This is a genomic window from Blastopirellula sp. SH421, assembly GCF_057808535.1.
This window is the reverse complement of the sequence record NZ_CM173712.1, coordinates 6681649-6739319: the sequence shown is the minus strand read 5'-3', so window position 1 is coordinate 6739319 and position 57671 is coordinate 6681649. Positions and strand designations below refer to the sequence as shown.

Annotated in this window: 50 protein-coding genes (2 of these 50 only partly in view); 22 read left to right on the top strand and 28 right to left on the bottom strand. The window is 55.6% G+C overall.

Annotated elements, in window-relative coordinates; genetic code table 11:
- Nucleotides 1-258 carry the start of a hypothetical protein gene (locus SH421x_RS27310; protein ID WP_488853227.1) on the bottom strand. Its footprint begins 582 nt before the window's first position, so only the first 258 of its 840 coding nucleotides appear in the window; the start codon lies at nucleotides 256-258; its stop codon lies off the left edge, out of view.
- A gap of 184 nt (nucleotides 259-442) precedes the next feature.
- Here SH421x_RS27310 and SH421x_RS27305 point away from each other — a divergent pair, with 184 nt between their 5' ends.
- From SH421x_RS27305 to SH421x_RS27280, 6 genes are all read left to right on the top strand, one after another.
- Nucleotides 443-1045: a hypothetical protein gene (locus SH421x_RS27305; RefSeq protein WP_488853225.1), complete on the top strand. Its 603-nt coding sequence runs from the start codon at nucleotides 443-445 to the stop codon at nucleotides 1043-1045.
- 213 nt (nucleotides 1046-1258) lie between these two features.
- On the top strand, nucleotides 1259-1834 hold the full coding sequence (scpB, locus tag SH421x_RS27300) for an SMC-Scp complex subunit ScpB (RefSeq protein ID WP_488853223.1): 576 nt from the start codon (nucleotides 1259-1261) through the stop codon (nucleotides 1832-1834).
- 13 nt (nucleotides 1835-1847) lie between these two features.
- On the top strand, nucleotides 1848-2255 hold the full coding sequence (locus SH421x_RS27295) for a hypothetical protein (RefSeq protein ID WP_488853221.1): 408 nt from the start codon (nucleotides 1848-1850) through the stop codon (nucleotides 2253-2255).
- 210 nt (nucleotides 2256-2465) lie between these two features.
- Nucleotides 2466-3221 (top strand): metallophosphoesterase family protein, encoded by a 756-nt coding sequence (locus SH421x_RS27290; protein ID WP_488853219.1) that lies wholly within the window; start codon nucleotides 2466-2468, stop codon nucleotides 3219-3221.
- Nucleotides 3222-3334: 113 nt separating this feature from the next.
- Nucleotides 3335-4078 carry a hypothetical protein gene (locus SH421x_RS27285; protein ID WP_488853217.1) on the top strand — a complete coding sequence of 248 codons (744 nt, stop codon included), beginning with the start codon at nucleotides 3335-3337 and terminating at the stop codon, nucleotides 4076-4078.
- A 422-nt stretch (nucleotides 4079-4500) separates the two neighbouring features.
- The gene (locus SH421x_RS27280) at nucleotides 4501-6273 is read left to right on the top strand and encodes an SLC13 family permease (RefSeq protein WP_488853215.1); all 1773 of its coding nucleotides are present in this window, start codon (nucleotides 4501-4503) and stop codon (nucleotides 6271-6273) included.
- Between the two features lie 19 nt (nucleotides 6274-6292).
- Here SH421x_RS27280 and SH421x_RS27275 read toward each other — a convergent pair whose 3' ends face one another.
- From SH421x_RS27275 to arsC, 10 genes are all read right to left on the bottom strand, one after another.
- Nucleotides 6293-7093, bottom strand: coding sequence for a heme-binding protein (locus SH421x_RS27275; RefSeq protein WP_488853213.1), 801 nt, complete (start codon nucleotides 7091-7093; stop codon nucleotides 6293-6295).
- Between the two features lie 98 nt (nucleotides 7094-7191).
- Nucleotides 7192-7584 carry a hypothetical protein gene (locus tag SH421x_RS27270; RefSeq protein WP_488853211.1) on the bottom strand — a complete coding sequence of 131 codons (393 nt, stop codon included), beginning with the start codon at nucleotides 7582-7584 and terminating at the stop codon, nucleotides 7192-7194.
- A gap of 82 nt (nucleotides 7585-7666) precedes the next feature.
- A complete protein-coding gene (locus SH421x_RS27265) occupies nucleotides 7667-8647 on the bottom strand; it encodes a PstS family phosphate ABC transporter substrate-binding protein (RefSeq protein ID WP_488853209.1) in 981 nt (326 codons plus the stop codon).
- A 134-nt stretch (nucleotides 8648-8781) separates the two neighbouring features.
- On the bottom strand, nucleotides 8782-9495 hold the full coding sequence (locus tag SH421x_RS27260; protein WP_488853207.1) for a TNT domain-containing protein: 714 nt from the start codon (nucleotides 9493-9495) through the stop codon (nucleotides 8782-8784).
- Between the two features lie 131 nt (nucleotides 9496-9626).
- Entirely contained in the window at nucleotides 9627-10751 is a 1125-nt protein-coding gene (locus SH421x_RS27255; protein WP_488853205.1) for a prenyltransferase/squalene oxidase repeat-containing protein, read from the bottom strand.
- 168 nt (nucleotides 10752-10919) lie between these two features.
- Nucleotides 10920-11207 carry a co-chaperone GroES gene (locus tag SH421x_RS27250; protein WP_488853203.1) on the bottom strand — a complete coding sequence of 96 codons (288 nt, stop codon included), beginning with the start codon at nucleotides 11205-11207 and terminating at the stop codon, nucleotides 10920-10922.
- 775 nt (nucleotides 11208-11982) lie between these two features.
- Entirely contained in the window at nucleotides 11983-12147 is a 165-nt protein-coding gene (locus tag SH421x_RS27245) for a hypothetical protein (protein WP_488853201.1), read from the bottom strand.
- The gene (locus tag SH421x_RS27240) at nucleotides 12144-12659 is read right to left on the bottom strand and encodes a Minf_1886 family protein (protein ID WP_488853199.1); all 516 of its coding nucleotides are present in this window, start codon (nucleotides 12657-12659) and stop codon (nucleotides 12144-12146) included. The genes SH421x_RS27245 and SH421x_RS27240 overlap by 4 nt, the downstream gene beginning before the upstream one ends.
- A gap of 56 nt (nucleotides 12660-12715) precedes the next feature.
- Nucleotides 12716-13630, bottom strand: a complete 915-nt coding sequence (locus SH421x_RS27235; RefSeq protein WP_488853197.1) for a PSP1 domain-containing protein — start codon at nucleotides 13628-13630, stop codon at nucleotides 12716-12718.
- Nucleotides 13631-13807: 177 nt separating this feature from the next.
- The gene (arsC, locus tag SH421x_RS27230) at nucleotides 13808-14152 is read right to left on the bottom strand and encodes an arsenate reductase (glutaredoxin) (protein WP_488853195.1); all 345 of its coding nucleotides are present in this window, start codon (nucleotides 14150-14152) and stop codon (nucleotides 13808-13810) included.
- Between the two features lie 200 nt (nucleotides 14153-14352).
- Between arsC and trxA the strand changes: the two genes are divergently transcribed.
- Together trxA and SH421x_RS27220 are read left to right on the top strand one after the other, a co-directional pair.
- Entirely contained in the window at nucleotides 14353-14673 is a 321-nt protein-coding gene (trxA, locus tag SH421x_RS27225) for a thioredoxin (protein ID WP_488853193.1), read from the top strand.
- Nucleotides 14674-14823: 150 nt separating this feature from the next.
- The gene (locus SH421x_RS27220) at nucleotides 14824-16212 is read left to right on the top strand and encodes a hypothetical protein (RefSeq protein WP_488853192.1); all 1389 of its coding nucleotides are present in this window, start codon (nucleotides 14824-14826) and stop codon (nucleotides 16210-16212) included.
- A 98-nt stretch (nucleotides 16213-16310) separates the two neighbouring features.
- On the opposite strand, the gene SH421x_RS27215 is transcribed toward SH421x_RS27220, so the two are convergent.
- Together SH421x_RS27215 and SH421x_RS27210 are read right to left on the bottom strand one after the other, a co-directional pair.
- Nucleotides 16311-17174: a hypothetical protein gene (locus SH421x_RS27215; RefSeq protein WP_488853190.1), complete on the bottom strand. Its 864-nt coding sequence runs from the start codon at nucleotides 17172-17174 to the stop codon at nucleotides 16311-16313.
- Between the two features lie 353 nt (nucleotides 17175-17527).
- Nucleotides 17528-18388, bottom strand: a complete 861-nt coding sequence (locus SH421x_RS27210; protein WP_488853188.1) for a hypothetical protein — start codon at nucleotides 18386-18388, stop codon at nucleotides 17528-17530.
- A 468-nt stretch (nucleotides 18389-18856) separates the two neighbouring features.
- Between SH421x_RS27210 and SH421x_RS27205 the strand changes: the two genes are divergently transcribed.
- The 3 genes from SH421x_RS27205 (at nucleotide 18857) to SH421x_RS27195 (ending at nucleotide 24844) form a co-directional block, all read left to right on the top strand.
- Nucleotides 18857-21340: a sodium-translocating pyrophosphatase gene (locus SH421x_RS27205; protein WP_488853186.1), complete on the top strand. Its 2484-nt coding sequence runs from the start codon at nucleotides 18857-18859 to the stop codon at nucleotides 21338-21340.
- A gap of 78 nt (nucleotides 21341-21418) precedes the next feature.
- A complete protein-coding gene (locus tag SH421x_RS27200; RefSeq protein ID WP_488853184.1) occupies nucleotides 21419-23041 on the top strand; it encodes a glycoside hydrolase family 140 protein in 1623 nt (540 codons plus the stop codon).
- A gap of 39 nt (nucleotides 23042-23080) precedes the next feature.
- Nucleotides 23081-24844, top strand: a complete 1764-nt coding sequence (locus tag SH421x_RS27195; RefSeq protein WP_488853182.1) for a hypothetical protein — start codon at nucleotides 23081-23083, stop codon at nucleotides 24842-24844.
- Nucleotides 24845-25012: 168 nt separating this feature from the next.
- On the opposite strand, the gene SH421x_RS27190 is transcribed toward SH421x_RS27195, so the two are convergent.
- Nucleotides 25013-25345 carry a transposase gene (locus SH421x_RS27190; RefSeq protein ID WP_488853180.1) on the bottom strand — a complete coding sequence of 111 codons (333 nt, stop codon included), beginning with the start codon at nucleotides 25343-25345 and terminating at the stop codon, nucleotides 25013-25015.
- Nucleotides 25346-25542: 197 nt separating this feature from the next.
- Entirely contained in the window at nucleotides 25543-26718 is a 1176-nt protein-coding gene (locus tag SH421x_RS27185; protein ID WP_488853178.1) for a Gfo/Idh/MocA family protein, read from the bottom strand.
- A 232-nt stretch (nucleotides 26719-26950) separates the two neighbouring features.
- Between SH421x_RS27185 and SH421x_RS27180 the strand changes: the two genes are divergently transcribed.
- Nucleotides 26951-27238: a hypothetical protein gene (locus tag SH421x_RS27180; RefSeq protein ID WP_488853176.1), complete on the top strand. Its 288-nt coding sequence runs from the start codon at nucleotides 26951-26953 to the stop codon at nucleotides 27236-27238.
- Nucleotides 27239-27312: 74 nt separating this feature from the next.
- Here the strand turns inward: SH421x_RS27180 and SH421x_RS27175 are convergent, their stop codons facing one another.
- The 4 genes from SH421x_RS27175 to SH421x_RS27160 all read right to left on the bottom strand — a co-directional run bounded on the left by SH421x_RS27175 (nucleotide 27313) and on the right by SH421x_RS27160 (nucleotide 31247).
- Nucleotides 27313-28308 carry a 2-hydroxyacid dehydrogenase gene (locus SH421x_RS27175; RefSeq protein ID WP_488853174.1) on the bottom strand — a complete coding sequence of 332 codons (996 nt, stop codon included), beginning with the start codon at nucleotides 28306-28308 and terminating at the stop codon, nucleotides 27313-27315.
- A 123-nt stretch (nucleotides 28309-28431) separates the two neighbouring features.
- Nucleotides 28432-29859 (bottom strand): type VI secretion system baseplate subunit TssK, encoded by a 1428-nt coding sequence (gene tssK, locus SH421x_RS27170; RefSeq protein ID WP_488853173.1) that lies wholly within the window; start codon nucleotides 29857-29859, stop codon nucleotides 28432-28434.
- A gap of 442 nt (nucleotides 29860-30301) precedes the next feature.
- On the bottom strand, nucleotides 30302-30667 hold the full coding sequence (gene panD, locus SH421x_RS27165; RefSeq protein ID WP_488853172.1) for an aspartate 1-decarboxylase: 366 nt from the start codon (nucleotides 30665-30667) through the stop codon (nucleotides 30302-30304).
- 145 nt (nucleotides 30668-30812) lie between these two features.
- Nucleotides 30813-31247, bottom strand: coding sequence for a nuclear transport factor 2 family protein (locus SH421x_RS27160; protein WP_488853171.1), 435 nt, complete (start codon nucleotides 31245-31247; stop codon nucleotides 30813-30815).
- A gap of 330 nt (nucleotides 31248-31577) precedes the next feature.
- Between SH421x_RS27160 and SH421x_RS27155 the strand changes: the two genes are divergently transcribed.
- On the top strand, nucleotides 31578-33656 hold the full coding sequence (locus SH421x_RS27155; RefSeq protein ID WP_488853170.1) for a fused MFS/spermidine synthase: 2079 nt from the start codon (nucleotides 31578-31580) through the stop codon (nucleotides 33654-33656).
- A gap of 1058 nt (nucleotides 33657-34714) precedes the next feature.
- On the opposite strand, the gene SH421x_RS27150 is transcribed toward SH421x_RS27155, so the two are convergent.
- Nucleotides 34715-35011 carry a hypothetical protein gene (locus tag SH421x_RS27150; RefSeq protein ID WP_488853169.1) on the bottom strand — a complete coding sequence of 99 codons (297 nt, stop codon included), beginning with the start codon at nucleotides 35009-35011 and terminating at the stop codon, nucleotides 34715-34717.
- Between the two features lie 1300 nt (nucleotides 35012-36311).
- Here SH421x_RS27150 and SH421x_RS27145 point away from each other — a divergent pair.
- Both SH421x_RS27145 and SH421x_RS27140 read left to right on the top strand, forming a co-directional pair.
- Nucleotides 36312-37322, top strand: a complete 1011-nt coding sequence (locus tag SH421x_RS27145) for a TolB family protein (protein ID WP_488853167.1) — start codon at nucleotides 36312-36314, stop codon at nucleotides 37320-37322.
- 535 nt (nucleotides 37323-37857) lie between these two features.
- Entirely contained in the window at nucleotides 37858-38271 is a 414-nt protein-coding gene (locus SH421x_RS27140; protein ID WP_488853166.1) for a hypothetical protein, read from the top strand.
- A 591-nt stretch (nucleotides 38272-38862) separates the two neighbouring features.
- Here SH421x_RS27140 and SH421x_RS27135 read toward each other — a convergent pair.
- Nucleotides 38863-39291 carry a cupin domain-containing protein gene (locus SH421x_RS27135; protein ID WP_488853165.1) on the bottom strand — a complete coding sequence of 143 codons (429 nt, stop codon included), beginning with the start codon at nucleotides 39289-39291 and terminating at the stop codon, nucleotides 38863-38865.
- A 36-nt stretch (nucleotides 39292-39327) separates the two neighbouring features.
- Complete coding sequence (locus tag SH421x_RS27130) at nucleotides 39328-39786, bottom strand: carboxymuconolactone decarboxylase family protein (protein ID WP_488853164.1); 459 nt, start codon at nucleotides 39784-39786, stop codon at nucleotides 39328-39330.
- A 59-nt stretch (nucleotides 39787-39845) separates the two neighbouring features.
- Between SH421x_RS27130 and pdxR the strand changes: the two genes are divergently transcribed.
- Both pdxR and SH421x_RS27120 read left to right on the top strand, forming a co-directional pair.
- Complete coding sequence (pdxR, locus tag SH421x_RS27125; RefSeq protein WP_488853163.1) at nucleotides 39846-41384, top strand: MocR-like pyridoxine biosynthesis transcription factor PdxR; 1539 nt, start codon at nucleotides 39846-39848, stop codon at nucleotides 41382-41384.
- Between the two features lie 259 nt (nucleotides 41385-41643).
- Nucleotides 41644-42138, top strand: a complete 495-nt coding sequence (locus SH421x_RS27120) for a ferritin-like domain-containing protein (RefSeq protein ID WP_488853162.1) — start codon at nucleotides 41644-41646, stop codon at nucleotides 42136-42138.
- A gap of 188 nt (nucleotides 42139-42326) precedes the next feature.
- Here the strand turns inward: SH421x_RS27120 and SH421x_RS27115 are convergent, their stop codons facing one another.
- The 5 genes from SH421x_RS27115 to uvrA form a co-directional block, all read right to left on the bottom strand.
- Nucleotides 42327-43109, bottom strand: coding sequence for an SDR family oxidoreductase (locus tag SH421x_RS27115; RefSeq protein WP_488853161.1), 783 nt, complete (start codon nucleotides 43107-43109; stop codon nucleotides 42327-42329).
- Between the two features lie 116 nt (nucleotides 43110-43225).
- On the bottom strand, nucleotides 43226-43840 hold the full coding sequence (locus SH421x_RS27110) for a hypothetical protein (RefSeq protein WP_488853160.1): 615 nt from the start codon (nucleotides 43838-43840) through the stop codon (nucleotides 43226-43228).
- Nucleotides 43837-44073: a hypothetical protein gene (locus tag SH421x_RS27105; protein WP_488853159.1), complete on the bottom strand. Its 237-nt coding sequence runs from the start codon at nucleotides 44071-44073 to the stop codon at nucleotides 43837-43839. Before SH421x_RS27105 ends, SH421x_RS27110 begins: the two co-directional genes overlap by 4 nt.
- 95 nt (nucleotides 44074-44168) lie before the next feature.
- Nucleotides 44169-44624, bottom strand: a complete 456-nt coding sequence (locus SH421x_RS27100; RefSeq protein WP_488853158.1) for a hypothetical protein — start codon at nucleotides 44622-44624, stop codon at nucleotides 44169-44171.
- Nucleotides 44625-44844: 220 nt separating this feature from the next.
- Nucleotides 44845-51834, bottom strand: coding sequence for an excinuclease ABC subunit UvrA (uvrA, locus tag SH421x_RS27095; protein WP_488853157.1), 6990 nt, complete (start codon nucleotides 51832-51834; stop codon nucleotides 44845-44847).
- A 455-nt stretch (nucleotides 51835-52289) separates the two neighbouring features.
- Here uvrA and SH421x_RS27090 point away from each other — a divergent pair, with 455 nt between their 5' ends.
- Both SH421x_RS27090 and SH421x_RS27085 read left to right on the top strand, forming a co-directional pair.
- On the top strand, nucleotides 52290-53189 hold the full coding sequence (locus SH421x_RS27090) for a DUF1559 family PulG-like putative transporter (protein ID WP_488853156.1): 900 nt from the start codon (nucleotides 52290-52292) through the stop codon (nucleotides 53187-53189).
- A gap of 67 nt (nucleotides 53190-53256) precedes the next feature.
- Complete coding sequence (locus tag SH421x_RS27085; RefSeq protein ID WP_488853155.1) at nucleotides 53257-53676, top strand: hypothetical protein; 420 nt, start codon at nucleotides 53257-53259, stop codon at nucleotides 53674-53676.
- Between the two features lie 19 nt (nucleotides 53677-53695).
- Here SH421x_RS27085 and SH421x_RS27080 read toward each other — a convergent pair whose 3' ends face one another.
- Nucleotides 53696-54811, bottom strand: a complete 1116-nt coding sequence (locus SH421x_RS27080) for a sialidase family protein (protein WP_488853154.1) — start codon at nucleotides 54809-54811, stop codon at nucleotides 53696-53698.
- 264 nt (nucleotides 54812-55075) lie between these two features.
- Here SH421x_RS27080 and SH421x_RS27075 point away from each other — a divergent pair, with 264 nt between their 5' ends.
- The 3 genes in view from SH421x_RS27075 to SH421x_RS27065 are tightly spaced (at most 38 nt apart) and all read left to right on the top strand, a layout consistent with a single transcriptional unit that may run on beyond the window.
- Nucleotides 55076-55750, top strand: coding sequence for an ABC transporter ATP-binding protein (locus SH421x_RS27075; RefSeq protein ID WP_488853153.1), 675 nt, complete (start codon nucleotides 55076-55078; stop codon nucleotides 55748-55750).
- Nucleotides 55747-57189 carry an ABC transporter permease gene (locus SH421x_RS27070; RefSeq protein ID WP_488853151.1) on the top strand — a complete coding sequence of 481 codons (1443 nt, stop codon included), beginning with the start codon at nucleotides 55747-55749 and terminating at the stop codon, nucleotides 57187-57189. The genes SH421x_RS27075 and SH421x_RS27070 overlap by 4 nt, the downstream gene beginning before the upstream one ends.
- 38 nt (nucleotides 57190-57227) lie before the next feature.
- On the top strand, nucleotides 57228-57671 hold the 5' portion of the coding sequence (locus tag SH421x_RS27065; RefSeq protein ID WP_488853150.1) for a hypothetical protein. It continues 1158 nt past the right edge of the window; only the first 444 of its 1602 coding nucleotides appear in the window; the start codon lies at nucleotides 57228-57230; the stop codon falls past the right edge of the window.

Genomic DNA, 57671 nt, shown 5'->3' with positions numbered 1-57671 from the left:
CAATTTTGGGGTTTCGTCGGTATAGCTAGTTCGACCTGCCTGGATGCCAACGATCGGCACGCGGAAAGCGGTAAACCGGCGAATCCGAAACCCATCGGGATGGAACTGGGTGCCGGTGGCCAGCATGAATCCGCCGGAACAAGTGACCAGCAAGATGAACGAGAGGATGACGCCGAAAACGATTAGCGGAATCATGATCGGCCAGGTGCGACCAGCGCCAGCCGCCGGCTTGCGGGGGAAACTCGGAGAATTCGCCATCGGTGCAGGCTCTAGGGTTCGCGAAATAAGGGGGTAGTCGGGCCGCTAGCGGCGGGAAGCGACTCGATGAGGAAGCAGGAATCGAAAAAAAACGGCGTTGAAGGAAGAAAAACGTATTCTCGCAACTCAAGCATCCACCTAAGATTCTGCGTTGCGATTAGAAATTGTAGAGAATAGGAATTCTGTGAGTCACGAGTCTTCATCGTCCGTCACTATCCGATCCTTGGTGATGTTGGCGTTTTTGATTTTTCTCCCTACCGCGGCGATCGCGCCGGCTGGTTTACGGAACGTCGTGGCTGCATTTCAGGAAGCGACAGCCAAAGACGGGGGGGACGCTGGTACATCTGAAAAGCTGGTTCCTAAGCCGCAAGTTCGTCAGGTTTTGCATGAATCGCCGGTCAATACGGATCGTGCATTTCCGTTGGTGGAAGATCCCTTTGCCGAATCGGGCCTTCCCCGCGGCTCGGAAGGAATCATTCCGGTCTTTGACGAGAATGGTCCCACCTTGGGGATGGCCCTGGATGGCATTTTATCACAGCGCTCCAGCGAAATAGAGCAGCAATTGCAGCAAATGGGAGCTTCCTACTATCGACTAGAAGCCTGGGGAGAAAATCCGCGGGTTTATCGCTTTCACTGTTTGGCGAAAGTGCGGATGGCGGGGCGGGAAGAGTCAAAACGATTTGAAGCGACCGCCCAGCATCCGATCGACGCGATGCAAAAGACGCTTGAGTTGCTCCGTAACTGGCGCAAAGAGCTGAAAACTCGCGGTGAATCGCAATCTCGCTAAAATAGCGACCAATCGTTTGTCTGTCTCTCGGTTTGGCCAATAAACCCTGCAATGCCTACTCACCTTCGACAACGGACGCATCGGCGTCGACTTGTGGGCGGCGTAACTTCGGCTTGGCCGCCGAAAATCCGCAAGTCCCGTCCCCCTGCGAGCCGAATAAAACGCCGGACCGGACCTGCAAAGCGATCGGAAAGCAAATTTCGTGATTCGCGGATGCAGCGATTGGAAGCAATTTTGTTTTTGGCGCGTGAACCCCTTTCGAGCCGCAAATTGGCCCAGTTGGCCAACTTGGCGGACGGAACCGAAGCTCGTACACTAATTCGTTTCCTAAATCGGCTTTACGACGCAGCGCATCGCGCCTTTCGCGTAGAGCAGTCGGCCGGCGGTTTTCAGTTGATGACGCGACCCAAGTTCGCGGATTGGATTCGCCGATTAGGAAATCAACCGGTTGCGGCTGGGCTTAGCTCCCCCGCAATGGAAACGCTAGCGGTCGTCGCCTATCGACAGCCTGTTTTACGAGCAGACGTCGAAGCGATCCGTGGCGTAAATTGCGGAGAAATGCTGCGTCAGTTGATGGATCGCGACTTGGTGAAAATCAGCGGGCGAAGCGATGAGCTGGGGCGACCTTACCTGTACTCCACAACTCGCTCATTCCTGCGTATGTTTGGGTTACGGAATTTAGACGATTTACCTCGAGCGGACGACTTTCGTCGTCCGATTGGGGATAGCAATACCAACGAACTTAAAACACCCACTACTGAATCGACGGCCGGTGGCCGTGCGGAGTGAAAAGGAGCTTAACGTGTCGATCACGCTTTTTCCACAAGTTTCTCGCACCGCGGAAGACGACTTGTCGTTGACTCTGGCGTACCCGCTTGCCCAAGCGCCGATCGAAGACGAAGAAGACGATCTGGATGATGATGAAGAAGTAGAAGACGACGATGAATATGAAGACGAAGAGGATGAAGAGTGGGAAGAAGAAGAGGACGATGAAGAATATGAAGAAGTAGAAGACGACGAAGAGGAAGACGACGAGGAGTTTGAAGACGACGACGAAGAGACCGAGTGGGAAGAAGTCGAAGACGACGAAGAAGAAGATGACGAGGACGAAGAGGACGACGAAGAGTACGAGTACGAAGAAGACGAAGAAGAGTTTGAAGACGAGGACGACGAAGAGGATGCCGAAGAGTGGGACGACAGTGAAGAGTAACCCCGCTTAATCGCTGCTCTGGACTCTCCTGTCCGCTTGCTGACAATCAGAAACAAATTAACGGCCTGAGCGAAATCGCTGAGGCCGTTTTTCGTGGATAGCGTGATCGTCAAGTCAGGACCACATCATCAACCTACTTACCCAGGGGGCGCTAGGTCAGTTGCGACTAGAATAGATAACGCCAAAACTCACAGTTGGACATTCTTTCTCATGATCGCGATCCTCAGTGACATTCACGGCAATCTCGAAGCGCTCGAAGCAGTCTTGGCGGCGGCCAAGGACGAAGGCGCCGCCCGATTTATTTGTCTAGGCGATCTGGTTGGTTATGGGCCCGATTCGGTTGAGTGCGTGCGGCTGGTTCGGCAGTTCGATGGGGTAATCGCAGGTGATTGGGAGAAACGACTCTTGGAGTTGGATCAGGATCACTACGAGCGGCAGTGCTCGCCGATGCTCCTGAAAGAACTACTCGCAACTCGCAACTGTTTTGATCAAGCGAGCGACGGCGCAGAATTGCTCTCCTGGATCCGATCTTTGGTCGATTCGCAGCGTGTCAATGATTGGTTGCTCGTACATGCCGTTCCCGGTGATTGTCATGATTTCATCTTTCCGGAAGATGTCTACAACCCGCAAAAGCTGGATCGCATTAGCGCTGCTGCGGGGAGCTCCTTCATCAATGGGCATACGCACATTCCGGGAATTCACTTTCGTAATCCGGCTGGCGAATGGGAATACCTCGAGGGAAACAGTGCTGCTGAAACTGGCGTTCGCCTTCAACCGGCGAAGATTTGCAATGTCGGTTCTGTCGGCCAACCGCGCGACGGAGATCCGCGAGCTTCGTTTGCGTTGCTTGATGGAAAGACGATCTATTTACGCCGAGTCAGCTATGACTTTGAACGGACAATCCAAAAGCTTCTAGTTCGCGGCAGTGGTAATTTCAACGGCGATCGTCTTCGATATGGCCATTAAACCAAGTCGAGAGAGTATAAAAGTGGCGATCCCCCTCCCTGGATGTTACGATTGCGAGCGAAGAAATCGCGACAACTCCAACTGCGCGACAAACTAGGACTTGGGGCCCACCAATGACAAAAGCGACCGGCGATCTCTCTACCACAATCACATTGCGTATCCCCGGGGCATGGGCCGATCCTGGTGAACTGATGCAGCGCTTGCCGGCTGGATACCGGCTGACTCCAGAAGCGTTGACGATGCCCGACCAAACCGAGATTGAATTCTTTCCGATGCCGGCGGACGACCAGTTTGCTTCGATCTTTCAATCCTCGTGTCGCCAAGCTCCGTCCAGCGAAGAGCAAGCGACGATTTCTCGATACTCGGTCAACATCGGTTTGAGTGGCCCCGGCGGTTCGTTAGCCGCAGCCCAGGTGATGATGCAAGCCGCTGCGGCCATTGTGCAAGCCGGTGGCGCCGGCGTGTTTGTGGACAACAGCGCGCTGGCGCATGGAGGGAGCAATTGGCTCGAAATGACCGAGGATGGCGGCCCTGATGCAATTAGTTTTGCCTTTGTTTCGATCATTCGCGGCCAGGGGACAACCTATACCTTGGGAATGCAGACCATGGGATTTCCCGATTTGCTTATGGGGGCTGCGGATATCGAAGAGCAAGGAGAGGCCATCATCGAAATCATGCGTTACGTCTGCGGCGGCAGTAAACCGATCGAAGTCGGCCATCTGATCGTCGACGAAGAGGGACCCCGATTTCAGGTTGTCGCGATCACCAGCGACGACTTTGACTCCCAAAGCCCCATGCATAATCCGCTCGGGCGTTTGAAAATGGTGGCCATCAAGGACATTGCAGAAAGTAATTGACCGATTGAAAGTTGTCGCAGCTTGGCCCTGATATTTGGCGGTGCGTCACGAATGGTGTGGGCATTTTGTCGCTAAAGCAACTCGGACCCGTCTTGAACAGACTGGTCTAGGGCCACCTAATTGGCCTGTCGTTCCTTGATCGGTGAACCTCTCATCCCTGCTAGCTGTCCCCTTCCGGTTGGCAAAGCTTGACGTCTGGCGCGAACTTCTCGATCTTTATTGGCTAGACGCTCCGATAGACCTCACTATGAAACGTGCAGTTCAACTCACCCTTTGTTGTTGTCCGCCGGCGGTCCCCGTCTGGGCGGTACTTGCGCATTGTTAAGGCCTGAAGCCAAAACTGCGAGCTCCGTGTAGGCTGGGACTAAAATCTCAGCCTTGCTTTGTTTCTTGACCGTCCGCTTTTGCTTTGAGGTCCGACTGTGGAACCCGCCGCTTGGTTTACGCTGGGAGTTGTATTTGTCGCGTTTGTCGCGATCGTGAAAAACTGGTCCCCGCCTGATTTGGCGTTTTTGACCGCGGCGGCGTTGTTGGGTCTGGCCCGTATTATTACGCCGGCCGACGTGTTTGACGGATTCTCCAACCCCGGGATGCTGACGGTCGCGTTTTTATTTGTGGTCGCCGCCGGCCTGCGCGAAACTGGGGTCCTCGACTTCGTGGGGCAACGGCTATTAAACGGCGCCCAGACCGAACGCGGAGTGCTGGCCCGGTTGTCAGCGATCATCATCCCTGCATCGGCCTTTTTGAACAACACGCCGATCGTCGCGATGTTTTTGCCGATCACGCTCGATTGGTGCCGTCGCCGTAGCGTCGCTCCGTCAAAGCTATTGATTCCGCTCTCGTTTCTGGCGATCCTCGGGGGTACCTGCACACTGATCGGCACTTCCACCAACTTGGTCGTCCATGGGCTGATGATCCAAGCCGGCATCCCGGGGATTGGCTTGTTTGAAATCGGCATGGTAGGCCTCCCATACGCGCTGGTGGGAGTGTTCTACCTACTAACGGTCGGGCGACGGTTGTTGCCAGAGAGGATCGAGACGATGGAGCAGTTTGGCGAATCGCGCCGCGAGTACTTAGTCGAAATGAAAGTACCGGCCGAAAGTCGTCTAGCTGGCAAAACAATCGAAGCGGCTGGGCTGCGTCATTTGCCGGGACTGTTTCTGATCGAAATCGATCGAAACGGAGATATCGTCTCACCGGTCGATCCCCAGGAAAGACTGCGCGCCGGGGATCATCTGGTTTTTACCGGCGTCGTTTCTAGCGTCGTTCAATTGCAACAGATCGCCGGTCTGGCGCCGGTCGACAAAGCGGCCGATCTGCCAGACCGCGAGCTGACGAAGCGGCAAATGTGCGAAGTAGTCGTTTCGGCCAATTCAGCCTTGGTCGGTCGCAGTATCCGTGACGCCGATATCCGAGCCGCTTATGGCGCCGCCGTGCTTGCGGTCCATCGAGCCGGTCGCCGCATCGAACGCAAAGTGGGAGACATTGTCCTGCAGCCTGGCGACACGTTGCTCTTGCAAACTCCATCGCACTTTGCCCGCGCGCATCGCAATGACCCTGCGTTTTATCTGGTCAGCGACGTTCAGCAGTGGAGACCCTTGCGTCGGCATCGAGCCTGGATCGCCTTGCCGCTGTTTGTCGCGTTAATTGTGGTGATGACGACCGGTTGGGTCTCCACAAATATTGCCGCTGCGTTGGTCGCCGCGGCGATGGTTTACGCCGGATGCATCTCGGCCGGCGAAGCGCGGCGCAGCATCGAATGGCAAGTGCTGATCACTATCGCCGCCGCATTTGGAATCGGCGTCGCGATGGAGAAGTCAGGCGCAGCGCTAGCGATCGCCGAACTGCTAGTCACAGCGACTGACGGCGCTGGCCCGGTCATCGCGCTGGCGGCAGTGTATATTACGGTCTCGATCTTGACCGAACTGATTACCAATAACGCCGTCGCTGTGCTGATGTTTCCAGTTTGTTTGAAAATCGCAGAGTTAAGCGACGTGAGCCCTCGACCCTTTTTGATGGCGCTCTGCTTGGCGGCGTCGGCCAGCTTTATGACGCCGATCGGCTATCAAACCAACATGTTGGTCTATGGACCCGGCGGTTATCGATTCAGCGATTTTTTGAAAGTCGGAGCGCCGCTTAATCTATTGCTGGGGATTATCGCGGTGATTTTGATTCCTTGGATTTGGCCATTTTGAGAAAAGCGAAAAGCGGAGTTTAGTCGCTGATCGCCTGCTCTTTCAGTTCCAATTGCACCTCAAAAAACTGTCGCGAGGCGGCGATCATGGGGCTGTTGTACCCCATAACGCGGATGTCTCCGCTGACCGCGAACTGATCTTGTCTCGCGATCCAGCGGCGCAGCCGCGCATCTGCTTCGGCGATCTTGTCATCGCTAATTCTTCCCCGGATGCCGATGGCGACCACTTTGGTGGGAGGAGCATCGATTACTTCGACCGCTCCTTTTTTTCCGACCGAACCAATGTCAGGCGAGCCATACAAAAACGACATCGACTTCTGGCGGTAGTCCCCCTCGGACGCTTCCGAGAAATGCATTTCGACCGGCGCGGTCATCTCGATCTTGTTGCTGGTGATGTGTCCAAACAGCGTCCAGAAAGCATTGGCTTTGGCTTGGCGGTAGGCGGGATACGATTTGGTTTCAATCATGCCGACCGGCGTATACGGCGGAAATCCAGCCGGCAGATCGGCTTCTTTTTTGGGAATAAAACGAAGTGTCGCGATCGCCTCTTCTACCTCTTTTTCCATCTCGGCCTGCGAAGCGTCGCCGCTGGAAACAGCAGCTAAACGCTCGGCGATCGGGCTCTCCGGCGGCAAGATTTCTAAGGTCGCCGAAATAGCGTCTTTCAGTTGGGCGACGCGATCCGGCGTTTCCACCTTTTTCGCGAGCGATTCTTCCAGCAGTTTGACGACATCGGCAGACGTACCCCTGGGGGTGTCAAATTTAGCGCCGTCGGGGGCGATCACACTGAGGATCGCTGCCATGAGAGAAGCAATAACCATCGATATTCTCCAAAGAGACGTCTACAAGGCTATTGTTACGCTCCACAGAGAATTGACCACTTTGCGACGGAATTATCTCGCGAGTTAGCGGGCCGGCGTTAATCCCCCAAATCGCCTAACCCCAGGAATTCTTCCTCCTCCGGTTGAATAATAATCCGCGGAGTCACCCCGCCTAGGTTGAGCCGCTGCTGTGGAATCGGTCGCGGCCGGCGTGGAGTCCCCAGTCCCAGTTTCTCTTCTTCTTCCTCCAGGATTACCCCGCGTGGGGTCACCAGTCGTAAATCCATCGGCTGGCGAAGCGGCACGATGGCACTAGCAAGCGGCTCGCTTTCCTTCCTGGGAACACCATAGCGGTCCACCAATAATTGGACTCGCCACTCTGCTGATCCCGTCCAGATTTGATGCAGGTCGGACCAGGCTTTCACGTTTGGATCAGCCGCGGCGTTTCCAAACATTGCTAGCAACAGACAAAGGGATAAGAGAGTACGCATTGGTTTCTCCTGGTGAGTGGACGCCACCAGGATAACGCCGCTTAGGGAAATGCTCCAAGAGAGAAACTCGCCGCCGCTTCGCTCAATAGTCCTTAAAGCTAAGCCCCACAAAACTCAGCTGCTTTTCTGCTTGTACGGCGCTCAACGGAAGGTAGCCGTCCTTGATCACTTCGGCTTGCCCCTGCTGACTGTAGACAAACTTGATGAACTCCTTTTGCAGCGGAGTGAGCGGCTGTTGGGCTTGGTTGTAGTTGACGCAAAGCAGCAGGTAACGCGACAGCGGATAGCGGTTGACGTTTTCGAGCGTGGGCGCGACAAATTTGTTTCCCTCTTTCGCTATCGGAACGACCCGCACGCCGTTTACCTTTACGCCGATTCCGCTGTATCCGATGCCGGCGATATCACTAGCGACCGATTGAACGACGGCCGCGCTGCCGGGTTGTTCTTGCACGGTGTCGCGAAAATCGCCTTCAAAGAGGGCGTTTTCTTTGAAGTAACCATAGGTGCCTGAAGCAGCGTTGCGGCCGTAGAGACCGATTCGTTCGCCGGCCAGGTTTCCTCCTAGACCAAGTTGTCCCCAAGTGGTGATGTTGGCGGCGCCACCTTTTCGCGTGCTCGAAAAGATCCCGTCGAGCTGCGCAAAGTTGAGCCCTTGGAGGGGATTATTGTTGTGAACAAACACCGCCAGCATATCGATCGATGTTCCCAACGGGATCGGTTTATAGCCATGGCGTTTTTCAAAGGCGTCAGTCTCGGACTTCTTCATGGGACGACTCATCGCGCCGAAAAGTGCGCTGCCCTTGGTCAATGCATCCGGCGCCGTCGACGAACCTTTCCCTTCGACCTCGACTTTGACATTAGGATAAATGTCATCAAATTGGTCCGCCCAGTTGGACATCAGATTGTTCATCGTGTCCGAACCCTTGCTGCTGAGCGTGCCGGCGATGCCTTGCGCGGGCTTGTACTGCGGCAGCTTAGGGTCGACTTGCACTTGGGCGAAGCTCAATTGCGTCGCCGTCAGAAGCAGCAGTGCGGCCAACAATACGATCGAATAGCGATTCATCAATGCGAACCTTCAGAATGTCGGAATCAATCTTCGTTACGCCTGGGCGGCGGACGGGTAGAGTATGACAGAGGTCGATGAAGATTCGATGAATAGCGCGATTGTGAAATCAGCCTGTCTCGTGGCTCAATCCGTCACTTAACCACCGTGCGATACAGATTTTCACACGCGGCTTCTTCGGTATCAAACGTCTTGATCCCGGTCCGTCGACCGCGCTCGCTGTAGTAGGTGCGCCACTTGCCGTCGGCCCATTGTTCGATGCAATGCGCTTCGTTGGGGAGACCGCCGGCGAGTGAAAACATATCGGCCGCAACGCCGCTTTCGGCTAATTTTTTCGCCAAGCCTTCCAGGTTCATTGTTTCACTCGCGACTTCTAAATAGCCGGTGTCGATCCAGTGCTCGACCGACTTGACCAGATCATACTGCACGCCGCCGCCGGGCTGACCAAACCAGGGCGCCGCTTTCCCTTCAAGCGCCGGCAGTGATTTCAGCACTTCGTAAACATAATGCGGCTTGTCGAGCGTGCCGGGCGCGAGCGAAAGATCGGCTGCGGGAACTCCGACCGGCGAAACAAACGTGCCGCTTGGATAGCCATAACGATCTAGCTTGACGCCGATCGCAATCGTCACCTCTTGAGGTTTCGCGGCAAACCCTTCATCAGGAGGCCAGCGGATGCTGCCGTTGGGATTGGTCCACTGCGTGTTGACGGGCGAAGGTTTTACAACATTGGGTTTCGCAGAGCTACCGGTTGGCGGCTGACAGCCAGCGGCCACGGCCAGACAACAGGCGAAAGCGAAAATGTATCGCTCTGGGATCACAGGATGAGTCGCTCGCAGTATAGGAGGCATCGCTTCTGTTCTCTGGGGCTTTGTGCCTGCAAACAGTTTATGAGTTTAGCGAATGGATCAGAGCGAAGCGCACAAAAAAGCATGCCAGGATCGCCTGGCATGCTTGAGGGTTTTTGACGTGAAGCAGCGGCTTACTTGGCTGCTTGGGGCGCAGCGTGCTTTAGCGCCAGCAGCGAATAGCCGGTCACTAGCAGCGGGTCCCCTTCCATCCAGCGGGTCGTTTCGTTGACCCAGCTGCCATCGGATTGTTGACGGCCGAGAAGTTCGTTACGCAGTTCAGTGCGCCACGCATGCTTGGTTCCGTCGGCGGTGACAAACTCTTCTTCGCCAAATGCGTCCAGCGCCTTGGCGTAGGTGACGTAGTAGTAAAACAAACCTTGTTGGCCCATGCCGGGGTTTTCGTCCAGCGTGTAGTGCTTGCCTAACCAGGTGACGGCCGCTTTGACGCGCTCGTCATCTTTGTCGAGCCCCGCATAAATCATGCTCTTCAGACCGGCATAGGTCATCGACGCATAACTCCGCAGTCCGCCGTTGGGGGTTTCGCCAGCTTGGCTGCTGCCGCCGGCGGCGATGGTGTAGTAAAAACCGCCGTCCGGGTTTTTGGCTGGGAACTCCGAGGTGTTGTGCTCTGACTCGAGGTTTTGACAACGCGAGACGAAGATCAGCGCCTTCTTCATCGCTTCATCATCCGGGCCGTTTCCGGTCGCTTTGAGCGCTTCCATCATGAACGCGGTGTTCGAAAGGTCAGGACGTTTGTGACCACCGTAACCGGCGCCGCCGTAGAACGGATCCGATTCTTCTTTCTCTTCGCTGGCGTCCCATTGGATTCCTTTGAGAAACTTATCGGCGCCGGCGAGCAGCTTGTCGTAACGGCCATCTTTGTTTCCGGCGGCGAAAGCGAGGACGGCTAACGAGGTCTCATAGTTTTTATGAGTGCTTGCTTCGCCGTAGATGCCACCATCTTCTTTGATGTTGGATTCAAGGTAAGTCAGGGCCTTTTTGACAACCGGATCATCGGCGGTGCGGCCATGTTCGAGAATTCCGGCGGCGCAAAGTCCGGTCACGCCGATCGGCGCCGCTTGGCCAAACGAGCCATCCTCGTTTTGCTGCGCGGCCAAAAAGTTAACTGCTGAAGTGACCGCTTTGTCATAAGCGGCGCGATCGTCGGCGGCCAACAAGGGTGAGGTAAAAGCGATTAGCGCAGCAAACGCCAATCCTCGGCCAAGGTGGCTTGTGAGGGTGTACAAAGCAAGCATGCAGAATTCCTCTTCTGGAATGAAAGTACCTTTAGAGCGGATCACAACAATTGACCGCTCTGGAAATCGGCGTCAGCACTCTACTGGCCTGCCACCCCGATTATTTGAAGGGATGCTTCCATTCTAGGACCGCTAACCGCAGAGGCTAGCAAGTTCTAGTTGTAGCGGTTATTCGAGCACGGCCAAAATCTCGGCTTCGCTCATGATCAACAGGTCTTGGTCTCCGACTTTGATCTCGGTCCCGGCCCATGACGAGAACAGGACGCGATCCCCTTCTTTGACGTCATGCGGCGCCCGTTTGCCGTCGACCAACAGTCGCCCATCGCCAACGCTCAGGACGCGTCCTTGTTTGGGTTTCTCTTGAGCGGAGCTGGGAAGCACGATGCCGCCGGCGGTTGTCTCTTCGGCGTCGAGACGTTTCACCACCAGGTTATCACCAAGGGGAACGATCTTCATCTTTGGATTGAACTCCATACGAGGCGCAAAGTCGCGATCGATCTTCTCTCGCGAGTCTCTTAGTGATCTACATGCGTAGATCTACGCAGCCAAACAAGGCGCTTGCGCGTTAAAAGAGGCAAGCCACGATTCTGGCATGCGACCGGGCTCGTATCAAGTCGAGAGAAATATCCCTCGTTTGGTGCAATTCTCGCGGATTTTGCTTGAACTACCTGCTTGGTTTCGATAGGTTGAAACTGCTGGTAGTACCAACTCTGGCGATCGTGACTCTCCAATCGGTAGTTTCTAGAAACTACGATAGAGCAGCCACAACGTTCAAGAACCCTCTCAAAAGAATGGCTCACGTCCGGTTCGTCCGCCATTGGACAGCAATGTCTGCTGACAGCGATCCTCCCTAGAAGCTAGTTGACGCGAAGGGATGCGCAAGTTTGCCGTCGGGACGACGGAGAAACGTCGTACCACCACGAGCAGTCGGTTTTCTGCTCGCTTGATTGATCGCGATTCGTCTAGATGCGGCGCTTTAGCCGCTACCAGATGTTCCCTTGCACGATAATTGTGGCGAATCTCGGCTAGTTCGCGCTCGAAAGAGGTCCTCTTAAAAGAGCAGATCTCCAGAGCGTCGATATCAAGCGAGCGCTTTTTGCGAACATCCCCGCAGGCGTTGTCCCCTGCTGTTTGCATCGCCGGCTGTATCGGATGCCGCCTTGGAACGTGCGAGCCTGTGCGTTCGAAGGCGGCTTCTTTTTGCGCCGATCGTCAGGCGCCGCTAGCGCGTTTAGAGCCGCTCCGAGGCCATCATCACCAAAAAGATGAGCCATGCGGCGAAGATCACCAACATCCAGCGCAGCGCGAGCGGGCGTTTGATCGGCGGATTGGAGATCGGCAGCATGTAAGGCGAAAGTTCTGGAGTTGTTTTCGACTTGGACTTCGATTTTTTCATCGCTGCGAGGATTCCTCAGAAACTTCGATCCGAAAATCTCGGACAAACGCGGCGTCAAAATCATAGACATCATCAAAGTCTTCGCGGCGATCTTGCGGCGATTTTTTCATCATGCCGATTTCGATCAGATTATAGACGATATCGCCGAAGTGCCCTGTGGTTTCGATGCCCCAACTGTTGAGCACCGTCTTGGCCATTAGGCCATATTGCTGCAGGGCGAAGTTACGAATCGCTTCGCATAGCATCTGCCCGGTCAGGTGATGTTCTGGTTCGCTCCACTCGATATCGTCGTCATCATTGTCATCGTCGTCCTCCTCCTCTTCGTCGAACTCATCGTCTTCCAGAATCATTTCTTCGTCGAGGTCGAGATCATCGTCATCGCCGTCCTCTTCGAGCTCGAAGAGATTTTGGCCAAACGACAAGGCTTCGCGTACAAACTGGTACGCTTCCAGCTTAAATCGCGGATCCTCTTTCAGCATCCGCATAAAGTCGGAATAGGTTTCGTCTGTCATGTCGTATGTTAGTGGGGCGAAATGTTAGGCAAGGACTGGGAAGGCTTGTAGCGAACTTACTCGGACGCAGCAGCATCATCGGCCTCAGGGGGCTCACCGCTGCTGCTGGGCGGCGAATTTTCGCTGCGGTCTGGTTTTCGGCGTTTTTTTGCTTGCGGCGGCGCGGCTTTGATGACCGACAACACGTCCGCCGCCGGTACCAAAATCATCCGATTGTCTTCCATTCGCAACAGGACTTGGCTGGTCAGGATCTCTTGATTGATCACTTTGCCGCGACCATCACGGGTCACCACTTCGGATCCAATCGGCGGCAGCTCGCGCTGCAATTCTTCGTAGGTATCGTACTCGTATCGAAGACAACATTTGAGCCGGCCGCAGCGTCCGCTGATCTTGGTTGGATCCAGGGTCGCTTTTTGCAGTTTGGCCATCTTCATCGAGACCGGCGGCATCTCGGACAAGTGCGTATTGCAACAAACTGGCTTGCCGCAGTCGCCGTAGTCGGCCAACAGTTTCGCTTCGTCCCGCACGCCGATTTGCCGCATCTCGATCCGCGTGTGAAACTCGGCCGCGAGCAGTTTAACCAAATCACGAAAGTCGACGCGATTCTCGGCCAGGTAATAAATCACGATCCGTTCTCCGCCGAACAGATGTTCGATATCGACCAACTGCATCTCTAGTTTTAAGTCGGCGACAAACTTGCGGCACAAGTCGAACTCGCGCGACATGTTGTTTTGCAGATGCGTGATTTCGCTTTCGTCTTCGGCGGTCATGCCGCGAAGGATGTGACCGCGCGTCGGATCAGGGAGCATTTCAACCGCTGGATCGGTCGCCAGACAGAGGACGACGCCATGCTCTAGGCCACGCTTGGTGCGCACGATCACTGACTCTTCGCGTTGAAATTCGTCCTTCGCTCGAGCCGAAAATACGCCCAGGAGACGCATCGACCCGTAACGGACTACGTAATCAGCCATGAGTCGTTTCTATGGTTTATGAACAAGCGGCCGGGACGGAAGTCACCAGAAGCTTGCAGGTTTTTTTATCGATGGAAGCAAAGCCGTGTGACCAGCAAATCGCAGGTCGACAAGTCTACTATAGCCGTAGCGGACAGGGGAATGCGAGAACTGTGGCGAGAGAAACCGCCGCGGAAACTATAGCAAATCCAACACATTCTCTGGGGGGCGGCCAAGTCGGGCCTTTCCGCCGCAGATAACGATCGGACGCTCGATCAGCTCGGGATGTTCCGCCAATGCCTGGAAGATCTGCCGAGGATCCGCTGGTTGCGGCAATCCGAGTTTTCTCCAATCTTTCTGCCGGATCAGATCGCTGGCTTCCCCCCCTAACTGTTTGGCTAACTTCGCTAGCGTCTGTTCGTCGGGTGGAGTTTTCAAATATTCGACGATTTGCGGCTCAACCCCATGCGAGCGCAATAGTTGCAGCGTTTCGCGGCTCTTTTGGCAGCGGGGATTGTGATAGATCGTAACCTGAGCAGCCATGGTGCATCCTAATAAGTATGCCGCAGACGCGGAAAAGCGGGTCAAAAGCCGCTTCAAGAGAGGTAGCCGGGAAAGTCGGGTTCGTTGACACCCCCTGCCCCCTCCCTATAATTGAGCGGTTTCTGCCAGCACCCACCAGAAGCGCCTGGATCGTTGGCGCTTTCAAATAAGACATTTTACGGTTGTGGAGATGATTCGTCATGGCGAAGGAATTTAACGAAGCAAATTTCGAGACGGAAGTATTGCAGTCGACCGAACCAGTTTTGGTGGACTTTTGGGCTCCCTGGTGCGGACCCTGCCGTCAGCTCGCCCCGGTCATCGATCAACTGAGCCAGGAATACGCGACCGGCGCCAAAGTTGGCAAAGTTGATACCGATCAAAACCAGGGCTTGGCTCGCAAGTACGGCATTCAGAGCATCCCCACGGTCATGATCTTTAAAGACGGCGAAGTTGTCGCCCAGTTCATGGGCGTGCAGCCGAAATCGAAACTGCAAGAAGCGATCGACAGCGCCAAAGGCTAAAGCGGCCAAGGGCTAAGCCGCCTAACGCAAAACGGCAATTTGCCCGCAAGCGGTCGTCGATGCTGATAGCAGCACTAGCAAAATGAGAAAAGGGAGACTCCGGTCTCCCTTTTTTTATGCGCAAAAGTTTACCAAGACGAACCAGATTGAATGTCGACGACGCAATCTGCCGATGACGAAATAGGAGCGGAGGACTTTTCCGGTTATAACGCTAGCAAGCTCGTCAATTACGACATGGCAACTCAGCACAAAGCAAAGCACAACTCGCAGCCAGAGTCGACGGCCGAAAAAAAGCCTGGCGATGCGATGCGCGTGGATGGGCCGCATGTTCCCAACAGCGCTGCGGTTGTGCCGTCGTCGGCGGAAAATAGTGACGATGACATCGTCGCAAAGTTAGAGCCGGCCGAGCTCTCGCCTGCCCAACGCCGACATCTAGAAGAGTTATCGGCCATGCTTCGCCTGCAGCGGGCCGAACTCGAGCGTCGTGAAACGCAGTTGCAATCGCAACTGGCTGCGATCGATAACGAAACGCGAATCGCCAGACTCGGGGTCGATCAGCAAGCGGCTTCGCTGGCCGAACGAACCAAACTGCTCGACCGCCGTGAGCGTGAGCTCGATCAGCGCGAAACAGCGCTCAACGATCGGCAAAACGAATTTGAAGCGCAAGTCATCAAGCTTGACCAACAAGCGGGCAAACTAGAACAAACGCGCGGCGCGCAAAAGCGTGAGGATGCTCGCTTGGCGAAAACTGCCGCGCAACAGCGGATCACGCAAGAGGCGCTCGAAGAGAAGTCGACTGCCGAGCGCCGAGCCGTGGATCGCAAACTGGCCGAAGTCAAAGCGCAACAAGCGGCGATCGAAAAGTTCTCGACCCAATTGCACCAGCGCGAACGACAGCTAGAAGATACCCAAGCGGCGCTGGAGCAGCGAAAGATCGAACTCGATCGGGTGGCCGAGCAACTGACCACCGCCCAGCAGCGCCAAGCGACAGACGCACAGGTCTACAATCGCCAACTGGTCGAACTGGAACACAAGCAGCAAGAGTGGGAAGCGGAAGTTTTGCGACAGCGCGAACTGCAAGAGAAATCTCGCCAGCGCGGCGAAGCCGAGTTGCTCCAACTAGCCGCCCAGTTGGACGAACGTCAATCGCGACTAGAACAGCGGCACGCGGCGGTCGAAAAGATCGAACAGGAACTGCGCGAAAAGCATCGCGAGGCGCTTGAATCGCAACTGGTCGTCGCTGAACTGTGGCCCGAGTTAATGCGGCAAACGCCAACCGCCGAATTGACCCGACGCACTGCCGAGTTGCGTGTGAAGATTCGCCAATCGCATGCAGACGCGTCAGCGATTTGGCTGCGCCGCGAAAGTGAAGCGAAGGAACTGCTTGCGCGGCTTGAAGAACGTCGCAGCGAGATCGCTGACGAGTATCGCCGCTTCCAGCAATGGCTATCGGCCCGGCATGAAGATCTAGAAAAACAAGCCGCACGGCTAGCCGCCGCCGAGCGAGGAATCTCGCAAAAGTTGCGCGCCAGCGCGTAGGAAGTATTTGCGTGTCCCAGAACCGTGAATACGTAACCCAAAAAAAAAGTCTGACCCAAGATTTGGGCCAGGCTTTACTAGTTTGGCTGCGCTCTGTTCTAACGCGCGTTGGCTGAAACGCTGTTGCTGAGCGACTCGCTCGGCTGCGGTTTCTGTTTCATTTCGGCTTCGTATTTGACGACAAACTGTGCCGCTTGCATCGCCGTGTTGATCTCTTTCCGCGAGAAGAACGATTCCGATCGGCCATCGAGATGATGAATCGTTTTGCCGGCTAGTTCTTCCCAACTCATGTCGTTGTTCAAGTGCCAGGCGGTCGCTTGAGCGACGCGTTGATCAATCTTGCCGCTGCCAAGCATGTGCAACAAGGTCGCAACGCCGGGCTTGGTCGAATAGGCTTCGATCGGTTTGACTTCGTAAGGAATTTTCGGATTGGGATCTTCCAGGCCATGGTCCAGGCAAACGCCGTCGACTTTCACCTTTTGGGTTTTCTCTGGCATGACGTTGAAGAAGCCGCCGCCACCGCCGCCTCCTTGGCCGCCGCCAAATCCACCGCCCCCTTGTTGACCACCGCCAAAGCCACCGCCGCCGCCGCCGAAGCCTTGGTTACCCCCTTGCTGACCGCCGCCTTGTTGACCGCCGAAGCCGCCGCCCCCTTGTCCGCCAAAACCACCACCACCACCGCCGCCAAACTGTGCCAACGGCACGCCGGCAAATGCGGCCGGCATTTCAACTCGCAGTTTCTTCTCGGTCTTGTTGGTGATGATGAAGGTTCCCTTTTCGGAATTCATCGGGATGAATTTGACGTCCAGCACGCCATCTTCAATCGCTTGGAACATGTTCACTTCTTCGGCGTCTGCAAAGCGCCCTGACGCGTCGTCGTCAGCCGCGGCAGGAAAAGAAAAAGCGAGGGTGGCTAAGATGGCCAGAGAAGCGGCCAATCGTTGGAACAATTGCACCTTCATAGAGAGAACTCCTGCGACTGCGGCGCCTAATCGAGTAGAGATGGATGACAAGTTCAGGTCGAACTGTCTCTGAGGAGCGCTCGCACGCACGAGGTCGCTCGGTGACTTCCTGATTTTTTCAGACTAATCGAGAATTCGAAGCCGGCCAAGCGATTTGCGGTAGAAAACTCCCTCAACTGGCGAGTACTGCGCAAATAGCGCAATTCACCTGATAGAAGGAGGATGTTTCGTATGCGAACTTACAATTCGCGTTGACAGAATGACCCCATGAAGAGGGGTGGCGATCAAAGACGAAAAAAGAGCCTGACCTCGGCGGCCAGGCTCTTTGCTTTGCTTCCAATCATGTCAGCCGACTATTTGACGCTGGTCGAGAAGCTTTCGCTGGTCGATGGCATCGTTTTCTGCTTTAGTTTCACATCGGCTTCGTGCTTCTCGATGTACTGGGTCGCTTGCATCGCCGTGGCGATCTCTTTGCGTGAGAAGTAGGGTTCGACGCGTCCATCCAAATGCTTGATTGACTTGGTGGCTAGTTCTTCCCAGCTCATGTCATTGTTCAAATGCCAAGCGGTTGCTTGGGCGACGCGTTGATCAATTTTGCCGCTGCCGAGCATGTGTAACAGCGTGCCGACACCGGGTTTGGCCGAGTATTGTTCGATCGGGACAACTTGATACGGAATTTTCGGATTCGGATCTTCCAGACCATGATCGAGGCAAACCCCGTCGTATTTCACTTTTTGGGTCTTTTCAGGCATCAGGTTGAAGAACCCGCCGCCGCCGCCGCCCCCTTGGCCGCCGCCGAATCCACCACCGCCGCCGCCGCCTTGGCCGCCAAATCCACCACCGCCGCCGCCTTGGCCTTGTTGACCACCACCTTGGCCGCCGCCGAGGCCACCACCACCCTGTCCGCCACCAAAGCCGCCACCGCCTTGCTGACCGCCGCCGAACTGAGCCAACGGGACGCCAGCAAACGCCGAAGGCATTTCAACCTTCAACTTTTTGGCTGTCTTATTGGTGATGATGAAGGTACCCTTCTCCGCACTCATCGGGATGAATTTCACGTCGATGACGCCATCCTTGATCCCTTGGAACATGTTCACTTCTTCCGCGTCGGCAAAGCGGCCCGTTTCGTCTTCCGCCTGAGCGTGGACCGAGAGAGTGAGACAAGCAATGAGGGCGAGCGCAGTCGCCAAACGTTGAACAAGCTGCACCTTCATGGTGAAATTCCTTAGCGGAGTCTAGAGATAGGAAGAGATGAGCGCAATCGCACGAACGGCCAATTGGCAGCGCCCGCGGCGTCGCTATGGAATTTCCGTGAATCCCTACACTAGTCGATGCCGCCGAAACGTCCTAATAAAATGCCTCCTAAATTTTGACGGATCCGCTGAATAGACGCCAAAACTTGATTTATGACGATTATCGCACCCGGTTTGCCTGGAGAAAGAAAAGAATCAAAGGGAAGATCTTCCCTGCTTTTTCAATTTTAGCCTTTATGATTCTGCCACAAAGCAGATAATCGTGTTGCTATCACTCCCTAATTCGTTGGTAGTGCAGCCTGATTCACCGACTAGAGATTTGCCTGCTTCTTTTGGGCGCCCAGAAAGCTTCGCCGGGAGAGCTTTTTCTCCACCAACGGCTTGGAGTTGGCCCCCATCCGAGGCCGTTTCACGGAAGGTAGCTTCGTCATGCAGATTTTGATCTGGTTTCTCGTGCTGTTTGCGGCGCTGGCTGCATTGGCCCAGGCCTACATCTTCTTTATGCAAATGTTGCGGTCCGATCCCGGTAACGAGCGGATGCAAGAGATCGCCGGCTTTGTACGCGAAGGGGCCAACGCCTATCTGACGCAGCAGTATCGCGTGGTCGCCTATTTCTTTGTTGTGATCTTCGCGTTGCTCGCGCTGCTCTCGTATGTTTTTCAGGCGCAAAGCGTCTGGGTGCCGTTTGCCTTTGTCACCGGCGGATTCTTTAGCGGTTTGGCCGGTTGGATCGGGATGAAAACGGCCACGGCGGCCAGCAGTCGCACTTCGGCCGGCGCGCGGATCTCGCTCAATCAAGGGTTGCAAGTTGCGTTTCGCAGCGGCGCAGTGATGGGGCTAACCGTTGTCGGCCTGGGCTTGCTGGACATTACGATCTGGTTTGCGGTGCTGCGGTGGGTGTTTCAACTCAATCTGGTCGATGTGACCGTCACGATGCTCTGCTTTGGGATGGGAGCGAGTTGCCAGGCGCTGTTTGCACGTGTTGGCGGCGGCATCTTTACGAAAGCGGCCGATGTGGGCGCCGACCTGGTCGGCAAGGTCGAGCAAGGAATCCCCGAAGACGATCCGCGCAATCCTGCTGCGATCGCTGACAATGTGGGCGACAACGTCGGCGATGTCGCCGGCATGGGCGCAGACCTGTACGAGTCCTATTGTGGTTCGTTGTTAGCGACCGCTGCGCTTGGCGTCGCCGCATTCAGTTCGCCGACCTTGGCCGAGGCGGCTCACTTGGATGTTCCGACGGCCCAGTTCTACGCGATGTTTTTGCCATTGGCGCTGGCCGCCGCGGGGATCTTGCTGTCGATCGCAGGCGTCTACATGGTGCGAACCGAAGAAGGGGCGACGCAAAAAAATCTGCTCGCCGCCTTGGGACGCGGGATTAACTTCTCGACCGGTCTGGTCGCGCTGGCGGCGATTTTGCTCTCGATGTGGTTGATGCCCAAAGTGGATGGCGCCGTTTATTGGTATGTACCCGGCGTGGCGCTCAGTATCTTTACCGGGCTGGCCGCGGGTTGGTTGATCGGCAAATGGACCGAATATTCGACCAGCGACGAATTTGAACCGACCAAAAAACTGGCCGATCAATCGCTGACCGGTCCAGCGACGATCATCATCGGCGGCATCGCTGATGGGATGATGTCAGTCTGGGCGCCGGTGTTGGTGATCGCCGTCGCAACGCTGGTCGCCTTTGGCGCGGCCAACGGTTGGCGGTATGACGATCCCAACTATTTTTCTTTGGGACTGTATGGAGTGGGGATCGCCGCGGTCGGTATGCTTAGCACGCTAGGCATAACGTTAGCGACTGACGCTTATGGTCCGATCGCCGACAATGCCGGCGGCAACGCCGAGATGTCTGGCCTTGAAGCGACGGTGCGCCAGCGGACCGATGCGCTCGATAGTCTGGGCAACACGACCGCAGCGACTGGTAAAGGTTTTGCGATTGGTTCGGCCGCTTTGACAGCGCTGGCGCTGTTGGCCGCCTATGTCGAAGAAGTTCGAATCGGTTTCGAGCGCTGGGGTGACAATCTGGCGGAAGTGATCGAAGCAGATCAGCCCTATCGCGTCTCCGGCGGGTTTGTCATCTACAAAACGGTGGAAGACGAACAATCGCATGTTCACGGCTTTTTGGCGTTGCCTGGTGAACGTCGCGACAGACGTGTCGCCGCGGCCTGGGAGAAGCTCGATTTCTCGCGCGGTCCGGTCAAAATTCCGGCCGAGATGATCGCTCCCGAGATGACCGATGGTCAGCTCCATTTGCACATAGTTGGGCGCGATACCGAACTATTGCCGATCCCGCAGGCGACGCTGATTGATTTCACCAACTACTACGAAGCGAACCTGATGAATCCCAAAGTATTGGGGGGCTTGTTTGTCGGCGCGATGGTCACTTTTGTCTTTTGCGCGCTCACGATGAAAGCGGTCGGCCGCGCGGCGAAAGGAATGGTCGAAGAGGTCCGGCGGCAGTTTAAAGAAAAGCCCGGCATTATGAACGGAACCGAACTGCCTGATTACGCATCGCCGGTCGAGATCAGCACCAAAGCGGCCCAATGGGAGATGGTGTTGCCGTCGGTGCTGGGGTTGGCCACGCCGCTTGTCATCGGCTTTTTGCTGGGGGTCGGCGGCGTGCTGGGATTATTAGTGGGGACGCTCACCACCGGGTTTTGCTTGGCGATTTTTATGGCCAACTCAGGCGGTGCTTGGGACAACGCCAAGAAGTATATCGAAGCCGGCGCGCACGGCGGAAAAGGGTCGCCAGCCCACAAAGCGGCGGTCGTGGGAGACACGGTCGGAGATCCCTTCAAAGATACCAGCGGCCCCAGCCTAAACATTCTGATCAAGCTGATGAGCATGGTCAGCGTCGTCGTGGCAGGCTTTGTGGTGCGGTATAGCTTGATGGCGCTCGGCGTGTTTTAACTCTTTTTGCTGGCGTTCTTTTGGCAGGCAGCTTTACAATACAAGGCAATCGCTCTTCCCTGCCCCGGAGATCCTGCCATGTTTCGCCCTCTCGCCGCGCTGGCGGCGTTTCTGCTTTCGGCTGCGCCGCTGACTGCTGCCGAAGTTGCTCGCAATCAAGTTTTTGATCACGCGATCCAGAGCGAGCGCGAGCTGGCTAAGCCGTTGTGGGATGCGCGGGTTGAAGTGGACTTCACCTCTCCCAGCGGAAAACAAACGAAGGTCGAAGCGTTTTGGGATGGCGACCGTACTTGGCGATTTCGCCATAGCCCCAACGAGCTGGGAGCGTGGACATGGACGACGCACTGCAAAGAAGAGCCATCGCTGGCCAATCAGACCGGAGCCTATGACTGCACCGCCTACCTAGGCGAGAATCCGATCTACCAACATGGTCCGATTCGCCTAACGCCAGATCGTTTGTTCTTTCAATATGCCGATGGGACGCCTTACTTCTTTTTGGGCGATACGGCTTGGAACGGCGTCTTGCGGGCGACGGACGATGAGTGGAGCCAATATCTGAAAACGCGCCAGCAGCAAAAGTTCACCGCGATTCAATTTGTCAGCACCCAGTGGCGCGGCGGCGACAAAACTATCCCCGCACGCGTTTATCTGCCGAGCGATCCGATCAGCGTGAATGCCGCCGAGTTTCAACGTCTCGACAAGCAGGTCGCCGCGATCAATCAGCACGGCATGGTTGCTTGCCCGGTGGTATTGTGGGCGCTCAATCCCAGCGATCCCGGTAATGTGTTGCCTGAGAAAGACGCCCAGCGCTTGGCCCAATACATCAAGGCCCGCTGGGGCGCGTACAACGTGATATGGATGCTTAGCGGCGATTGTCCCTTCAAAGGAGATTCGGTCGAGCGCTGGAAACGGATCGGCCAAACCGTCTTTGGCGACAAGCAACGGCTTTGTACGCTACACGCCTCGGGACAAAACTGGATCGGCGACAAGTTTGCCGATCAACCATGGTTTGATTTCGTGGGCTATCAATCAGGACACGGTGATAGCGCCGGATCGCTTGCCTGGCATACGACCGGACCGGTCAAAGATGCTTGGAGCAAAGGAAAAATCGCCAGACCGATCCTCAACCTAGAACCCAATTACGAAGCCCACCCGGCTTACGAATCGAAAAAACAGCATGATGGTCAGCATGTCCGCCGCGCGGCGTATTGGTCCTTGTTGATCTCTCCGCCGGCCGGCGTCACGTTTGGACACAATTCGATCTGGGTCTGGAACGACAAGCCAGGCCCCGCCGAAGGGCATGGAAATTTGAAGAACGTCGAGCCTTGGTCAGCTGGCCTGAAAACCGACGGCGCCAAATCAATGACGGTTCTGGCCGACTACTTCGCCAGCGGCCCGCGCGAAAAACTGCGGCCTGATCAAGCGCTGCTGAAATCGCAGCCCGGCGAAAAGAATCGCAACAACTATGTCGCCGCCGCGTCTACCGCAGACGGCGCCTGGCAAGTGATTTACCTGCCGGTCGGCGGCAAGGTTGGCTTGAACGCCGACCGGCAGCAAAACAAGCTGGTTGCGCGGTGGTTCAATCCACGGACCGGCGAGTTTGGTAAGCCGGTCACCTCGTCCGGCGACAGTTCGACATTGACCTACACAGCGCCCAGCAGCGAAGATTGGGTGCTCGACCTGCGGCGCGAGAAGCCGTAACTCGCTGGAAGCCAATTAACTCGTTTCGTGGGAGAATCGATGATGAGCGTGCGAATTCGCTTGGGCGTTGTTTGCGGTTTGTTGTTGGCGGCGTGTTCTTTACTGAGGGCCGAAGAAGTCGAACAACAAGCTAAGCCGCCGCAGTGGCTCATCAGCCCGATTGTCACGATCGACGTCATGGACGTCGAAGCGAAGCGAGTGACGATTACCAGCCAAAAAATGCGCGAGACGGTGGAAGCCTGGGGCTATGTGTTTGTTCCTCATGTGCCGAACTATCGTCGAGCGGACCTGGTGGTCGAACCGGTGAAAGAAGGTCGGGTTGCCCAAGTAGAGGATATCGATGGTAACAAGGCTTTGATTCAGCTAGCCGAGTTCAGCGACTTCGCGATAAAGAATGGCTACGAATTGGGGAAGCCAAAGATCAGAACAGAAAAGGATTCGGCGTCGTCTACTACAGAACAATATGTGGTCGGAGATCGCCTGTTTACCTTTCGCGATGAAGCGGGGAACGAAGTCCATGTACAGTTGAAAGCGTTTTATGGGCTTTTGACCAAACATAATCTCCGCCTAATGAATCCAATCTTGGGAACAGCGGACGAAGATCCAAGCTTGCCGGCGCTTTATCCACCCAAGGGAGCAACCCAGATGTGGATCGATTCGTTGTTTGAAATGAGCGACGTCATAACCGGCAAGACTGTCATGGTAAACGAGCAAGAGCTCCGCCGCGGCTTGTGGAAACAGGGATTGTTGTTGGCCCGAGACTATCCGACCTACCCGCGACAGCAAAGGGAATTAGCGGCAGCGGTCGCGGCCATTTCACCACCGGCTGAGCCAGCGCCAGCGGTTATGCCCGATCCAGAGCCCGGCAAACGAACGCTGGCTCCGCTTTTTCAAGCGATCACTCGACGATCGTCAACGGATGCTCCTCCCGCAGAAGTGAAGCCGCCCGGCGAAGCAAGCGAACCGCATCCCAAGCCAAAATCTGGACCTGCAAAAGTCGAATCGACCCTACCGCCGCAAGCCCCCAAGCCTCAAGGGGACAACGTTAAAAACCTTAGGGCCCAGTTTGGTATCGCGCAGTTGGGACCACCGCAATCTGGCGCCGTGCAATTTGCACCACCAGAAGGTCAGATGAATCCGTTTGGCATGCCGGGAATGGGACCGATGGCCGTTCCACCGGCCGCGCAGCCCCGCATGTTGCGTGTTCGCGTGGGGTTGTTCGCCGGTGACTTGAAGTCGGCTTTGCCAGAGTGGTCAGTCGGTCCCGCGGAACAGATGCTCGACAAGATGGCGGATAGTTTTAAGACAATCGACAGCTTCGACCTGACGATGGTTACCGGTCACGAAACCAAAGTCCAGCATGGAAGCCAACAATCGGTCGTCAGCGGCTCTCAGTTTGTACCGCAGCGCGGCGTCGATGGTCGGACCAGCGCATCGCGGACTAACCAATATAGGGTGCAAAACTTTGGCACAATGTTGGCCGTCTCGCCAGAAATGGTCGGCAAGCGGGCAAGCTTGAGTTTAACCTTCGAACGCTCTGGTCTCGTTCCAGCAGAGAATGCTGATGATGAAAAAGAGAAGGATGATGCCGAGGAAAAAGAAACACGCGTTGTCAGCGATGTACCCCCTGCGACGTCTACGATGACGATCGACACCAAAGTGCTATTGGAAAACGGCCAAGCAACCCTGCTCGAGCTTCGTGATTCTCGCGGAGTAAAGCATGTATTGGTGATCGCGGTGGAGATCCTCGACAGCGGTGAAGCGGAGGAAGCTGAATTGATGAAGGCTGGCGGATTCTTTTAAAGCGTCAATCAACAAGACAAATGGTGTGCCACGGCTCTGTGAGCCGTGCGGAAGTACGCATTGCTTCCGATGTTTAGTCGATGAAAACACAATCCACAGCAAGCGGGACCGGCATAATCCCTTCGTGAGCCGCAGCGCTTGACCACTTCCAGTCTCTCGGATGTCCGACTAGTCCACGGCGAACAGGATTAGCGTGGATATATTCGATAACATTATAGATGGCTTGTGAATGCCAGAGATTTTTATCATAACCGCCCCCGGATTGCCAAAAACGAAAGACTTCTCGGGATCCACTTTTTTAGTCAAACGATCGAGCCAGTCGCGATGGTCATGCGCTTGCAGATGCGCCTTGGCCTTTCTCGATACAGATGCTTTGAGAGCCACGAGTATTCGCCGCATTTCATATTTTTTCTGATTGGGCAGCACCAAGATATGGACATGCTCAAGCATGATCACGTAGGCCCAGATTGCGAAGTCCAAATTTCGTCGCGATTCTTCCATCGCGTCTACCACCCACTGACAGGCACGCTCGCTCTTTAGGAATGGACGTCATTGAGAGCAGGAATAGGTCAGAAAATGGGCATGTCCGGGGTCATTGATCGAACGACGTTGTTTACGGTGATTTTCTGCCATTGAGTTTTGTCTACTTCTCATAAGCTGCTAAGACGCGGCTCACAGAGCCGTGGCACACCATTTGGTTACCAATCGGCCAACGCGTTCCCTCGCTCCTTCAAGGGCAGCTCTATCGTCTTTCCGCCGGCGACGTGCGAGGCAAAGACGCCGCAGATCATTTCGACAGTGGTTGCACCATCTTTAGCGCTGCAGAGCGGTTGTCGATTGTTGTCGACGGCGTCGATCAGATCTTTGACTCCCAACACGTGGTGGGAGGCTTGTTTGGGCAGCTCAGGCTGCGTCTCTGGCTTGCCGACTCCAGCGGTCGTGATCGGTAGCGAGATGCGCGGCTTCGCGGTCAGATAGGGATTGCCCGGGGTGAAATAGGCGATCGGATTTTGATCGATAAAGATGGTCACCATCCCTTTACCGCCGATCAGTTGCAGGCAATACCCTTGGCGATTGGTGCCGTCATCGGCGATCGAATCGTAGTAGCCGATGATTCCCTTTTCAGTTTCATAACGTGCATGAACCTCGTTCGCGGCGAGCGGGCCCAGCCCTTCGGCGCCGGGCTTCACATCGTCACGCGTCACGCGTCGGCCATTCTGCAGCATAATCGCCGAGCAGGATTGGGGAGCACCGGCGAAGTAATTCATCAGATTGAAAATATGTGAGCCGAGCACCCACAGATCTTCTCCCCCGCCGCGTCGATCTCCGACACCGCGTCCCCGCATCTCTAGTACTTTGCCAAGTTCGCCGGCCGCGATCAACTGATCAATTTGCTGCAGCGCCGGGTGATAGCGATTACGATGCGCGACAGCGATCTTAGCGCCGGTCTTGTCGGCGGCGGCGATGATCTCGTCCGCTTCGGCCGGCGTGCGGCAAAAGGCCTTTTCGCAGTAGATCCCTTTGGCGCCAGACTCGATCGCAGCGAGGATCATATCGCGATGCTCATCGACGTAGCGCGGAGCCACCGCCACAAATTCAGGCCGCACTTCGCTTAGCATCTGATGATAGTCGGCATAGCCGCGTTCTAGCTTCAGCTTGGCTAACTCTTTGCTCAAACCAGCAGGATCAGCATCCGCGATCGCGACGATCTCGGTGTTGGGAATCTCTTGCCAGACCGTATCGAGCCCATGCCCAAAATTGCCGCGTCCAGTGTGCCCGATCACGGCGACTTTACGCTTGGGAGCGTCGGCATAAGTGAGATGAGGCAGGATCAATGCGGCGGAAGTCGCGGCGAGAAAATCACGTCGTTGCATCGGATGGACCGGTGGGGAAATCTGCCGAACGGCATGGGAGGGAACGCAGAATGAAGTCGCTCTATCTTACCATGAAGCGGCGGCGGATTCGAATTTTGTCGACAAGGGACTAGCGGAAACGAGAATCAGCGAGGCGCCGAGATTTCAACGATCTAGAAAACAGGGTGATTTCTCAACCTCCAGCAAGTACATTATTGAAGCTCAACTCGAATTCATTCTCAGGACCAAAATCATGGCGACACCTGGCGGCGACGCAACCGGCGGCATTATCCCCTACAAAAACCTTCCGGCGCTGATCGGATATTATCTGGGGATCGTAGCGCTGATTCCGCTGGTTGGATTTCCGTTTGGCGTCGCATCGGTTGTTTTGGGAATCATGGGACTGATCAAACGAAACCGCCAGCCCGAAGTGAAAGGAAGCGTGCATGCGGTGATCGCGATCTTGTTTGGAATGTTCTCAGTCGTGATTTATGGCCTGGTGATTGTAGGGATCATCGTCGGGTTGGCGACGCAACGCTAAGAGATTGGCGCCCACGATTGATGCTGAATGAATGGTCATCTTGCACGGTGCGCTGGTGATATGACATTCCTGGATTAGTTTGCCTGGATTTCATTCGTCAGCTTCTCCCCTTGGAAGAACTGCTGCAAGTTGTGGGTCGTCACTTGGCTGATTGCTTCCAGCGCATTGCGAGTAAAAAATCCTTGGTGCCCCGTAATTAAGACGTTGGGAAAGGTGAGCAGCCGCGAGAAGACGTCGTCTTGGATGACTAGCTCCGACCGATCCTCAAAGAAAAGCTCGGCCTCTTCTTCGTAGACGTCGAGCCCCACGTAACCGATCTGTTCGGACTTTAGCCCTTCGATCACCGCTTTGGCGTCGACCAAGCCGCCGCGACTGGTGTTGATTAGCATCACGCCGCGTTTCATCTTGGCGATGCTTGCCGCGTTGATTAGATGCTTGGTAGCCGGCAGCAGCGGGCAATGGAGCGTCAGGATGTCGCTCTCGGCGAACAGTTGCTCAAGCTCGACATACTCGACTCCAGCGGCGACGCATGCTGGATTTTGCTGCACGTCATATGCCAAGATGCGGCAGCCAAAGCCTTGCAGGATCGCCGCCGTGATCTGGCCAATTTTGCCGGTACCGATCACGCCGATCGTTTTGCCATGCAGATCAAAACCGAGCATCCCATGCAGAGCAAAGTTCCCCTCGCGTACCCGATTGTAGGCTTTGTGAAACTTGCGGTTGAGAGTCAGGATCAGCCCGACCGTATGTTCGGCGACGGCATGGGGAGAATAAGCCGGGACCCGGGCGATTTTTACCTGGTGCTTTGCGGCGGCTTGCAGGTCGCAGTTGTTGAAACCGGCGCACCGCAGCGCGATCAGCTTGGCGCCGTTGGCGGCGATTGCGGCGATGACATCGGCTGAAAGCTCGTCATTCACAAAACAACAGACCGCTGCAAAATTGCGAGCCAGCACGACGGTCCGCTCGGTCAGTCGTTCTTCAAAAAAGTCGTACTCAATCTCGGTATTGGCCGAGGCGTTCTGCAAAAATTCGCGATCGTACGATTTGGTGCTAAAGACGGCGACTTGCACAGGATTTCCTTAACGTCTACAGCCAGCCCGATTGGCTCGGGCCGAAGGCCAGATCAGCGATCGAATTTACCATGTCGATCGCCCTGGCACACGCCATAGGCGGAGGAAAGTTAGCTCAAATGCTTAGACGATTCCCGGTTCGCTGGGGACAACATACAGCGTGAACTGCAACGTGGTCGATTGCCCGTCGACGCGAATGGTCAAACGGCGTTGGCCTTCGATATCGCTAACGATCAAATTTTCGTTCAAACGAATCGCCAGGGTTAACGAATGCTTGACTTGGTCCCACTGAGCCGGCTGGCTGTCGCGATCGATCTCGAAGTACGAGACCCCCGGCAGCGCCGGTAAGGCGCGCGGCGGATGACTTGCATAGTTGAACCGCAACCCGGCTTGGCCCAAGCGATAGAGCTCGACCACTTTGTCGGAGCTACCGATTTTCATGTCGAGCCCGCGCGTCAACAGGCGATCGATCTGTTGCGACGGCAGCGAGCTTTCGACGCCGACGAACAGCTTGTTCGAGCCTTCGAGCCAAGAGGGCTCAAGATCGACCTGCATCCGTAGACCGGCGCCCTCAAAGTGACGCTCGCGATAGTCGGGCTCCACCACAGCGTCGAGCAGCAAATCAATGTATTGCTTCTGTCGCCAAAAACAGCCGGCCAGATCGTCATGGTCATACGCGGGCATTTCGGGCGGCCTGCGCATCGGGCCAAACACGGCCAGCTTGCCGATGGTGCGGGCTAATTCATAAAAAGCGACTGAAGGATGCGTGCCAGGCGTGAACGCGATCATCTGGATCGCCGGATAGCATTCGTTGATCGCACGCAGCTGCTCCAGCAGTTGTTGATCCCCTTGGCCGCGGCTATCAAACGAGATCTTCCGCGAGACAATTTGCGACGCCAGCAGATCAAGTTTGCGCCCCAAGCGATCATAGATCCGCTGCAAGATGCTTGCCTGCAACGGACGCCAGGCGTCGCACGCCAACAGCGGCGGGATGTAGGTTTCGTCAAGCTGCGGCACCGCTTCGCCGCGATCCGAGCGGCGAATTCGCGCGATCGGCAGCGTCTCGTAGCCAGCATGATTGTCGCCGTCGTGCAGCAGTCGCAGGTTGAGCCGGCGGATCTGAATGGTTTGTTGATTGGAGCCGCTGTTCTGGTCTTCGACGTCCAGATTCTCGACCAAATAGCGGGCCGTCGCAGCCGACGAGTCGGCGACGTTTGACTGGCCAGAAACCAGCTGCGGCGCCGCCAGATAGATCGTCAGGTTTTGACGATCGGCCATTGCATGACGCAAATCCAGGATTGGCAATTGACCATCGTTCGGAACCGAAATGGTCGCTCCGTCACGCAGTCGTACTTCTAGCGAACGAACGACCAGGCGCGAGTTGGTCAGCGCATCGATATCCAGATCGATCGAGCGCAATCCCCAATGGTGACGCTGATTCCAGAGGTCGCCGCGTCGATTTTGCTGGGATTGATGCTGTTCAAACGCCTGAAAATGATGCGGCGAAAGGAACATTCCTTCGTACCAGTGGACGGCGTTACTGCTCAACACGGCAGGTTCCTCGTTGGCTTGGCAAGCGAAATCAGGGGGGACGCACAGTGGCCATGGTGTGGATGACCATTAGCGTGTGTCGTTTAACTTCGGCGTGATTGCGGGTTAGCGAAGATAAGACACGGCAGATTTAGCAATTTGCCGCATGCGCCGCTTGTGGTGAATGCGCCGGCGAGAAGCCATCAGGTCAGTTGGGCAAGAAGCAAAGAACGCTGCTATCCGTGCTGCCCTATTGAATTCTCCCTCCCATAGGAGGCTGCCCCGGAATTCAATGATTTGCCACGGATAACAGCGTTCTGCGATATAAACATCGGCGTAGTCCGCTCTGTAGCAAAAGAAAAACCCTGAAAAAAGGGGAGCACTTTTCCGCGGGAGAGGGGCAATGAAAATCGATCAACCGTAAGTTGAAAGATTGAGAGTAATTGCGGCAGAAGCGAATTCACTAAGTTTTTTCGACCGGCGTCATCATCTGGTTGTGCTGGTCGACCTGGACGACGATCGGCGCGTAGTTGGCCAGCTCCTGTTCGCTGTACTGGGCATAACTAGCGATAATGACCAGATCTCGCGGATTTACCAGATGTGCGGCCGCTCCGTTGATACAGATCACCCCGCTGCCGGCCTCGCCGGGGATCGCGTAGGTCGTCAACCGCGTGCCGGTGGTGATGTTGTAGATATCGACCTGTTCGTGGTCCAGCAGGTCCGCTGCATCCATCAGCAGGCTGTCAATCGTCACGCTCCCCTCATAGTCAAGGCAAGCCTCGGTGCAGGTGGCGCGGTGGATCTTCGATTTGAGAAAGGTTCGGATCATCCCAGACTTACTTGGATTGCGGCTTCGAAGCGAGAACGGCTTATTATACCTTGTAAGCCCGCGCATGAAAAAAGCCCCTCTGATAGCCAGAGGGGCTTTTTGCCTGTCAAGGAATATCGCTTGAAATCAAATAAGTGCTAAAAATCTACTCGAGACAGGTATCGGACTCATCTTCCGGCAGGACCGGCGAAGAGTAGTGAAGCTGGGCGATTCGCAGCGAGTCTTCTACGGTGCGAACCAGGACTGCAGTAATCCGGAGAGGAATCTCCGCTTGACGGTAGCCCGCTTGAACCAATGCAAAACAATCGGACGCAACCCAACAAACATCGCCGTAACACGATACGCTTCGCCAACCAAAGCGAAAATGCAGCGTGTCGGCTTGTTCCCAGTCACGTTCCGCCTGCTCGCATACTCCCGCTAGACCAAGTCGCTTTTCGTCTTGGCCCGTTCCCAGAAGTACTACATCCGGCTCAGGCAGAAACACCGCCAGCAGTTTCTCCAGATCTCGATTAGCGTAAGCGGCGGCAAATTCCCGCAGGACTGCCATCGCCTCCGCTTCAAGAGAAACAGTGGCGTACACGAATCAATTGTCTCCAAGCAACAGAAGAGGATTTAACGTCATCCAGGCATAAACACCCAAGGGACGGTGGGATGAGGACAACAAACCCGATTCTAATGTCGGCCATTCCGGCATGGAAAGCGCAATTCGAGCTCGCCAAGCGTTAAATTCGCATCTTTTTTTGGCGAAAAACGCTGAGCATTTCGCACAATCCAACCCCCTCCTGTGGCGTTATCGTTGAATTACTCCCCCCTCCAATGCGCATTTCAATCCTTTGTGGCGGTTCCGTCCGGCGTGTGAGCTATCTTTTCGCGATGCCATTTTGCCACACATAAGCCAGTACCGATCTATATGCAACGCCTGCCTGCACTCCTGCGATGCTGTTTTGCCGCGGCTGTTTTCGTCAGTGCGCTGTTGTTATTCCAAATTCAGCCGATCGTCAGCAAAGCGATCTTGCCTTGGTTCGGCGGCAGTCCGGCCGTCTGGACCACCGCAATGCTTTTTTTTCAGGTGGTGCTCTTTCTTGGCTACCTCTATGCGCACCTGCTGACCCGTTGGTTGCCCATCCGCTGGCAAGGCGCCGTTCACTTGCTGTTGGTCGTCGTCGCTGCCGCCCTCGCGCCGGTGCTGGCCGATGTTTCTTGGAAACCCTCCGCAGACGATGCTCCGGCTTTCCGCATTCTGATGTTGTTAGCGGCGACAATTGGTTTGCCTTACTTTTTGCTCGCCGCCAATGGACCGCTGTTACAGGCCTGGTTTGGTCGCCGCTTCCCAGGCGCTTCTCCCTATCGACTGTATGCGCTCTCCAACGTCGGTTCGCTTCTGGCGCTGTTGAGTTATCCGTTTCTGATCGAACCAAACTTCGCCGTCTCGATGCAGGCGTCTCAGTGGTCGATTGGCTTTGGCTTGTTCGCCGCATTGCTGGCGATTGTCGTTTGGCAGCTGCGAGCCGTGCCTGAAGTCTCACCAGAGCCCATCGAAACGGCCACCAACAAGCCGGCGATTTCATGGCGAACTCGCACCAAATGGCTGCTGTTGCCGGCGTGGGCCAGCTTCGGTTTACTCGCGGTCACCAATCATGTTTGCCAAGACATGGCTGTTGTCCCGCTGCTGTGGGTTGCCCCCCTTAGCTTGTACTTGCTGACATTTATCCTGGCGTTCGATAGTGAAGGCTGGTATCAACGAGAAACGGTCGCTTGGTTTGCGTTGGTCTCTTTGACCGGCGTGGCGCTGGTCGACTGGATGAGCGGATCGTTGGGGCTGATCGCCGCGATCGGCGTTTACTTTGCATCATTGTTCTTTGCCTGTCTGGCATGTCACGGCGAACTGGTTCGGCTGAAGCCGCAACCAGCTCGCCTGACCGAGTTTTATCTAACCATCTCGGCCGGCGGCGCCATCGGCGGCGTCCTCGTCTCGCTCGTCTGTCCGCTGGTGCTAACCGATTACTTTGAAGCGCCAATCTTTATCCTCGGCAGCTTTTTGATCGCCGCTGGCGTCTTGTTTTCCGCCGTCAGCAAATCGCTGGCGGCTGCTCCCGGAACCAACCAAATAGCCGCCCCCTTGCCCAAGCGATTGGCCTGGGCGATTCCTTTGCTGTTGGTGGTTGTTTACGGCGAACTGCGGAACTTTAGCGGCGACTATCTGGTCTCGCGTCGTAACTTTTACGGCGTGCTGCATGTCAATGATCAAATCGCCGCCGGCGAACCTCGCCGGATGATGTTTCATGGCCGTATCGTGCATGGTTTTCAGTTTCTGGACAAGCAGCGCCGGACAGAGCCAACGTCGTACTACGCCCCAGAGACCGGCGTGGGCATCGTGCTTAGTCAATTGTCGTCGCAGCAACAGCCGCTACGAGTTGGCGTGATCGGTCTTGGCGCCGGCACGCTCGCCGCTTATGGCAAGCCTGGCGATACCTTTCGCATGTACGAGATCAATCCCGAAGTTGTCACTCTGGCCCACGATTACTTCTCCTATCTCAAAGATTCGCCGGCCAACATTGAGATCGTCCTCGGCGATGGACGACTTTCGCTAGAAGCCGAAACCGACCAACAGTTTGACTTGCTGGTCCTGGACGCATTCAGCGGCGACGCGATCCCAACCCATTTGTTGACGCGCGAAGCGTTTGACATCTATCGCCAACGCTTGGCCAAAGGTGGCGCCATCGCGGTCCACATCAGCAATATCCATGTCGACCTGCGCCCCGTCGTCGAAGCATTGGCCCAAGAGTCCGCACTGCAAACCATCTACTTTGTCGCCGATCCTGATGTCGCCCTGCAAAAAACAGGCGCCCACTGGGTGATCGCAACCAACAATCAATCACTGCTAGAAAACGAAACCATCCAACAAGCAGCGACAACCCTCCCCTCGCAACCAACCATCGATCGCCTCTGGACCGATGACTACAGCAATCTACTGGGAGTGCTGAAGTAGCCCCCAGATTGGGTGGACAGTCGCACGAGAAAAGGAAAGCGGACCGGACTGCGGCGATTTTTCTGCGTGGCCAGTTTCTTGGTAGCCTGAACGCGTGAGCAAGGGAAATTGGGTGTAAGTAAATGACTAATGTCGAAATCCTAATGTCTAATAAAGAGTGAATTGGTGATCCACCGGACCGGACTCGGCGTCATTTTTTTCTGAGCGACCGGACTGTGGACTGGACCGGACCGTGTTACTTTTTTTGTATGTCTCCAATTCTTCGTAGCCCGAATGCGCGAGCGAGGGAAATGTGGGTGTAAGTAAATGACTAATGTCGAAATCCTAATGTCTAATAAAGAGTGATTTGGTGATCCACCGGACTGGACTCTGCGTCGTTTTTTTCAGAGCGACCGGACTGTGGACAACGGACTGTGGACTGGACCGCATTATTTTTTTTGTATGTCTCCAATTCTTCGTAGCCCGAATGCGCGAGCGAGGGAAAAGCGATCGCAAGTCAACGACGAAGCACGAAAACCGCACATCGTCACTAGGGATTTTCTTTGAGTCAGACATTGGTCCTTAGACATTCGCCCCGATGGGACAGGACACCGGACCGGACCGGACAGCAGCGTTTTTTTGGCGTGGACGTTTCTGATCCGAATCTGACCAACATTGTCCGCGGCGGATCCGCCACCAACGCGTTGCATTTGCTCGGTCAATCGCGTCCTCTCCCCAGGCGCGCACCTTTAGCGCCCGGCCGATCTGCCGTACATCCAGCTCAAAAACCCACCAGCGCAGCAAACCAACCCGCCAACCTCCCCCGAAGTTGCCGACCTTCCACGACAAGACGCCGCCAAACTGAAACCATCGCGTCGCACGGCGCGTTTAAAATCGTGAATACATTGTAACAAAACACTAAGACTTTGTCAAGGTGCAATCTTAGTCAACCGACCATGGGCCCGAAGCGGACAACTGTCCCCTTTCGCTCCGCCGAAAGTAGCGTCCGAGCCAGATTCTCCAACGGATTCACCGCAGAACGCCCAGCGACTTTGGGTCGCGAACCTCTCCTCGGTCGACTAGCGTTCTAACCTCATCGACAGCAGCAGCCGGGCGCCCCCGCCCACCGCGGCCATGATTACCGGCCATCCATCGCTCCTTACGATTGAAGTCGTGACCATTCCCGCAGCTTGGAAAATGTCGCGGTCAAACTTTCCCTGCATGACGATGCGCAAGACGATAAAATAACCGTGCAGCCGGTTCAAAAATGAAAGAGAAGTCTTGAGCCTTCTTCCTCTGCAAGGCAGGAGGAAGAAAGAGAAGACACTGGCTGTGGCCAGTGGCACGCGAAAAAAATGACTGTTCGTCAGTGCCACACAGCCTATTGGACAAGATTGGTGCGCTATGAAATGCAAGATCTTACTGTTGTCACTTGGAATTTTTATAGGGTGTTCCTGCAGTTCTGATGCGGGATACAACCCAGCGGCACGATTTGAGGATTGGGCAAGGCGTCATCCGAATGAGGATTTCTACTTACTAAGCAACGAGGATATCGTGATTTCGAGGTCACCGTTAATAAAACAAGACGATGGCACCTATCTTGTGTCCAAGCAAGCTAAAAACGCCAATAACTTTTGGTGCTATCCGGGTGGGGAGCACGTAGCGAGCGTAAATGAGGCAATGGAATTTATTAATACACACATCGGGGATTCACGGCCGCGCCAATTCAGCCATGTGGTGATTGAGTCGTCGCGGTTAACGCAAGACACACCATGACGGCCGGCAGCCATCTTGTGAGGGACGGTATTGCACTAGCTCGCCGATGTCACCTAACAGCCTGTTGATTTTCCCGCGCGGGTGCCATGGCCACGGCCTTGCGTGGCCATGAATGGGCGTGCAAGTAAAGTTTAACCCCGACCGCTTCTAAGAGTTAGGATGTAGAAATGGTCACGACTGCGAGCATTAGGGACGATTGCTTAGTTGCCCGTTGATTTCCGCCTGCGGTTACTGCGTCTGTACTGAAAGAGCATCGCGCCAGTCGGACGCTACTTTCGCGGGAGCTAAAGCTAAAGACGAATATGGATCCTATCGCATGTCAGCCACCCGGCGTTTGCCACGGTTTTTTGTCCCCCGCTGAAACATCGCCAAGCAGGGTTGGTCAGAAATTGGAGCAAAGGCCCGGCGGCTGGTAAGAGTTGTACGGCGGTTTGAAATACCTTGGCAATTGCTGGCCGTATTCATGGCCACGGCCTTGCGTGGCCATGAATGGGCGTGCAAGTAAAGTTTAACCCCGACCGCTTCCAGGAGTTAGGATGTAGAAATGGTCACGACTGCGAGCATTCTGGACGATTGCTTAGTTGCCCGTTGATTTCCGCATGCGGTTACGGCGTCTGTATTGAAAGAGCATCGCGCCAGTCGGATGCTACTTTCGTGGGAGCTAAAGCTAAAGGCGAATATGGATCCTATCGCATATCAGCCATACGGCGTTAGCCGCGGGTTTTTGTCCCCCGCTGAAACATCGCCAAGCAGGGTTGGTCAGAAATTGGGGCAAAGGCTCGGCGGCTGGTAAGAGTTGTCCGGCGGTTTGAAATACCTTGGCGATGCTGGCCGTATTCATGGCCACGCAAGGCCGTGGCCATGGCGCCCGGCCCCACCGCCATTTTAAGATTAGAGTTTATGAAATCAAAGCTAGTAGTTATATGGATTGTTGCATTGGCGACAATTGGGGTCGCAATCATAAGCGTTCGTCTTGTTGATGTCGGCCCAGGTCATTGGTCAAGATTTCGGGACGGCGGCTGCTTCGTCGGCAACGCAATTACCGTCTCGCCTGCGGAGGATTGGATTGCTTTTTGTGTTCCATCACGATTTTCCGACATCGCAAAATTTGACCTAATTACAAAGGAGGTTTCATGGGTTGCCAGTTCCGGCGCCTATGAGTCGCATCCATGTATTTTGCCAGATGGATCCGTTGTTTATTCATGCGCGGAAGGTTCGCGATATCAGCTTTTTAAGCGCGAGAACAGTAGTCGAGACGCAGTAACTATTTTGACCTCGAATTATTCCGATGAAGAGCCATCTGTTGATGACAGCGGAAAGAAAATTTCATTTACCAGAGTGTTCAATGACGGCAATCCATTGATTTCCAATATATTTCTATTGGAAAATGGAAGTGAGCGTCAGTTGACATTTGGCAATCATGCGGACTTCTCTTCCGCCATTTCTCCCGACGGAAGTTTGATTGCGTTTGTACGACATAAAGAAGGAGCGTCCGGGATTTACCTCATTCGCACCGACGGTTCAGATGAGCGTTTTATCTGCAATGGATTTTCACCGGCATGGTCTAGTGACTCGCAATCGCTTGTTATTACGGACGCGCCAGAAAGTCCTAGTTTGCACGACATTTACATCGTAAATGCGAATGCCGGGTCAAGGGAAAAGTACACGGATGACGGAAAATACAAGGTAAGCCCAGTCTTTTTTCAGAAAGACTCCTCAATTCTATATATTGAAGAACCAAGTTGTCGTGGCGACGGAGTGATTATTCATCTCGACTTGAAAACTAAAGTGAGAACTCAAGTTATCTCCTTGTCCTATATTTCCTCGCTGGCGCCTGAACTTGAAAGTGAAAAGAGAGATGGCAATCCAACAAGTCGATATAACGCAGAGTTAGGTGGAGCACAGAACTAATTTCTAATTAGCTGGGTGCCATGGCCACGGCCTTGCGTGGCCATGAATGCGCGTGCAAGTAAAGTTTAACCCCGACCGGTTCCAAGAGTTAGGGTGTAGAAATGGTCACGACTGCGAGCATTAGGGACGATTGCTTAGTTTCCCGTTGATTTCCGCATGCGGTTACGGCGTCTGTACTGAAAGAGCATCGCGCCAGTCGGACGCTGCTTTCGCGGGAGCTAAAGGCGACTATGGATCCTGGCGCATATCAGCCACACGGCGTTAGCCGCGGTTTTTTTGTCCCCCTCTGAAACATCGCCAAGCAGGGTTGGTCAGAAATTGGGGCAAAGGCTCGGCGGCTGGTAAGAGTTGTCCGGCGGTTTGAAATACCTTGACTATTGCTGGCCGTATTCATGGCCACGCAAGGCCGTGGCCATGGCGCCCGGCAAGTTTGTGAAACAGCCGCCAACCAACGGCGCAAATATTTCTGAATTCATCTGCGATGAAGGCGTTGAGATCTCGCAGAATATTAATCTGTTCAAATAATGAAATAGATATGAATCATGAACCTGTTGACATTGGTGATCCAAGTCGATTTGAAAAAATTTCATGGGATTCGATACCTGCACCTTCAGATGCGGAAGTGAAAGGCAATCACTTATTCGTAAATGCACTCTACAAAAGCGACTGCCTAGGTATTTCGACTGCTGACGAATTTTTACATGGGGCAAGTGTGGATGTTATGGCAATAGCAAGCCAATTAGTTCAGGCAGATTTGATCGGTACAAATAAATCGGTCTGCATTAGTTTTTTTGTGCCTACTGGGAGCCTGAGAGGGCGAGCGCTGCGGGTTAGCGTGCTTGCGAAGAATTGGAATGAATTTTTGCATGACCGGCATCCCTTGACGTCGCAAGTGGCACTTACAACATCTGAAGTTCAGGCTGTTGATTTGGCTTTGGCGGTTCGTTGATTTCCTGGTTGCGGTAGGACCGCCCGTTGCCGGGCGGCCCCCGCGCAGATCCATAGGTGCGGAATTACCGCATACGGCTCCTACTTTGGGTGCTTGGCGTAGAAGCGCTCGTTGGGATGAGGATGCAGGATTCTTGGGCGTGGGATCCATCTATCGGCAAGGCCCCGAAAACGATCCCATGTCATACGATGCCGATGACTTCGTCAACGAAGCGCGCACAACCAGCAGCGCACCGACTTACGATACAGCGTTTCCAAGGCGGTAGAGTTTCCAGGAACGGCATGTTAGTTGTAGTACCGTAACCGTCCGGCCAACTCCCTCTTCGCACCCATGATAGCCCGACTGCATCACAGGCAATTCATGGTTCAAGGGAGAATTAGCGATGGCGAAGGTACCGCGGCGGGATGTTGCAAGGGAGCGGCGATGGCGGGAGTTGATTTCTGGGCAGGCGAAGAGCGGGCTTGGTGCTTGCAGCAGGAGATTTCGTAAGCTTCTTTTTTATGCCTGGCGGCGGGAGTTGGTTCCGTATGGCGCCCTGGCCTCTTCTTCTCGGCTGGCTTTGTTGGGATTGAACCAGCGCTCGCCTGGGGGTTACTTGTTCATCGGTTCTGGGATTACCAGTTGTTTGGCGTCTACTGGGTGCAAGTGGAGCGCCAAGATCTTGGCTGGTTTGTCTGGATGGACGTTGCGAGTCATCCGGTGCAATGCCTCGGACGGTTCATACAGCGTATCGCCTGGCTTTAGTCGTAGGATCGGCCCATCTTCGACTTGGGTTTCGATTTCTCCTTCTAGCACGTAGACGAAGGTCGGCCCGGGGTGGCGATGCGGCGGCGAGAAATCGCCTCCTTGCCAGGTGACTTCGGCCATGGTTGCGTGGGTTGCGATGCCGTCGATTTTTTCCAGAATGTCTTGCGACATGACCGGTTTGACGTTGGGCCCCTGCGCCGTTTCGTGCGCCGTAATTCGCCAAGTCGCCGTACCTAATGCGAGGAGCACGGCGAATGTTATTAGTCGCTTCATTGTCGTTCCGCCTGATTGGGAGATTGCCGAGAAAAATTAAACTGTCACCGCCGCTTCGATTTCGGGCGTTTTGTTGAACGGCACGGCGAACCGGTTCCAAGCGTTGATGTTGGCGATCGCCGCCGTCAGATCGACGATTTCGGTTTCGTCAAACTGAGCCGCCAGATTGTCGTACAGTTTGTCGGTAATCTGGTGCTGCGGCAGCAAAGTCACCGCTTCGGCCCAGGCCAGCGCGGCTCGTTCTCGCTCGCTGTAGCATGGCGCTTCGCGCCAAGCGGCGATCAGATCAAGCCGATGCGACGGCTCGCCTGTTTTGCGCAGCAGCGTCGAGTGCATGTTTAAGCAGTACGCACAGCCGTTGATCTGCGAGACGCGCAGGCGGACAAGTTCTAGCAAGACGTTGTCCAACGTCGATTTGTGCAGATGCTTTTCGATCGCCATGAGGTGACGAAATGGTTCTGGCGACAGATTGAAATAGTCGAGTCGGTCTGCCATCGGTCTGCTCCCTGAAAGTAGAAGTGATGCGTTTCAACTGCTCTCATGGTAGGATGGATATGGATCTGTCAAAGATCCACTTGTCAGTCAGTTTGGGGAGCCACTTTGCGATGGTCCAGCGACGCCCACAGCGGTTTCAGTTTGATACGCTCGAGATTGATCGTGACGCGGCCGAGCCGCTGCATCGCCAGCTTGAATCGCAGCTTCGTGATGCGATTGGAACGGGGCGATTGCGGCCGGGCGAAAAACTGCCTTCGACGCGCGGTCTGTGCCGCCAGCTGGAGATTGCCCGCAATACGGTTTCCGCCGCTTATGAGCAACTGTTGGCGGAGGGGTACTTAGAATCAGCGATCGGCTCGGGGACGCGGGTCTCGCAACAACTGCCTGAGAAGCGGGCGGCAGGTCGGGTCGCAACGCGGTTGTTACCTCAGCCGACGCCGCGCCGCTTGTCGCAACGGGCAGAGAGTATCGAGCGGTTTGCCGATTGGGCGCCGCGGAAGATTACGGCGCCGGCGCCGTTTCGTCCTCATACGCCAGCGATTGATCACTTTCCGCGTGCGATTTGGCAGCGGTTGGCGGATCGGCGGCTGCGTCGATTGCCGCGACTTACTTTCCAGGGAGTCGACCCGGCTGGATACGCGCCGCTGCGCAGCGCCATCGCCGCTTACTTGGGGGCGTCACGCGGGGTGGCTTGTTCGGCCGAACAGATCATCGTGACCAGCGGGGCTCAGCAAGGACTGGAACTGATCGCGCGGCTGCTGCTGGATGTTGGCGATTCGTTTTGGCTCGAAGAGCCAGGTTACATTCCGGCTTGGCATGCGTTTACTACGCATGGCGCGGTGGGAGTGCCGGTTCCGGTCGACGAGCAAGGGATGGATGTTGACGCCGGCGAGCAACGAGCGCCTGCTGCTCGAATGGCTTACGTCACGCCCAGCGTTCAATGGCCCAGCGGGATCACGATGAGTTTGCCGCGGCGGATGCAATTGCTGGACTGGGCCGAGCGGCACGAAGCTTGGATTATCGAAGACGACTATGTGGGCGAATTTCGGTTTGCCGGACGACCCCAACCAGCGCTTGCAGCGCTTGATCCGCACGGATCGGTGATCTATTTGGGGACCTTCAGCAAGGTGCTGTTCCCCGGTCTCCGACTTGGCTATTTGGTGGTTCCCGAGTCGTTGGTCCGGGCGTTTGCGACGTCGCGCTGGCTGGCCGATCGGCATTCACCGGTGTTCGAGCAGGCGACGCTTTGCGACTTTATCGAAGAAGGACACTTTGCGCGACATCTTCGCCGGATGCGCAAGCTGTACGCGACGCGGCAAGCTGCGATGTTGGACGCGTTGGCTGCCGCGTTTGGTTCGGCGATACATTATCAGCGCCACGAAGCCGGTTTGCATGTGGTTGTGCAGACCCGTGATGCCAGACAAAATCGCCGCTTGCAACGCGCGGCCGATCAGGCCGGGATCGAGTATCACCCGGTGGGACGCTATTGTGCCGTCGACGAAAAAACGCCGGGGTTGATTTTGGGGTTTGCTCCGTTTGACGAAGCGGAGATTACGGCAGCGATGCAGCGCTGGGCGCACTGTTTTTTTGGGGGGTAGTTCGGCAAAAAATAGAACGCGGGCGCCGCGGATAAATACTGCTGCATAAACCGCGCAACTATTCCACGCACCAGCCCAGGCCATGGCGCTCTACTTCGCAAGCGCGATGCGAAGACGATCGTTCTGGTTCGTTGGCGATCAACATTGGCGAGCGGAATACTGGAAAACCGGCTATTTTTCTCCGGCATGTCGTTTGCAATTGTCTAGGAGGTACGCCAGAACGAAAAAACATATCCGGACATCGATGGAGGCCTTCAAGATGACAACGCATTCTTTAGCGGACGCTTTTTTAGAAGAGTTGCAAGACGTGCTAAGCGCCGAGATGCAGTTAGTCAATGCACTGCCAAAAATGGCGGAGAAAGCGACGGATCACGCGCTGAAGCAGGCCTTTGAGAGCCACTTACAAGAGACCGAGACGCATGTCACCCGGGTGGAGGAAGTCTTCCGTAGTATCGGTAAATCGCCAAAAGCTAAAACGTGTGAAGCGATGGCCGGTTTGATCAAAGAAGGCGCCGGCATCATGCGACTGCAAGCCGATGACGAGGTGATGGACGCGCTGTTGATCGCCGCTGCTCAAAAGGTCGAGCATTACGAAATTGCGACCTATGGCACGCTTTGCACCTGGGCCGAGATCTTGAATTATGTCGACGGGCTGCAACTATTGAAGCAGATCATCGAAGACGAAGAAGCGGCCGATGACAAGTTGACGCAAATCGCGTTGACCGTCAATCAAGCGGCGAACATGGGAAAATAGCAGTAACCAAGATAAGGCGATCGGATGATCGCCATCGTGAGAGCCATCCGCAGATGGAATATTGCTCTCACAGCAAGGCGAGCCGGCGACTCTTCCCCCAGAGTCGTCGACTCGTCTTGTTTTTTGCGCGTCTCTAACGGCGCGACGAGAGTAGATGAGTTGGCGCTGATCGACCGGGTTGTTTCACTTTAGCCTTGCAACAGCGATTGAGCGCCATCGATCCAGATCTCGGTGCCGGTAATATGACTCGCCGCGTCCGAAGCGAGAAACAGCATCAAGTCGGCCACCTGAAGAGCGGTCCCAGGCTGACCGTCAGTCAATGGAATATTTCCTTCGGGAAAATCCACCGGCTCACGAATCTCGTCGAGATCACGCTTTAGCGTGGATGCATTAATGTCGGTTTCGATCGCGCCAGGGCAGATGACGTTGACTCGGATTCGAAGCTCGGCCAACTCCAGGGCGGCCATCTTCGCCAGCGCCACTTGCGCCGCTTTGCTGCACGAATAGGCGGTGGCGCCGGCATTGCTAAAGATCCGCGTGCCGTTGACGCTGGAGGTGATGACGACACTTCCCCCCTGCTTTTTCAAAGCGGGAATCGCGTACTTGAGGGTCAGAAATGAACCACGCAGGTTGATCTCTTGCGTTCGATCCCATTCTTCTAACGAGAGATCTTCGATCGGCGCCCAGGTTCCATTGACGCCGCCGTTGGCGATGACAATGTCTAATCGTTCCCACTGCGCGACGATCTCGGCTGCAGCGTTTTCCATTTGCTGGGGATTGCGCAGATCAACTACCTGGGGCAGCGGTTGGCCACCAGCCGCGGTGATCTCATCCACGAGACTCGTCAGTCCTGCTTCGTCCATGTCTAATAGCGCGACCTTGGCGCCGTGCTGCGCAAATAACAGCGCTGTGGCTCGCCCAATCCCCGAAGCAGCGCCGGTGATCCAGGCAACTTTGTGTTCTAGATTCATCGCGGTTTACTTTGTTGGTTAAAGTTAAAAACCATTGCACTCGGGCCGTCGTTTGCAAAAGAAGATCGCAAAAGAGGCGCCAAAATCGCCGCATGATTGTATACGCGTCGGCAATGCTAACTGCCGTGACACATATCATACAGGGCGGAAAGTAACTTTGGGCCAGCCGAGGTCAAAGCTTCGATCTCGATCTTCTTGTCCTGATCCAACAATTGGTAACATTGGTAGCCGACGAGTTCCGCCAGATCAGGCAGCGCCCGCTTTACCAGTTCTTTCGCTTCGCGTTCGTCCCGGGAGTAGTGGATCGTCCACTCGGGGGAAAATGGCATTCCTGAGGCCTGGATCAGATCATCGCTAACGCCGATATACTGCAGCGTCAAATGAGGAGATTGTAGCCGCATCCAGGCGAAGGTCAGCAAGTCAACTGAGTCGAGGTCGCCGAGAAAATAGATCTTGGAAGCAGCGCTGAGTCTTGTGATCCACGCGATGTCATAAGGACTGAGCAACCCAGAACGCCCGACAATCATCAGATCGTCAGGCGGCAATTTTTGCGTGATATCGATTTTGTGGAAGAGGTGACGCGGTTTCGCAGAAAAGAGGATGGTTGGCGCGAGAGAGCGCGGGCCGATAACTTCAAAAGGCCGCTCGCGCGGCGTCGTGAAGAATTCCTGGTCTTCGTAGTCGTTGTCTTGAAATCGCAGCTCAATCTCTTGAAGAAGTGCTTGGCTCATTTTGTGATTGACTCCAACAGATCAGCATCGTCCGCCGCGTTGTTCTGCTGCTGCAGAACTGCCGCGACATAGTCGACCTCGCCATCGGCGGTCAGCGGCTCAGTCAAATAAGTCGTATCTTTGGAGATCACCAGCGCCCGAGCCGGTCCAAAAATGCACCATGCAGGTAGGCCGATCAATAGCGCCAAAGCGCCGCCAATAACCAACAGATAGGTTTTGGTTTTGCGCGTCATAGAGATGGGAGGGTCGCTGGGCGAAAAGTAAAGAGATCTACGGGTAGATTTCTACTTTAGCAGGCGACTCGACGCGCCACAAAGGAAAGCAATCGCTAGCGTGTTTTCAAGCTCACATCAACTTTGGCGATGTCGGCAATTTTGGCTTCCCAGTTGACCAGGATCTTTTCGACACGACCTTTGTTCAGCAGGACGGCGAAGGTGGTGGTGTCTTCTTCGGCCCAATAATGCTTGCGCGTGTAGCTGCACTGGATGAAGTCGCGATCGTACAGTTCGACCGGGACCAAAGCTCCGTCGGCCAGCGGGCGATGGTAGACGAACTTCTCGGCGTGCTCGATCTTGCACTCGTAGCCCATCTTTTTCAGCACGGCGACGGCGGTCTCTTGCGGCGTATCGCCGGGGATCTCTTCGCTGACGCGCTTCTGCACGATCGAGAGGTTCTCTTCGACCAACTCTTTGGCGAGCGATTTGCCAAAGATCAGCGGCGTCGTCGTACATCCGACCGCGGCGATCCAGCAGGCGATCGCCAGCAGCAAAGTAGTTCGCAACATATCGTCGACTCCCTCCACACAACGAGACCCTCTGCGCGGCCGCGGAGGGTTAGGGGGCGACTTATACTGGGCGCCGCTGGTTTTGTGCAAGGGATGTTACACGCTGCTAGCAGCGGCGGAATGACGAATGTCGAAACCAGAATGACGAATTCGGAGTTCCTTCGTTTCTCGTGCTTTCTTCGTCATTCTGATTTCGACATTCGTTATTGTGATGTTCTTCTTAGAACAGCTTCTTCTGCTCATTCCCATCCGCGATCGCCTGCAGAGTTTCTTGGAGAAACTCGGACAGATCCCCTTTTTCTAGCTCTTCGGTGGTGCGGAAGTGGATCTTTACGACGTCGCCATCCGGTTTGGCGTCGATGTCTGGTTCATGGCCGAGTCCAGAGATCCGTCCCAGCGCGACGGCGCCGCGGGGGACGCGGATCGATAGCCGGACATCCTCGGGGCGTTTGCTGGTGACGCTGGCCCACGATCCGCTAACTCCGGTCGCCATAACATTGACGATCATCTGATTGTTCCAGAGGATCTCGGCGTCATCGGCCGTATTCATCAGCAGCGCCAGCAGGTCTTCGAGCACGTTGGCTTCCCATTGGGGGTTTTTGCCTGGGGGAAAACCTTTGCGGGAGAGATGCCACTTTTCGCCCAGTTTTTTCCAGGGCATGTGATCTTCGATATTTTGATTGATCAGACTCAGGTATTTCTCGAACCCGGCGACCGCCTGCGAGAGGAACTCCCAAAATTCGGGGCGGTTTACTTCGTCAAACGTATGAGCGCGAATCTCGATCTCTTGGAACGGCCCGCGGAGGTTTTTCACTTTGACGCGAGGTTCGTTGCTGTAGATCGGCAGATCTTCGAGCTCGTTCAAAGTTGGCAGCGCTAAGCGGCTGGGGAGTTCCATCCGGTCAAACGTCCCTTTGTGGACGCGGAACTTCATTTTCAGCAACCAGGTCTCGCCGGTGATCGCATGGAAGAACCAGCCATCGCTCTTTTTCAACCCTGAGATTTCGACGATGCTGCGCGAGTTCCAATTGATGTCGCTAAACTCGCCCAACTCGATGATCCGATCGACCACGTCCGAGAGGATCTTGCCATCCCAGTTGCAAGCTTCGCCGCTGCGACCGACGCGATCTTTGGTGTGCCAGCGACGGCCATCCATCTCCCAAGGCATCTTGGTGGCGCGGCCGACATCGGCGATGTCCATGTCCCCTTCGCGTTCGTCTTCGGCTTTGGAAGGATCGAAGGAGCCTCGTTCTTCGTAAGGTCCTGAGGCCAAAAACGGCTTGAGCGCTTCGCCGGTGTGCGAGCGATACGGCTCTTCCCCGTTTTCAAAGGCGTTGCTGTAGTCGACCACATCCTCTGGCGTACCAGCAGTGACCAGACGACCCCCTTCGGCGCCTGCTTCCGGACCGATTTCGAGGATCCAGTCGGCCTGCTTCATCACGTCCAGATTGTGTTCGATCACAACCACCGTGTTGCCCAGATCAACCAGACGGTGGAAGACGTCCAGCAACTTGCGGAGATCTTCAAAATGCAGACCGGTGGTCGGTTCGTCCAGTAGATAGAGCGTCTTGCCGGTGTCCGGACGAGCCAGTTCGGCCGCTAGTTTGACGCGCTGGGCTTCACCGCCAGAGAGGGTTGGCGCCGGTTGGCCAAGGGTCACATAGTCGAGCCCGACATCACATAGCGTCTGCAAGATGCGGCGGATCTTGGGGATATTTTCAAACAGGGTGACTGCCTGACCGATTGGCATCTCGAGAACTTCGGCGATTGATTTGCCGTGATAGCGAACCGAGAGGGTTTCTTCGTTGTAACGATGGCCATCGCACGTTTCGCAAGTGACCCAGACGTCCGGCAGGAAGTGCATCTCGATACATTTTTGTCCCATCCCTTCGCAAGCGTCACAGCGTCCCCCTTCGACATTAAAGCTGAATCGCCGCGGCGTATAGCCGCGGAGTTTCGCTTCGGGCAGCTGCGAAAAGAGATCGCGGATGACGTCAAAGACGCCGGTATAGGTGGCGGCGTTCGAGCTGGGCGAGTTGCCGAGCGGCTGCTGATCGACCCGGATTACTTTGTTGATCGCTTCGATACCGCGGATCGCGTCATGGGCGCCCGGCGTGGTCGAAGCACGATGCAGCGTGCGGGCCAGCGAGTTGTAAATCACTTCCTGCATTAAGCTGCTTTTGCCGCTGCCGCTGGGGCCGGCGATCGCGATCAGTGCGCCAAGCGGCAAGCGGACGTTGATGTTGCGCAGGTTATTGTGCCGTGCGCCAACCACTTCTAGCCAATCACCGCTGGGAGAGGAATAGTGGAACGGCTCGCCCTTGGCGGCCAAACCGCGAATCGACGGCATGCGACGATTCGACGGTACAAAGATCGCTTTCTTGCCGCTGATGTAAGGACCGGTGACCGAGTCTTTGTTTTTGCCAACTTGCTTGGGCGTTCCCCCGGCGACGATTGTGCCGCCGTTGACACCGGCCTGAGGTCCAAAGTCAAGCAGCTTGTCGCTTCCTTCGATCACTTCGTGATCATGCTCGACCACGATTAGCGTGTTGCCCAGATCACGCAGGCGATGCAGCGCGGCGAGCAGGCGGCGGTTGTCGCGAGGATGAAGACCGATGGTCGGTTCATCCAAGACGTAAAGAACGCCGCAAAGTCCGCTACCGAGCTGACTGGCCAAGCGAATGCGTTGCGCTTCACCGGCTGAAAGGGTTGGGGCGGTGCGGCGGAGTGTGAGATATTCGAGTCCGACGTCGCATAGGAACTGCACCCGGTTTTCGAGTTCACGGACGATCTCGCCGGCGATCTTCAGTTCTCGCTTTTTCAGCTTCCAATTTTTGATGAACTCAAGCAGCAGCCCCATCGGCATGCTGCAAATATCCAGCACCGTTTGATCACGGAAGCGAACGGCGGACGAATCGTCACGCAACCGGCTGCCGCAACAGGTCGTGCATTCGACTTCGGCGACCAGGCTTTCTAGCTGCATGCGAAAGGCTTGCGACAATCGCGACGCTTCTTCTAGCGCCGGATACAACCCTTTGAACTGAAAGCGGAACATCGGCCGCTTCGCAGGATCTCCTTCGCCGTGTACGTCAAACCACTGATCGGCGGTGCCGTGCAGCAGCACGCGACGATGGCGACTGCTAAGCCGTTCAAACGGCGTATCGAGCGGAACTCCAGCGCCGGAAGACAACGCCTGAAGCATCAACAGCGAGATCTCGTGCTGGACGCCGGGCCACAGTTTTAGCGCGCCTTCACGCAGCGTCAGTTTCGGATCGCTCAACAGCGCCGTGGGATCGGCGCCGGTTTGCGTACCGAGACCTTCGCAGTCAGGACACCAACCCAGCTGGCTGTTGAACGAAAAGTTATGGGGTGAAAGTTGATCGAAACTGCGATCGCAATTGCCGCACGACAGCTTTTGACTGTGACGCTTGACGCGCCAGCGATGCTCGGGCATTTTTTCGTCGACGTAAGCGACATGCAGGAACCCGGCGCCGAGGCTGAGCCCGTTCTCGACGCTGTCAGCGATGCGCGTGCGAGATTCTTCTTTGACCGAAATTCGGTCGACGATCACTTCAACATCGTGATGCCGACGACGATCGACTTTGGGCGGCTTGTCGAGCGTATGAACGACGCCGTCGACGCGGATCCGCTGATAGCCGGTCGTCTTAAGGTCTTCCCACAGTTCGGCGTATTGCTGACCAACATCCAGCGTGATCGGCGCCATCAGAAACAGTTTGGTCTCGGCTGGCTCGGTCAAGATCTTGTCGGTGATCATCGACGAGGTTTGCGTGCTGATCGGGATTTCGCAGTCAGGGCAGTACGGCGTGCCGAGTCGCGGCATCATCACCCGCAGGTAGTCGTAGATCTCGGTGACGGTGCCGACGGTTGACCGTGGCGAGTTACCGAGGTTCTTTTGTTCGATCGCGATCGCTGGCGACAGACCTTCGATATGGTCGACGCGCGGCTTTTGCATTTGGCCAACAAATTGTCGCGCGTAAGCGCTCAGGCTTTCGACATAGCGGCGCTGCCCTTCGGCATAAATCGTGTCCATCGCCAACGAGCTTTTGCCGCTGCCGCTGGGTCCGCAGAAGACAGTCATCTTCTCGCGGTCGATTTGGGCATCGACATTTTTCAGGTTGTGCATGTTGGCGCCGCGGATGTCGATCACCTTGGCCGCTTTTTGATCACGTTTGTTTTGGGCCGCTTTGGCGGCACGCTTGATCTCGGTGACGGCGCGACTTTGCTTGCCGGCTAAGACCGCTTTTAACGCTTGGCCCGTGTGTGACTCTGCGACCTGAGCGACTGTTTCTGGCGTGCCGCAAGCGACCACATGACCGCCGGTCAGACCCCCTTCGGGCCCCATGTCGATCAACCAGTCGGCCGTCTTGATCACGTCCAGATTGTGTTCGACCACCAGCACAGTGTTCCCTTGCTCAGCGAACGCATGCAGCACCTTCAGCAGCATTTTGACGTCGGCAAAGTGAAGACCGGTCGTCGGTTCGTCGAGCAGATATAAAGTGCGGCCGGTGCTGCGCTTGACCAGTTCTTTGGCCAGCTTGATACGCTGCGCTTCGCCGCCAGAGAGGGTGGGCGAAGGTTGTCCCAGTTTGATGTAGTCGAGACCTACGTCGTGCAGCGTTTGCAACTTGTGGGCGATCACCGGAACGTTCTCGAACAGCGTCAGCCCTTCTTGAACGTCCATTTCGAGCACGTCAGAAATCGATTTCTCTTTGAAGCGAACTTCCAGCGTTTCGCGATTGAAGCGATGCCCTTCGCAGACGGGACAGGTGACCCAGATGTCGGCTAGAAAGTCCATCTCCAGCTTGTTGGCCCCGTTCCCTTCGCATGCCGAACAGCGTCCGCCGTCCACGTTAAAGCTGAAGCGGCCCGGCTTATAGCCACGGCGCCGCGACTCTGGCAGTTGCGCAAACAGGTTGCGGATATCGTCGAAGACTTTGATGTAGGTCGCTGGATTGCTGCGCGGCGTGCGCCCGATCGGAGATTGGTCGATCGCGATCATCTTGTCGAGATGCTCGAGCCCGTCGATGCGCTCATGAGCGCCAGGTTCGCCGAGCCCGTGATTGAGATCGCGACGCAGCGCTTCGACCAGGATATCGTTGACGACGCTGCTTTTGCCGCTGCCGCTGACGCCGGTGACGCAGACAAAGACGCCGAGCGGGATCTCGACGTTGACGTTCTTCAGATTGTTTTCGGCGGCGCCGACAATCGTCAGTTTTTTCTCGCTGATCTGCCGCCGCTGCTCAGGGACATCGATCTTTGTAGTACCGGCCAAATACTGGCCGGTGATGCTGTCTGGGTTAGCGGCGATCTCTTCGGCCAGCCCTTGGGCGACGATAAAACCGCCGCGGACGCCGGCGCCGGGACCAAAGTCGATCACGTGGTCGGCGACACGCATGGTATCTTCGTCATGCTCCACCACAAGCACGGTGTTGCCCAGATCGCGCAGGTCGTTGAGGGTCGCCAGCAAGCGATCGTTGTCGCGCGGATGCAAACCAATCGACGGTTCATCCAGGATGTAAGTGACGCCGACCAGTCCGCAACCAATTTGCCCAGCCAAGCGAATCCGCTGCGACTCGCCGCCAGAGAGCGTCGGCGCGGTGCGGCTAAGGGTGAGATACTCAAGGCCAACGTTCTCGAGAAAGCCGAGTCGTCCGCGGACTTCTTTGATCGCTTCGGCGCCGATCTTTTGCGACATCGCGTCTAGATCAAGATGCGCGAAGAACTCGGTCGCGTCTTGAATCGCAAGTTCCGACACTTCCGGCAGCGAAAGGACCGGTTTGTCATGGAAGGCCAGGCTGGTCGTCCCCAATTTGACGAACCGGGCTTGCGGGTTGAGCCGCTGACCACCGCAATCGGGGCAGCTGACCGTCGACATATACTTTTCGAGCTGGCGAAGCTGCGGCTTGGAGTTGCTGTTGCGGTACTTCTCTAGCAGCTCTGGTACGATGCCGTCGTAGGTTCCGCCGTACTTTTGCGGCGTCGAACCGGCGCGCCAGGTGAACGTGATATGTTGCTCGCCGGCGCCGTGTAGCAAAATTTGCTGGACTCTCTCGTCCATGTCGCGCCACGGAGTATCAAGAAAGGCGCCTGCGTCAAGATTGAGCTTGCGCTCCATCGTCTCGGCGACCCCTTTGTAGATATGGCGTTTCCAGCGACCAAGATCGGTCCATTTCCCCAGGATCTCAAGCGCTCCTTTTTTGAAAGTGAGCGTTACGTCCGGAACCAGCAGTTCTGGATCGAACGTGTAGATCTGTCCCAGCCCGTCACAGACAGGGCACATCCCTTGAGGACTGTTAAAGCTGAAGAGCTGCGGCGTAGGCGGATCGTACGAGACGCCGCAATCGACGCAGGCATAGTCGACCGAAAACATCATGTCGCCGGAGACTTCGGTTTTTTTCTGTTTCTTGCGAGCGCGGGGCTTTTTGGTGGTGGTCTCTGGTTCCTCGACCTCCCCTTCTTCCTCTTCTTCTTCGCGCGGAGCGACGATCAGGCTGCCGTCTCCCATTTTCATCGCCAGCTCGACTGCTTCGGCTAGGCGACCGCGGACGCTGGGTTTAATCGTCAGCCGATCGACCACCAATTCGACGTTGTGTCGCAATTGCCGGTCGAGCATCAGGTCGTCCGTCAAATTGGTGACGCGGCCGTCGACACGCGCTCGGACGAAGCCCTGCTTGAGCAGGTCGATAAATAGATCTTTGTGCTCCCCTTTTTGACCGCGAATCAGCGGAGCAAGGATGATAATCTGCGAGTCCTCCTCCATCGCGAGGATGTGCTCGAGAATCTGTTCGCGGGTTTGGGCAGTCAGTTGCTTGCCGCATTGGGCGCAATGTCCTTTGCCGATACGAGCAAACAAGATGCGGAGAAAGTCGTTGATCTCGGTGATTGTGCCGACGGTACTGCGCGGATTATTGCCAGTCGTCTTTTGCGAGATGGAAATCGACGGAGTCAGCCCGCCGATGTAGTCGACCTCGGGCTTGGGCATTTGGCCCATGAATTGCCGAGCATAACTTGAGAGGCTTTCGACATATCGGCGCTGACCTTCAGCGTAGACGGTATCAAACGCCAGCGAACTTTTGCCGCTGCCGCTGACGCCGGTCAGGCAGATCAGTTTGTTGCGGGGAAGCACGAGAGAGACGTCGCGCAGGTTGTGCTCGCGCGCGCCTTTGATCTCGATATCAGTTACCGGCATAAGGGCCCATCCATGCGTCGATTCGGGCGAAAGTCAGCGAAACTCTCTATTCTAGGGGACGTCTGTATAGTGACAACGGGTCGAACCGGGGATCCTCCGGCATCCTGGCAATTGCACCGCTCTATCTGGGGCAAGGAATCTAAACGGAGTTCGAGCGCAAAACGATGCCGAGAGCACGATACAAGTTAATCGTGAAAGCAGTCGAGAGAGCACCGTTTAAGACGATGCTGCGATCGATCAGAGAATTTGCCCGACCAGAATGACCCAAAACCGCTGTGGGCTTACAGGATTACGGAATAGTTTTCGGAGCATAACGTTTTTCGCTTGAAAAAGAAAAACTATTCTGCTTTATTGACTAATTGTCAGCTAACTCTGGTTTGGCCTCCCTATGAAGTTCTGTTAGGGCCGATTATCTCTCATACGTCTTCTCTCGATCCTTATCTACAGGTTCAGCTATGAAAACAAGCAGGCCCGGTTTTACCCTTGTCGAACTGTTGGTGGTCATTGCGATCATCGGCGTGCTGATCGCGTTGTTATTGCCGGCGGTGCAGCAAGCACGCGAAGCGGCTCGGCGCGGTCAATGCACCAACAACTTCAAACAACTGGGATTGGCGATGCACAATCGCCATGACACGTTCAAGACGCTGCCGGTTGGCGCTAGCAACACGCCGAGGCATACCTGGGTGGTCGAAATTTGGGCGTTCATCGAGCAAAGCGCCTTGGCAGATCAATATGAGCCGACGCAGCCGTTTTATACCAACGGCACGGCGCCCTTGCACAATCACATTACCCAAAATGCGACGACTGGGCTTTGTACGCAACCGTTGCCCGCCTACTTCTGCCCGAGCGAAAAAGGGCAGCTCTACTGGAAAGGGGACGCCTATTGGCGATCACGCGGCAACTATGTGGTGAACTTTGGAAATACCGGCGGTGTTGACGAAGTCGCCCGGTCGGCCCCGTTCGCACGCAATGTGAAACCGCGCGACTTTACAAATTTCACTGATGGATTGTCAAACACGGTGATGATGTCAGAGATCATCATGGCGCTAGAAGACAATTGGGATTCGCGCGGCGATATTTTTAATGATGACGGTCCCGGTTGCTCGTTCATGACTAATAACACGCCCAATAGCGGCGTCGATGCACCACAATTTTGCACCAACACTGCTCCCAATCCACCCTGCACCACGGGTGCATCCCCCACCTATCACATGGCGGCTCGCAGCCAACATCCTGGCGGGGTCAACGTGTTATTGGGTGACGGTGCGGTGAAGTTTGTCGGCGAGACGGTCTCTCTTAACGTCTGGCACGCGGTTGGTTCGACCGCCGGAAATGAAACGCTGCAATTGCCGTAGCAGCTTTTGATCGTATTGGCTTAGCTGTGCGGATTTAAGAGTTAACTTCCAGGAGCGACCATCACCTATGCAGCGATCAATCAACTTTTATAGCAGCTGCGTGGCGCTGCTGCTAAGCGTCGCCTGTCTGACAGGCTGCGGCGGCGAAAACAACATGGCGACGGTCGAAGGCAACGTTACCTTGGATGGCGCCCCGCTAGAAAACGGCGCCATCTCGTTTGTCCCAGCGGATGGAGAAACGGCGTCAGCCGGAGTCCGAATTGAGAACGGCGCTTACAAAGCGACCGTTCCGATCGGCGCCAAGCGAATCGAAATCACCGCGACCAAAGTGATTGGCCAGCGAGCCGCCTACGCCGGCCAGGCCGATAGCCCGCAAATGGACATCACCAAATCGATCGTGCCAGATCGTTATAACACCTATTCCGAATTAACGCTTGAAGTTAAAGCGGGCGTCAATGAAGGGAGCTTCGCTTTAAAGTCAAAGTAGGCCTAGCTTATTGCGTCGCCTACTGCGGCCAAGTGCCGTTGATAATCGGCTTGGTTTGCAACTTGGTTGGATCCACCGTGACGTGGCGAATCTTCTTTCGCTGCCAGGTATAGGTAATGTGAACCAAGCCATCCGGCGTTTGAATCACCGCCGGATACGAGAACTCGCCGGCGCTCTTCTCCAGCAAAATCGCCGCATCCCAGGCTTCGCCATCCTGACTGACCGCTACGTTCAGCATGGCTCGCCCGGCCGGTGATGTTCCGGTGCGATGGGTGTGGTTATAGACCAACAAGGCGCGGTCATCGTCCAGCATCACAGCGTCCGTTCCTGAATTTGGATTGGGCAAGCCGGACGATACCAGCGGTGTCCAGTGGATCCCTTGGTCGTCGCTCCAGGTCGACCAAATGTTGCCGTTACCGTTGCGGTCACGAGCTAAAATCTGCCAGCGTCCGTTGGGATAGACCAACACGCTTGGCTGAATAGCGCCAATTTTGGTTCCGTCATTGAGTGGGCCAACGCGCGTCCAGGTTTTCCCTCGGTCCTTGGTCATTTCTAAGTGCAAACGCCAACCATCGTGTTCACTGCTCGACGGGCAGACCAATTGATCTCGATGCACGATTGGTTTGTTTTTGACCGGACCATCGATTCCTTCCGGCAGTCGCTTGGATTCACTCCAGGTTGCGCCGCCATCGTTGGAAGTCATCAGCATTCCCCACCAACTGCTGGGAGTTGGTCCGCATTTGTAAAACAACATCAGCGGGCCATCGGCCGCTTGGTGCAGTACCGGGTTCCAGCAAGGATGACGATGCTCTTCGCCGGCAGGCGAAACATATTGCACCCCGTTGGCCACTTCGACCGGCGTGATCCAGTTACCGTCGACCTGACGATTGAAATAGATGCCAACATCCTTGGCCCCTTCACGCGTGCCGCCAAACCAAGCGGCGACAAGTCCCTGCGGCGTGAGGGCAATGGTCGAAGCATGACAACTGTCATGCGGGGCGCCTTCGGTGAGATACTCCACCGAAACAACTCCCGGCTGCGACGTTAGCGCGTCTATCTCATCCGTTTTATCCGATTCTGCCTGGGCGATCGAAGCGGCAAACAGCAGCAAGAGCGGCAATCCGTAGCGTGTCATGAGTTGGTTCCGGGGAGAGTTCACAAGGCGAAGAGTGGGGGTGAATCAGCGAGTTTAACCTGTCGCGACAACCGCTGCGAACCTTTTTGCTAGCGATCCCGTAGTGAAGTTTCTACAAACGATTTGCAAAAAGTAGGTCCGCAGCCCTGGACGAGCGCTGCGAACTCAACTTCAATAAACGGTTTCCCGGTGCGGTTCGCGGCGTTCTCGACGAGCGTCTGTCCGACCCCCTTCCCTAGCTCTAACGTTAGACAGACAAGCAACATGCTGCTGCTGGAAAACGTCAAAAAATCGTACATTGAGCCAAACGGCCATCCGCTGCCGATCCTGGATATCCCCCGGTTTGAGCTATCTGACGGCGAGCAGATGATCCTCGTGGGACGTAGTGGGTGCGGAAAAACGACCCTGCTGCATGTCATTTCTGGGATCAGCCATGCGGACTCGGGCAGCGTGCAGATTGACGGCATCGATCTCCGTCGACTGTCAGAACAAGGACGCGATCGACTGCGAGCCGAGAAGATCGGCTACGTCTTTCAAACCTTCAATTTACTCCCCGCGTTCACCGCTCTAGAAAACGTCTTGCTGGGGATGTCTTTCTCGGGACGTGGAAGCGATCGTGGTCGCGCTACCATGCTGCTGGATCGGGTGGGGCTGTCCGCGCGAATGAATCACAAGCCGAAAGCAATGTCAGTGGGCGAGCAACAGCGCGTCGCCGTGGCAAGATCGTTGGCCAATCGGCCAAGCCTGCTTTTGGCGGACGAACCGACCGCAAACGTCGATCCGGCGAATCAGCAATCGATCATTGATTTGATTCGTGAAACCTGCAACGAAGAGAAGATCGCGCTGATGATGGTGACGCACTCGATGGAAGTGGCCGGACAGTTCGACCGCGTCGAACGTTTGGACGAGATTAATCAACTAAACAAGGTGACCTCATGACACGCTGGGCGATCGCATGGCGCAGCGTCACTCAACGGGCGCTCGCATCTAGTTTGACAGCTTTGTCGATGGCGATGGGGGTCGCGCTGGTGACCGCCGTGTTGCTGACGTACGGCATGGTTTCGGATTCGTTCATGGGAAATTCAAACCTGGGATATGGTTTGATCGCCGGCGCCAAAGGGGGCAAGCTGCAGCTGGTTCTCAATACGACCTATTACCTAAGCGAGCCGGTCGAGAACATTCCCTATACGTTCTATCAGCAGTTTCTGACCGCTGATCAGCAAAAAAAAGAACTGTCGCTGATGCCTGAGAGTACGCTCAGCGAACTGACCGATGGCAAGTATGCGGCCAACACTAACTTTGCGATTCCGGTCTGCTTGGGCGATTACTACAAGCGATTTCGCGTGATCGGGACGTTGCCCAAGTTCTTTGAGCTGTTTCGCGATCAATATGATCCGGCCGAGCCCCGTTATCACTTCGCTCAGGGGCGCAACTTCAAAACCTGGGACGAGGAACATGGCTACTACGAAGCAGTCGTCGGCTCGATCGTCGCTCGCGAAACCGGTTTGAAGCTAGGAGACAAGATTGCCGCCGCCCATGGTTCGGACGAAGGGCACGCACACGACGAATCGCCATTTATTGTGGTCGGTATCCTCGAGCCGTCAGGCACGCCAAACGATCGGGGGGTCTTCATCAACATGGAAGGCTTCTATTTGATGGAGGGGCACGCCAAGCCGGTCGACGACGAGGCTCCGGACACTTCGCCGGAGACCAAAAAAGAGGCTTCGCTGCGCCGTTTGCCGCTGCCAATTGACCAGCGTGAAGTAACTGCGGTGCTGATTCGGACCAATGACCCATTTTCACCAATTTTCATCCGCAATGCCGTCAACGAAGGAAATGTCGCCCAAGTGGTGCTGCCGGTTTTGGAAATTACCAATCTGTTTGAGATGATCGTTTCGCCGATCCAGACGCTGTTGCTGGTGATCACCGTGATGATCTGCATCGTTTCCGGAATCTCAATCCTGGTAAGCATTTACAACTCGATGAACGACCGCAAACATGAAATTGCGGTGATGCGTGCACTGGGCGCAAGTCGCGGCACCGTGATGAGTGTTGTGCTGCTAGAATCGGTTATTCTGTCGGTTGGCGGCGGGCTGATTGGCTGGACCGCCGGACATGCGATGATGGCGTCGGCCAGCCCGATGATTGAAGCCAAAACCGGGGTCTCGATCGGCTTTTTCGACTTGGCCCCCCTACCGGTGTCGCTTGAAGCGTCGATCGGACCCGCAATAATTAACTCGTTGCCCACCATACTGCGGGGACTGCTCAGTCTTGAGCTGCTGATCATTCCCGGGCTGATACTTTTGGCGGTGCTAGTTGGTTTCTTACCGGCGTATACTGCTTATAAGACCGATGTGGCCGAGTCGCTCGGCGACTGATCCATCCTCCCCCCCTCCCCTCTGCTTGTGAGAAGTCGATGCGCTCTGTTCTGACCTGGCTGTTGATCGTGACGGTGTTGGCGGCCGCTCCGCTGTCGTCAGCGCTGGCCTGCCCGTTTTGCGCAGCCGTATCGCAAACGTTTTCGGAAGAAATCGAGACGATGGACGTGGCGCTGATCGCCAAGTTGGAGAAGGTCCCGGCGACGACTCCCGACCCCAGCGTCGGCGGCGTCAAAGCCAACTTCCTAATCACGCAAGTTATCAAAGGGAAAGAGCTGCTAGGCGACGCCAAAAGTGTCGAGACCCTTTATTACGGCGAAGGTCGCGAGGGACGCAAGTTTTTGATTCTCGGCTCGGACCCGACCAATCTGATGTGGTCAACGCCGACGCTGCTTGAGGATTCCACCGTCGATTACATCCTCGGCTCGCTCCAACAGCCCAAAGATGATTACCACCGCTTGATCTACTTCCAGAAGTTTCTC

What these genes read in the sequence shown, in the direction of transcription:
- SH421x_RS27220 (WP_488853192.1), top strand. Translation starts at nt 14,824, where the DNA reads ATGTCGACGACGCAATCTGCCGATGACGAAATAGGAGCGGAGGACTTT.
- pdxR (WP_488853163.1), top strand. Translation starts at nt 39,846, where the DNA reads ATGGATCTGTCAAAGATCCACTTGTCAGTCAGTTTGGGGAGCCACTTT.
- SH421x_RS27070 (WP_488853151.1), top strand. Translation starts at nt 55,747, where the DNA reads ATGACACGCTGGGCGATCGCATGGCGCAGCGTCACTCAACGGGCGCTC.
- uvrA (WP_488853157.1), bottom strand. Translation starts at nt 51,834, where the DNA reads ATGCCGGTAACTGATATCGAGATCAAAGGCGCGCGCGAGCACAACCTG.
- SH421x_RS27250 (WP_488853203.1), bottom strand. Translation starts at nt 11,207, where the DNA reads ATGAAGATCGTTCCCCTTGGTGATAACCTGGTGGTGAAACGTCTCGAC.
- SH421x_RS27195 (WP_488853182.1), top strand. Translation starts at nt 23,081, where the DNA reads ATGATGAGCGTGCGAATTCGCTTGGGCGTTGTTTGCGGTTTGTTGTTG.
- SH421x_RS27270 (WP_488853211.1), bottom strand. Translation starts at nt 7,584, where the DNA reads ATGCGTACTCTCTTATCCCTTTGTCTGTTGCTAGCAATGTTTGGAAAC.
- SH421x_RS27155 (WP_488853170.1), top strand. Translation starts at nt 31,578, where the DNA reads ATGCAACGCCTGCCTGCACTCCTGCGATGCTGTTTTGCCGCGGCTGTT.
- SH421x_RS27180 (WP_488853176.1), top strand. Translation starts at nt 26,951, where the DNA reads ATGGCGACACCTGGCGGCGACGCAACCGGCGGCATTATCCCCTACAAA.
- SH421x_RS27185 (WP_488853178.1), bottom strand. Translation starts at nt 26,718, where the DNA reads ATGCAACGACGTGATTTTCTCGCCGCGACTTCCGCCGCATTGATCCTG.
- SH421x_RS27135 (WP_488853165.1), bottom strand. Translation starts at nt 39,291, where the DNA reads ATGAAGCGACTAATAACATTCGCCGTGCTCCTCGCATTAGGTACGGCG.
- SH421x_RS27105 (WP_488853159.1), bottom strand. Translation starts at nt 44,073, where the DNA reads ATGACGCGCAAAACCAAAACCTATCTGTTGGTTATTGGCGGCGCTTTG.
- SH421x_RS27210 (WP_488853188.1), bottom strand. Translation starts at nt 18,388, where the DNA reads ATGAAGGTGCAGCTTGTTCAACGTTTGGCGACTGCGCTCGCCCTCATT.
- scpB (WP_488853223.1), top strand. Translation starts at nt 1,259, where the DNA reads ATGCAGCGATTGGAAGCAATTTTGTTTTTGGCGCGTGAACCCCTTTCG.
- SH421x_RS27080 (WP_488853154.1), bottom strand. Translation starts at nt 54,811, where the DNA reads ATGACACGCTACGGATTGCCGCTCTTGCTGCTGTTTGCCGCTTCGATC.
- SH421x_RS27285 (WP_488853217.1), top strand. Translation starts at nt 3,335, where the DNA reads ATGACAAAAGCGACCGGCGATCTCTCTACCACAATCACATTGCGTATC.
- panD (WP_488853172.1), bottom strand. Translation starts at nt 30,667, where the DNA reads ATGATCCGAACCTTTCTCAAATCGAAGATCCACCGCGCCACCTGCACC.
- SH421x_RS27245 (WP_488853201.1), bottom strand. Translation starts at nt 12,147, where the DNA reads ATGAAAAAATCGAAGTCCAAGTCGAAAACAACTCCAGAACTTTCGCCT.
- SH421x_RS27215 (WP_488853190.1), bottom strand. Translation starts at nt 17,174, where the DNA reads ATGAAGGTGCAATTGTTCCAACGATTGGCCGCTTCTCTGGCCATCTTA.
- SH421x_RS27255 (WP_488853205.1), bottom strand. Translation starts at nt 10,751, where the DNA reads ATGCTTGCTTTGTACACCCTCACAAGCCACCTTGGCCGAGGATTGGCG.
- SH421x_RS27090 (WP_488853156.1), top strand. Translation starts at nt 52,290, where the DNA reads ATGAAAACAAGCAGGCCCGGTTTTACCCTTGTCGAACTGTTGGTGGTC.
- trxA (WP_488853193.1), top strand. Translation starts at nt 14,353, where the DNA reads ATGGCGAAGGAATTTAACGAAGCAAATTTCGAGACGGAAGTATTGCAG.
- SH421x_RS27235 (WP_488853197.1), bottom strand. Translation starts at nt 13,630, where the DNA reads ATGGCTGATTACGTAGTCCGTTACGGGTCGATGCGTCTCCTGGGCGTA.
- SH421x_RS27075 (WP_488853153.1), top strand. Translation starts at nt 55,076, where the DNA reads ATGCTGCTGCTGGAAAACGTCAAAAAATCGTACATTGAGCCAAACGGC.
- SH421x_RS27140 (WP_488853166.1), top strand. Translation starts at nt 37,858, where the DNA reads ATGAATCATGAACCTGTTGACATTGGTGATCCAAGTCGATTTGAAAAA.
- SH421x_RS27240 (WP_488853199.1), bottom strand. Translation starts at nt 12,659, where the DNA reads ATGACAGACGAAACCTATTCCGACTTTATGCGGATGCTGAAAGAGGAT.
- SH421x_RS27200 (WP_488853184.1), top strand. Translation starts at nt 21,419, where the DNA reads ATGTTTCGCCCTCTCGCCGCGCTGGCGGCGTTTCTGCTTTCGGCTGCG.
- SH421x_RS27085 (WP_488853155.1), top strand. Translation starts at nt 53,257, where the DNA reads ATGCAGCGATCAATCAACTTTTATAGCAGCTGCGTGGCGCTGCTGCTA.
- SH421x_RS27120 (WP_488853162.1), top strand. Translation starts at nt 41,644, where the DNA reads ATGACAACGCATTCTTTAGCGGACGCTTTTTTAGAAGAGTTGCAAGAC.
- SH421x_RS27190 (WP_488853180.1), bottom strand. Translation starts at nt 25,345, where the DNA reads ATGGAAGAATCGCGACGAAATTTGGACTTCGCAATCTGGGCCTACGTG.
- SH421x_RS27115 (WP_488853161.1), bottom strand. Translation starts at nt 43,109, where the DNA reads ATGAATCTAGAACACAAAGTTGCCTGGATCACCGGCGCTGCTTCGGGG.
- SH421x_RS27260 (WP_488853207.1), bottom strand. Translation starts at nt 9,495, where the DNA reads ATGCCTCCTATACTGCGAGCGACTCATCCTGTGATCCCAGAGCGATAC.
- SH421x_RS27290 (WP_488853219.1), top strand. Translation starts at nt 2,466, where the DNA reads ATGATCGCGATCCTCAGTGACATTCACGGCAATCTCGAAGCGCTCGAA.
- arsC (WP_488853195.1), bottom strand. Translation starts at nt 14,152, where the DNA reads ATGGCTGCTCAGGTTACGATCTATCACAATCCCCGCTGCCAAAAGAGC.
- SH421x_RS27275 (WP_488853213.1), bottom strand. Translation starts at nt 7,093, where the DNA reads ATGGTTATTGCTTCTCTCATGGCAGCGATCCTCAGTGTGATCGCCCCC.
- SH421x_RS27205 (WP_488853186.1), top strand. Translation starts at nt 18,857, where the DNA reads ATGCAGATTTTGATCTGGTTTCTCGTGCTGTTTGCGGCGCTGGCTGCA.
- SH421x_RS27265 (WP_488853209.1), bottom strand. Translation starts at nt 8,647, where the DNA reads ATGAATCGCTATTCGATCGTATTGTTGGCCGCACTGCTGCTTCTGACG.
- SH421x_RS27130 (WP_488853164.1), bottom strand. Translation starts at nt 39,786, where the DNA reads ATGGCAGACCGACTCGACTATTTCAATCTGTCGCCAGAACCATTTCGT.
- SH421x_RS27100 (WP_488853158.1), bottom strand. Translation starts at nt 44,624, where the DNA reads ATGTTGCGAACTACTTTGCTGCTGGCGATCGCCTGCTGGATCGCCGCG.
- SH421x_RS27145 (WP_488853167.1), top strand. Translation starts at nt 36,312, where the DNA reads ATGAAATCAAAGCTAGTAGTTATATGGATTGTTGCATTGGCGACAATT.
- SH421x_RS27110 (WP_488853160.1), bottom strand. Translation starts at nt 43,840, where the DNA reads ATGAGCCAAGCACTTCTTCAAGAGATTGAGCTGCGATTTCAAGACAAC.